At 59.1% G+C, this 56,805-nt stretch carries 54 protein-coding genes and 1 pseudogene (2 of these 55 running past the window's edge); 28 read left to right on the plus strand and 27 right to left on the minus strand.

Annotated features, from left to right (window positions below):
• Together KF767_02290 and KF767_02295 are read left to right on the plus strand one after the other, a co-directional pair.
• On the plus strand, positions 1-1,321 hold the 3' portion of the coding sequence (locus tag KF767_02290) for a hypothetical protein (GenBank protein MBX3016692.1). The gene continues 959 nt to the left of window position 1, outside the view; 1,321 of the gene's 2,280 nt are visible here — the last part of the coding sequence; its start codon lies off the left edge, out of view; its stop codon occupies positions 1,319-1,321.
• Positions 1,322-1,363: 42 nt separating this feature from the next.
• Entirely contained in the window at positions 1,364-2,689 is a 1,326-nt protein-coding gene (locus tag KF767_02295) for an amidohydrolase family protein (GenBank protein ID MBX3016693.1), read from the plus strand.
• Here KF767_02295 and KF767_02300 read toward each other — a convergent pair.
• The 6 genes and pseudogenes from KF767_02300 to KF767_02325 form a co-directional block, all read right to left on the minus strand.
• Positions 2,671-3,561, minus strand: a complete 891-nt coding sequence (locus KF767_02300; protein ID MBX3016694.1) for a hypothetical protein — start codon at positions 3,559-3,561, stop codon at positions 2,671-2,673. The two genes, KF767_02295 and KF767_02300, sit on opposite strands and share 19 nt — an antisense overlap.
• An 11-nt stretch (positions 3,562-3,572) precedes the next feature.
• Complete coding sequence (locus KF767_02305) at positions 3,573-4,103, minus strand: hypothetical protein (GenBank protein MBX3016695.1); 531 nt, start codon at positions 4,101-4,103, stop codon at positions 3,573-3,575.
• 102 nt (positions 4,104-4,205) lie between these two features.
• Positions 4,206-4,814: a hypothetical protein gene (locus KF767_02310; GenBank protein ID MBX3016696.1), complete on the minus strand. Its 609-nt coding sequence runs from the start codon at positions 4,812-4,814 to the stop codon at positions 4,206-4,208.
• 127 nt (positions 4,815-4,941) lie between these two features.
• Complete coding sequence (locus tag KF767_02315; protein MBX3016697.1) at positions 4,942-5,280, minus strand: hypothetical protein; 339 nt, start codon at positions 5,278-5,280, stop codon at positions 4,942-4,944.
• A complete protein-coding gene (locus KF767_02320; GenBank protein ID MBX3016698.1) occupies positions 5,261-5,536 on the minus strand; it encodes a Flp family type IVb pilin in 276 nt (91 codons plus the stop codon). The genes KF767_02315 and KF767_02320 overlap by 20 nt, the downstream gene beginning before the upstream one ends.
• Before the next feature lie 512 nt (positions 5,537-6,048).
• Positions 6,049-6,306, minus strand: a pseudogene (locus KF767_02325) (hypothetical protein).
• A 146-nt stretch (positions 6,307-6,452) separates the two neighbouring features.
• Here KF767_02325 and KF767_02330 point away from each other — a divergent pair.
• From KF767_02330 to KF767_02345, 4 genes are read left to right on the plus strand one after another with little or no spacing between them, the layout of a single operon-like run.
• Positions 6,453-7,310 (plus strand): bifunctional 5,10-methylenetetrahydrofolate dehydrogenase/5,10-methenyltetrahydrofolate cyclohydrolase, encoded by an 858-nt coding sequence (locus KF767_02330; GenBank protein ID MBX3016699.1) that lies wholly within the window; start codon positions 6,453-6,455, stop codon positions 7,308-7,310.
• On the plus strand, positions 7,307-8,431 hold the full coding sequence (locus KF767_02335) for an esterase-like activity of phytase family protein (GenBank protein ID MBX3016700.1): 1,125 nt from the start codon (positions 7,307-7,309) through the stop codon (positions 8,429-8,431). The genes KF767_02330 and KF767_02335 overlap by 4 nt, the downstream gene beginning before the upstream one ends.
• Positions 8,428-9,744: a class I SAM-dependent rRNA methyltransferase gene (locus KF767_02340; GenBank protein ID MBX3016701.1), complete on the plus strand. Its 1,317-nt coding sequence runs from the start codon at positions 8,428-8,430 to the stop codon at positions 9,742-9,744. Before KF767_02335 ends, KF767_02340 begins: the two co-directional genes overlap by 4 nt.
• Positions 9,745-9,755: 11 nt before the next feature.
• On the plus strand, positions 9,756-11,009 hold the full coding sequence (locus tag KF767_02345) for a cation:dicarboxylase symporter family transporter (GenBank protein ID MBX3016702.1): 1,254 nt from the start codon (positions 9,756-9,758) through the stop codon (positions 11,007-11,009).
• A 48-nt stretch (positions 11,010-11,057) separates the two neighbouring features.
• On the opposite strand, the gene KF767_02350 is transcribed toward KF767_02345, so the two are convergent.
• Positions 11,058-12,464 carry a hypothetical protein gene (locus KF767_02350; GenBank protein ID MBX3016703.1) on the minus strand — a complete coding sequence of 469 codons (1,407 nt, stop codon included), beginning with the start codon at positions 12,462-12,464 and terminating at the stop codon, positions 11,058-11,060.
• 90 nt (positions 12,465-12,554) lie between these two features.
• Here KF767_02350 and KF767_02355 point away from each other — a divergent pair, with 90 nt between their 5' ends.
• Complete coding sequence (locus KF767_02355) at positions 12,555-12,989, plus strand: YkgJ family cysteine cluster protein (protein ID MBX3016704.1); 435 nt, start codon at positions 12,555-12,557, stop codon at positions 12,987-12,989.
• On the opposite strand, the gene KF767_02360 is transcribed toward KF767_02355, so the two are convergent.
• Complete coding sequence (locus tag KF767_02360) at positions 12,981-13,214, minus strand: hypothetical protein (protein MBX3016705.1); 234 nt, start codon at positions 13,212-13,214, stop codon at positions 12,981-12,983. The two genes, KF767_02355 and KF767_02360, sit on opposite strands and share 9 nt — an antisense overlap.
• On the opposite strand from KF767_02360, the gene KF767_02365 reads away from it, so the two are divergent.
• Positions 13,200-14,354, plus strand: coding sequence for a hypothetical protein (locus tag KF767_02365; GenBank protein ID MBX3016706.1), 1,155 nt, complete (start codon positions 13,200-13,202; stop codon positions 14,352-14,354). The two genes, KF767_02360 and KF767_02365, sit on opposite strands and share 15 nt — an antisense overlap.
• Positions 14,355-14,363: 9 nt before the next feature.
• The gene (locus KF767_02370) at positions 14,364-15,089 is read left to right on the plus strand and encodes a hypothetical protein (protein ID MBX3016707.1); all 726 of its coding nucleotides are present in this window, start codon (positions 14,364-14,366) and stop codon (positions 15,087-15,089) included.
• On the opposite strand, the gene rfaE2 is transcribed toward KF767_02370, so the two are convergent.
• The 6 genes from rfaE2 to KF767_02400 all read right to left on the minus strand — a co-directional run bounded on the left by rfaE2 (position 15,086) and on the right by KF767_02400 (position 19,940).
• A complete protein-coding gene (gene rfaE2, locus KF767_02375; protein ID MBX3016708.1) occupies positions 15,086-15,553 on the minus strand; it encodes a D-glycero-beta-D-manno-heptose 1-phosphate adenylyltransferase in 468 nt (155 codons plus the stop codon). The genes KF767_02370 and rfaE2 overlap by 4 nt on opposite strands.
• Before the next feature lies 1 nt (position 15,554).
• A complete protein-coding gene (locus tag KF767_02380; protein MBX3016709.1) occupies positions 15,555-16,424 on the minus strand; it encodes a hypothetical protein in 870 nt (289 codons plus the stop codon).
• Positions 16,425-16,449: 25 nt separating this feature from the next.
• Positions 16,450-17,205, minus strand: a complete 756-nt coding sequence (locus KF767_02385; protein ID MBX3016710.1) for a 16S rRNA (uracil(1498)-N(3))-methyltransferase — start codon at positions 17,203-17,205, stop codon at positions 16,450-16,452.
• A complete protein-coding gene (locus tag KF767_02390; GenBank protein MBX3016711.1) occupies positions 17,202-18,101 on the minus strand; it encodes a 50S ribosomal protein L11 methyltransferase in 900 nt (299 codons plus the stop codon). Before KF767_02390 ends, KF767_02385 begins: the two co-directional genes overlap by 4 nt.
• Before the next feature lie 45 nt (positions 18,102-18,146).
• On the minus strand, positions 18,147-18,773 hold the full coding sequence (locus tag KF767_02395) for a hypothetical protein (GenBank protein MBX3016712.1): 627 nt from the start codon (positions 18,771-18,773) through the stop codon (positions 18,147-18,149).
• A gap of 114 nt (positions 18,774-18,887) precedes the next feature.
• Positions 18,888-19,940 (minus strand): rRNA pseudouridine synthase, encoded by a 1,053-nt coding sequence (locus KF767_02400; GenBank protein MBX3016713.1) that lies wholly within the window; start codon positions 19,938-19,940, stop codon positions 18,888-18,890.
• Positions 19,941-21,086: 1,146 nt separating this feature from the next.
• Here KF767_02400 and KF767_02405 point away from each other — a divergent pair.
• The 3 genes from KF767_02405 to KF767_02415 all read left to right on the plus strand — a co-directional run bounded on the left by KF767_02405 (position 21,087) and on the right by KF767_02415 (position 22,765).
• Positions 21,087-21,584: a hypothetical protein gene (locus KF767_02405; GenBank protein ID MBX3016714.1), complete on the plus strand. Its 498-nt coding sequence runs from the start codon at positions 21,087-21,089 to the stop codon at positions 21,582-21,584.
• 1 nt (position 21,585) lies between these two features.
• Positions 21,586-22,218, plus strand: coding sequence for a hypothetical protein (locus tag KF767_02410; protein ID MBX3016715.1), 633 nt, complete (start codon positions 21,586-21,588; stop codon positions 22,216-22,218).
• A 142-nt stretch (positions 22,219-22,360) separates the two neighbouring features.
• Positions 22,361-22,765 carry a hypothetical protein gene (locus KF767_02415; GenBank protein MBX3016716.1) on the plus strand — a complete coding sequence of 135 codons (405 nt, stop codon included), beginning with the start codon at positions 22,361-22,363 and terminating at the stop codon, positions 22,763-22,765.
• Here the strand turns inward: KF767_02415 and KF767_02420 are convergent.
• A complete protein-coding gene (locus KF767_02420; GenBank protein MBX3016717.1) occupies positions 22,762-23,763 on the minus strand; it encodes an SOS response-associated peptidase family protein in 1,002 nt (333 codons plus the stop codon). The two genes, KF767_02415 and KF767_02420, sit on opposite strands and share 4 nt — an antisense overlap.
• 49 nt (positions 23,764-23,812) lie before the next feature.
• Entirely contained in the window at positions 23,813-25,627 is a 1,815-nt protein-coding gene (dsbD, locus tag KF767_02425; protein ID MBX3016718.1) for a protein-disulfide reductase DsbD, read from the minus strand.
• Positions 25,628-25,828: 201 nt separating this feature from the next.
• On the opposite strand from dsbD, the gene motA reads away from it, so the two are divergent.
• Both motA and KF767_02435 read left to right on the plus strand, forming a co-directional pair.
• Positions 25,829-26,695: a flagellar motor stator protein MotA gene (gene motA / locus KF767_02430; protein ID MBX3016719.1), complete on the plus strand. Its 867-nt coding sequence runs from the start codon at positions 25,829-25,831 to the stop codon at positions 26,693-26,695.
• Complete coding sequence (locus KF767_02435) at positions 26,695-27,630, plus strand: chemotaxis protein MotB (protein ID MBX3016720.1); 936 nt, start codon at positions 26,695-26,697, stop codon at positions 27,628-27,630. Before motA ends, KF767_02435 begins: the two co-directional genes overlap by 1 nt.
• A 38-nt stretch (positions 27,631-27,668) precedes the next feature.
• On the opposite strand, the gene KF767_02440 is transcribed toward KF767_02435, so the two are convergent.
• Entirely contained in the window at positions 27,669-28,376 is a 708-nt protein-coding gene (locus KF767_02440; protein MBX3016721.1) for a TorF family putative porin, read from the minus strand.
• 101 nt (positions 28,377-28,477) lie between these two features.
• Here KF767_02440 and KF767_02445 point away from each other — a divergent pair, with 101 nt between their 5' ends.
• Entirely contained in the window at positions 28,478-29,305 is an 828-nt protein-coding gene (locus KF767_02445; protein MBX3016722.1) for a 3'-5' exoribonuclease, read from the plus strand.
• 1 nt (position 29,306) lies between these two features.
• Here the strand turns inward: KF767_02445 and KF767_02450 are convergent, their stop codons facing one another.
• From KF767_02450 to KF767_02460, 3 genes are read right to left on the minus strand one after another with little or no spacing between them, the layout of a single operon-like run.
• Positions 29,307-29,816 carry a hypothetical protein gene (locus KF767_02450; GenBank protein ID MBX3016723.1) on the minus strand — a complete coding sequence of 170 codons (510 nt, stop codon included), beginning with the start codon at positions 29,814-29,816 and terminating at the stop codon, positions 29,307-29,309.
• Positions 29,817-29,837: 21 nt separating this feature from the next.
• The gene (locus KF767_02455; GenBank protein MBX3016724.1) at positions 29,838-30,833 is read right to left on the minus strand and encodes a signal peptidase II; all 996 of its coding nucleotides are present in this window, start codon (positions 30,831-30,833) and stop codon (positions 29,838-29,840) included.
• Between the two features lie 6 nt (positions 30,834-30,839).
• A complete protein-coding gene (locus KF767_02460; GenBank protein MBX3016725.1) occupies positions 30,840-31,703 on the minus strand; it encodes a diguanylate cyclase in 864 nt (287 codons plus the stop codon).
• Positions 31,704-31,793: 90 nt separating this feature from the next.
• On the opposite strand from KF767_02460, the gene dacB reads away from it, so the two are divergent.
• The 4 genes from dacB to KF767_02480 are packed head-to-tail and all read left to right on the plus strand — an operon-like array spanning position 31,794 to position 39,207.
• The gene (dacB, locus tag KF767_02465; GenBank protein MBX3016726.1) at positions 31,794-33,251 is read left to right on the plus strand and encodes a D-alanyl-D-alanine carboxypeptidase/D-alanyl-D-alanine-endopeptidase; all 1,458 of its coding nucleotides are present in this window, start codon (positions 31,794-31,796) and stop codon (positions 33,249-33,251) included.
• Entirely contained in the window at positions 33,251-34,681 is a 1,431-nt protein-coding gene (locus KF767_02470; GenBank protein MBX3016727.1) for a lytic transglycosylase domain-containing protein, read from the plus strand. Before dacB ends, KF767_02470 begins: the two co-directional genes overlap by 1 nt.
• A 43-nt stretch (positions 34,682-34,724) precedes the next feature.
• A complete protein-coding gene (locus KF767_02475) occupies positions 34,725-36,188 on the plus strand; it encodes an NAD-dependent epimerase/dehydratase family protein (GenBank protein MBX3016728.1) in 1,464 nt (487 codons plus the stop codon).
• A 7-nt stretch (positions 36,189-36,195) separates the two neighbouring features.
• Entirely contained in the window at positions 36,196-39,207 is a 3,012-nt protein-coding gene (locus KF767_02480; GenBank protein ID MBX3016729.1) for a hypothetical protein, read from the plus strand.
• A gap of 30 nt (positions 39,208-39,237) precedes the next feature.
• Here the strand turns inward: KF767_02480 and KF767_02485 are convergent, their stop codons facing one another.
• The 4 genes from KF767_02485 to KF767_02500 form a co-directional block, all read right to left on the minus strand.
• A complete protein-coding gene (locus tag KF767_02485; protein ID MBX3016730.1) occupies positions 39,238-40,461 on the minus strand; it encodes a zinc carboxypeptidase in 1,224 nt (407 codons plus the stop codon).
• Between the two features lie 176 nt (positions 40,462-40,637).
• Complete coding sequence (locus KF767_02490) at positions 40,638-41,780, minus strand: hypothetical protein (protein ID MBX3016731.1); 1,143 nt, start codon at positions 41,778-41,780, stop codon at positions 40,638-40,640.
• A 126-nt stretch (positions 41,781-41,906) separates the two neighbouring features.
• The gene (gene hpt, locus KF767_02495) at positions 41,907-42,434 is read right to left on the minus strand and encodes a hypoxanthine phosphoribosyltransferase (protein MBX3016732.1); all 528 of its coding nucleotides are present in this window, start codon (positions 42,432-42,434) and stop codon (positions 41,907-41,909) included.
• A 67-nt stretch (positions 42,435-42,501) separates the two neighbouring features.
• On the minus strand, positions 42,502-43,587 hold the full coding sequence (locus KF767_02500; protein ID MBX3016733.1) for a hypothetical protein: 1,086 nt from the start codon (positions 43,585-43,587) through the stop codon (positions 42,502-42,504).
• Positions 43,588-43,672: 85 nt separating this feature from the next.
• Between KF767_02500 and rsmH the strand changes: the two genes are divergently transcribed.
• From rsmH to KF767_02515, 3 genes are read left to right on the plus strand one after another with little or no spacing between them, the layout of a single operon-like run.
• Entirely contained in the window at positions 43,673-44,659 is a 987-nt protein-coding gene (rsmH, locus tag KF767_02505) for a 16S rRNA (cytosine(1402)-N(4))-methyltransferase RsmH (protein MBX3016734.1), read from the plus strand.
• Complete coding sequence (locus KF767_02510; protein MBX3016735.1) at positions 44,610-45,050, plus strand: hypothetical protein; 441 nt, start codon at positions 44,610-44,612, stop codon at positions 45,048-45,050. Before rsmH ends, KF767_02510 begins: the two co-directional genes overlap by 50 nt.
• Positions 45,047-47,158 (plus strand): cell division protein, encoded by a 2,112-nt coding sequence (locus tag KF767_02515; GenBank protein ID MBX3016736.1) that lies wholly within the window; start codon positions 45,047-45,049, stop codon positions 47,156-47,158. The genes KF767_02510 and KF767_02515 overlap by 4 nt, the downstream gene beginning before the upstream one ends.
• Positions 47,159-47,202: 44 nt before the next feature.
• Here KF767_02515 and KF767_02520 read toward each other — a convergent pair whose 3' ends face one another.
• From KF767_02520 to KF767_02530, 3 genes are all read right to left on the minus strand, one after another.
• Positions 47,203-47,895: a hypothetical protein gene (locus KF767_02520; protein ID MBX3016737.1), complete on the minus strand. Its 693-nt coding sequence runs from the start codon at positions 47,893-47,895 to the stop codon at positions 47,203-47,205.
• A 310-nt stretch (positions 47,896-48,205) separates the two neighbouring features.
• The gene (locus KF767_02525) at positions 48,206-49,012 is read right to left on the minus strand and encodes a hypothetical protein (GenBank protein MBX3016738.1); all 807 of its coding nucleotides are present in this window, start codon (positions 49,010-49,012) and stop codon (positions 48,206-48,208) included.
• A gap of 144 nt (positions 49,013-49,156) precedes the next feature.
• Positions 49,157-49,867 (minus strand): serine esterase, encoded by a 711-nt coding sequence (locus KF767_02530; GenBank protein MBX3016739.1) that lies wholly within the window; start codon positions 49,865-49,867, stop codon positions 49,157-49,159.
• A 50-nt stretch (positions 49,868-49,917) separates the two neighbouring features.
• Here KF767_02530 and KF767_02535 point away from each other — a divergent pair, with 50 nt between their 5' ends.
• The 6 genes from KF767_02535 to ftsW form a co-directional block, all read left to right on the plus strand.
• Positions 49,918-51,579, plus strand: a complete 1,662-nt coding sequence (locus KF767_02535; GenBank protein MBX3016740.1) for a UDP-N-acetylmuramoyl-L-alanyl-D-glutamate--2,6-diaminopimelate ligase — start codon at positions 49,918-49,920, stop codon at positions 51,577-51,579.
• 3 nt (positions 51,580-51,582) lie between these two features.
• Positions 51,583-53,046, plus strand: coding sequence for a UDP-N-acetylmuramoyl-tripeptide--D-alanyl-D-alanine ligase (locus KF767_02540; protein MBX3016741.1), 1,464 nt, complete (start codon positions 51,583-51,585; stop codon positions 53,044-53,046).
• A gap of 11 nt (positions 53,047-53,057) precedes the next feature.
• Positions 53,058-54,134, plus strand: a complete 1,077-nt coding sequence (mraY, locus tag KF767_02545; GenBank protein MBX3016742.1) for a phospho-N-acetylmuramoyl-pentapeptide-transferase — start codon at positions 53,058-53,060, stop codon at positions 54,132-54,134.
• Positions 54,135-54,138: 4 nt separating this feature from the next.
• Positions 54,139-55,527, plus strand: a complete 1,389-nt coding sequence (murD, locus tag KF767_02550; GenBank protein MBX3016743.1) for a UDP-N-acetylmuramoyl-L-alanine--D-glutamate ligase — start codon at positions 54,139-54,141, stop codon at positions 55,525-55,527.
• 65 nt (positions 55,528-55,592) lie between these two features.
• Entirely contained in the window at positions 55,593-56,210 is a 618-nt protein-coding gene (locus KF767_02555; protein MBX3016744.1) for a hypothetical protein, read from the plus strand.
• A 54-nt stretch (positions 56,211-56,264) separates the two neighbouring features.
• Positions 56,265-56,805, plus strand: the 5' portion of a protein-coding gene (gene ftsW, locus KF767_02560; protein ID MBX3016745.1) for a putative lipid II flippase FtsW. It continues 524 nt past the right edge of the window; only the first 541 of its 1,065 coding nucleotides appear in the window; it begins with the start codon at positions 56,265-56,267; its stop codon lies off the right edge, out of view.

Below are 56,805 nucleotides of genomic sequence, written 5' to 3' on the forward strand. Positions count from 1 at the left end.
TCGCCTCGAAGCGGTGGTGAAAGAGCTCGAAGCCCTCACGAAAGTCAAAAAAGCGGAACTCCGCGACTCGATCAAAGAATTCCAGCGTGAACAACGCGAGTCGATGACCGAAGGCGGCTGCTTGGATTGTATCGTCGGCGGCGCCGCGGTCTATCAACCCCGTAAACCCACGATCTGGGAAACGGTCGGCAACTTCGCGCTGGCGGGCCTTTCGATCTACGGCGGAATGCAGTCTTCGAAATACATCGCGGATCAGAACGCGCGCTTGGGCTTCCAGTCGACGCCGATGCCGCTGATGGGCGCGACCATGACTTACGGATGGCCCTTCATCCAAGCGGGACTTCAGGGAGTCTTGCCCGGAGCGATGGGACAAGGTTCGTTCGGCTGCGCGGGCACCGGTTTCAACGGCGGCCAGGCGATGGGTCCCTACGGCATGGCCGGCCCTTACGGCATGATGAACCCCTACGGACAGATGGGCTTCAGCCCGGGTTCGATGTGGGGCATGCCGAACAGTATGTACGGTAGTCCTTACGGCCACGGGATGTTCATGCCCGGCGCGGGTCCCGGATTCATGCCCGGCTTCGGTCAGCAGAACTATTGCCCCGTGTGGCCTTGCCCGATGGGGATGATGGGCATGAACGGGATGAACGGCATGAATCCCATGATGAACGGCATGATGGGGATGAATCCCATGATGATGGGAATGAATCCGAACATGATGGGCATGATGAATCCCATGGGCGGCTTCAACCCGATGATGCCGGGATATTTGAATCCCGGATTCAGCATGGGAATGAATCCCATGATGAACGGCATGAACCCGATGATGATGGGCGGAATGAATCCCATGATGATGGGGGGCATGAACCCGATGATGATGAACGGGCAGTACAATCCGTACGGCATGATGAATCCCATGATGAACGGCATGAATCCGATGGGGGGCATGATGGGCGGAATGGACCCCATGATGAACTACCAAATGCAGCAGATGCAGCAGCAGATGGCGATGCAGCAGTACAACATGCAGATGCAAATGCAGATGCGGAATTATCAGAACCAGATGGCGCGCCAGCAAGCGCTCTCGGGTCTGTACTCCGAGATGAACAATCTGATGATGCGGATTCAATCGACACAAATGCAGATGGGTTCGAACGGAATGCTCGGCTTCGACAATTCGTTCATGCCGTCTTCGACCATTCCCGGCGCGGGTTCGCCCGTCGTGATTCCCGGGCAGGTCGGCACGCCGTATTCGCCGCAGACGCCGTACACTTTGCCGTATCAGACGACCCCGACGACGGGTGTCCCCAGCTATCGCTGATTTTCGTTTTCCTCAAAGAGAAAGTGTGTCAGACGGGAGGCCATGAGCCTCCCGTTTTCCATTGAGCGTTGCTACGACTCCCATGTCCATTGGTTGCCCACCGGCGAACTGGCGGCGCAGGTCCGCGTTGACGATTTGGTCGACTGGTCCGCGGCGCTGGCGCAAGCGCCACGGCGGGGGGACTGGCGCCTTCTTTTCGGTTGGAATTCGGACGTCGCGGAGTTCCGCGATCTGCGGGCCACGGCGCTCGACCGATGGGACGCGGCGAAACCCCTCCTTGTCAGTCATCGCTCGGGCCACGCTTCGGTGATCAATTCGGCCGCCTTGGACGCGCTGGGGTGGCGAGACTTGAACGACCTTCCGGCCGAGCTTCGACCTTTCGCGACCGCCGCAGAAGACGGGCGGCTCACCGGATGTTTCCGCGAACAGGCTCACTTCTTCATTCTTGAGAAGCTGCCCGCGCTGACCCCCGAGACGCGCCGTCAGTACCTCTTGCGCGCGCAAGAGATCTTTCTGGATGCGGGCTTCACCCACATCCGCGAAATGATGGGCGATGCGGAGCTCATTGAAGATGTCTTGCGTTTGGAAGGCCTGAAGCAGTTGCGGTTGTACGTCGAAATGCTTTTGCACGTTCCGCACCGACAAGGGCTCGCGACCGCGCTCGAGACGGCGCGCGCGTTCCGCTTGAAGAAAAGCGCGCGTCTTCGTGTCGAAGGCGTGAAACTCTTTTTAGATGGCGCACTGGGGGCGGATACGGCCGCGCTGGCGGCGCCCTACGCGCACAAACACGATCATCACGGTGCGCTCCTGTGGAGCGACACGGATCTCACTCACGCTTTGCGGACGGCGTGGGGCGAAGGCTTAAAAGTCGCGGTCCATACGATCGGCGACGCCGCCATGAACCAAGTCCTTCAGATCGCCCAATCCCTCAAGACGGAGGGGATCGAGGGCGCCCTGTGCCTGGAGCACGCGGAACTCATCGCGCCCGAGGCCTTCAAGAAAATGCGCGGTTTGGCGTTGGAGTTCCATTTTCAACCCTCGCACTATCTGGATGACGCCGCGATGCTGAGCCAAAAACTGGGCGACCGCGCGGCGCTGGTCTTTCCCTGGCACCGGATCGAAAACATGGGCTTTCCCATCTATTTCGGAAGCGACACCCCGATCGCAAGTCCCTCGTTGCAAAGGACGGTCGCGGGTCTGCGGGCGGCACAGGTAGCGGGAATTCCGCGCCTCGAGCTCGATTGGAAGTTCGCGCACAGTCATCCGGATCGTCATTTCGGCAAGGGCTGTCGCACGACCGTCGCCGATGACGGTCGCGTGCTGCGATTGGAAGTGGACGGCAAAGTCGATCAGCGGTTGAAACCGTGAGTGATCACGATATTTTTGTCGCGTAACGAATAGGCCGCGGCGGCGGCGCCGGCCAGGAGTCCCAGGATCATCCAGTTGGTTTTGCTTGCGGGCTTCAGTTGCGGCGCCGTATTCGCGCCGAGGGGCGCGTTTGTCGGTGCGGGACCCGGTAGACCCGTTGCGATTTTCGCCAAGTTCGCGGTGGAGCAACCGCTCGCACCGTAAGCGCGGACTTCGAAACGCGCGGCTTCGATCCCCGAAAATTCCGGATGCAAACAGTCGCCCGCAACCCAAGAGGTTCCTCCCGTGCGCACGAGGGCCGGTAAATCGGTCGCCCGCGCCCAATAGGCGCGTGGCCGAAACGCGGAGCTATAGACGATCCAACGGCGGGGAAGTGAACTCGCGATGATCGCGCTTTCCGATTCTCCGGGAAGCGTGGGCGCGACGACGCGGACGTCCTCCATTCCCGGAATGCGCGTGAGCGACTCGAGCCAGCTTGTTCCGCCCGCGCGGGGGCGCAGCTCGGTCTCGCTCCCTTCCGCCAGAAGTTCCATCTGCCCGCGCAGCTGCGGGTCCAATTTCCAACCTTGCGTGCGCGCCCAGGCCATCACCTCGCGGATCAGGCGTTCATCCTCGGCGCTCCACACTTTTTTGAGCGCCTTCTGCAGGAAATCTCGCCAGGCTTTTTTGGGGTTGCGCTCCTGCGCGAAGAGAAAGTCGTCGTAGTCGCGCATGAGCAGGGTCACGCGCCCGGCGCGTTCGAAGTCGGCGAGCGCGTCTTCGCAGCCATCGCTCGCGGTGACCGCGGCGGGGGCTCCGGGGAACCGCAGGCAAATCGCGGCTTCGGCGGACAAGGCGCCCAGTAAAATTGCGAAGAGGAGGAGGTGTTTCATCGGAGGGCTCCTTAGTTTTCGAAGTTTTCAATGACGAGGGAAGGTTTGCGGCGCGCGGTCTCCGCGCGTTGGAAGTCGCGTGCGGTGCTTCGACGTTGCAGAACTCCGTAAAAACCCGAGTGTTCACCCATCAGCCCCGCGACTTGATTTTCGGGAATGAGCGCCGCGAGCATCTGCGGGTTCTGTGGCGCGCGCATCACTTTCACGTTTTTGGCGACGAGCCGGCCCCGGCCTTCGCCGTCGCTGCCGGTCCGGTAAACGTTCACGACCGCGTAGTCGCCGATCAGTGGATCGAGCGCGGCTTGGTTCGCGAACTCCAGCGGAAAGAGCACGAATCCCTCCGGTAACATGTCGTCGATTTCCACGATCTCGTCCGCGATGTCGGTTGCGGCTTGGGCGACGGACGGCGTACGAAAATGCGCGAACAGGGTCCACAAAAGTCCCACGAGCAGGACACCCAGAATCACATTTTCGATCCGGGTTCCCCACAGGCGGTGGGCGCGAATCTGTTGCCAAAGAATTTTGATTTTTTCAGCGAGCATGGCGGTTCTCCGTGGGTGTGGCGGCCCGGACGATTTGCGAATGGGACTGCGTTAGAAGTTGGTGCGTGAGCGTGAGAAGTCCGGCGAGGAGCGACACCGCGATCAACGTCTCCAGAAGTATTTGTCCTGAGTCGGACGGGCGCGAAACCGGGGGCGTTCGGCGGTGCCCGTATTTTCCAAAGTCATCCCGCAGCTTTCCGGCAGTTCGAGATTGGCGATTTTCCATGGGGAGGTCCTTTCGCGATTCGGGGCGGCGGCGCCCTGATAGCGGGACTGCCATTTCAGTTCCATTTTTTGGCGGCGTTCGAAGTCGGGCAGGAGTTCGTACTTCGGAAGCTGCGGGTCTTGATCCGCCTTGCGGACAGCGGCCCGGACGGGAAGGGTGAACCGCGGATTCAGCTCGCGGCGGACGAGTCCGAGCTCGGTCGGCAAACGGCCGAGGCGTTGAAAGACGTTCGTGCGGATCCGCAAAAGCTTGAAGTTCGCCGATTGGATCAGCCAATGCTGGCGCGCGCGGAGGACCTTTCGCATTTGCCGGATCATTTGCAGCGCACGGGTGGCGGCCGTGATCCCCGGTGCGAACAAGGTCGCGGTCGAGGCCGCCAGCAGGGCGTACGCGGCTTTCTCGGCGATGCGTAAACGCTCGACGGTTTGATTCATTTCGATGAGGTCGCGGATCTTTTCGCCGACCTCGTCGTAGGTGGCGCGCATCTCGGCCCGGCATTCGGCGCGCAGTCGTTGCGAATCCCAAAGCTGGGCCCAGCGAATGGAGTAAAGGCTAAGACCCGCGACGACGAGGCTCGCGAAAAGCAGGAAGGCGATGAGGACGCCGCCGTCCTCACCTTGAGGGGACCTCGAGCGTCCATTGACGGGGCGGGAGCGGGAGTTCGTGGCGCAATGTAACCGCGAAGGTCCGTCCCCCCGGGACCACGCGGACCAAGCGAAACGTCCCCGGATAGCGCGCGAGAGAGCGCGTGAAGCGATCGCGACAACGTTCGCGAGGGTGAGTGGAGGCATAGCAGACCTTCAGTTCCTGGGTCAGGGTTTGCAGTTCCAAACGAAGCGCGCCGCGGGCGAAGATCAGGGCCAAACCCGCGACGATAGCGATGAGGAGCGGGAGCGCGACCAGAAATTCGGTCACGCCTTGGCCGCGTTGACTAGTCGTCGTTGCGGCCACTGTTGTTGCGCCGGTTTCCCGAGCCCTGCATGAAGTCGCGCATGTCTTTCTTTTTCCATGCGCCGGTCGTGACTTGCGCGTTGCCGATATCCGATTGGACGTCGGCGCCGAGGCTCTCCGCAACCTTCGCGAATTTCACGTTCACGCTTTGACCCAGAATGCGGATGGTGGCCATCGTGCCGACCGCGATCAGCGCGACGAGGACGAGATATTCGATCAGGCCTTGACCCTTTTGGTTATTGAAGTTCCTTTTCATGGAGTTCCTTTCGCGTACGGCGCCGGTGAATCCGGCGCTGCCGACGGGAACAGCAAGGGGATGGCCAGCGAGGCGGAGGCATGAGCGCGATCCCCTCTGCGGGCGCGGACGGACAAGAAATCGCCGTCCGGACGTCGCGGACATAAAAAAGCCCGTGGGGTCGCCACGGGCTTGAGTTCGACGGGAATGGAAAGAGCCTAGCGTTTTTTACCTTTGGCTGCGGGCTTCGCCTTCGCGGCGGCTTTTTTAGCGGGCGCGGGCTTGGCTTTCGCCGTCGGCTTCGTCTTCAGGGCGGGTTTGGCGGCCTTCGCGACGGGCTTGGCCTTCGCGGCAGGGGCTTTCGCCTTGGCTTTCAGGGCGGCGGCTTTGTCGGCCGCGGCCTTCTGGGCGGCTTTTTTGGCCGCTTCTTTCTGAGCGGCAGCGGCTTTTTCCGCGGCAAGCTTCTGGGCGGCTTTCTCGGCAAGGGCCTTTTGGGCGGCCTTTTCGGCGGCGGCTTTCGCTTTGTTGGCTGCGGATTCGGCTTGTTTCGCCGCTTGTTTTTCGGCTTTCTGAGCGGCCTTTTCAGCGAGGCGCTTGGTTTTACGAGAATTGACGATTCGCTCAAGAATTTCATAAGCTTCACGCTGCAGGTCATTCTCAAAAATGAAGCGATAGAAGCCTTCAATCTCGGGACTTTGGCGGAACTTTTTGAGCGAGGTGGGGAGGTTTTCGGATGCGACGAAGTCGATCGAGCTGCCGTCTTTGGACAGTTTCACCTTATCGGATGCCATGCGGTTCCCCTTTTTGAGATGCGTTATTTCAGAGGCGAAACTAGTCGGAAGCCCTCATTTTGGCAAGGGAGTTTCGGTTTGAACTCGGGGGCGAACTTTGCGAAAGTGACCGGCAAATCACGTACAAAATTTGGGGGAGGTCTTCGATGTTGATCCTGGATGGAAAAGCCGTCTCGCAAGCCCAACGCGAAGCCCTCAAACCGCGCATCGCGAACTTTGTCGCGAAGGCGGGGCGCAAACCGAAGCTGGTGGTCGTTTTGGTGGGAACTCACCTGCCGAGCCAAGTTTACGTTCGCAATAAAGTAAAAGCTTGCGAGTCCGTCGGCATGGACAGCACGGTCCTTCATTGGCCCGAAGATCTGAGCATCGAGAAATTCCGCGAACAGCTTCACGCTTTGGAGAAAGATCCGGGCGTCGACGGCGTCCTCGTGCAGTTGCCGCTGCCGCCGCAGTTGAAAAATGTCGACCTCGGTTCGGATGTCGATGCCGCGAAGGACGCGGACGGTTTCGCCTACGGAAACCTCGGCATGATGATCGCCGGCAAAATCCGCGTCGCGCCCTGCACGCCCATGGGCGTGATGACGATTCTCAAACACTACAAGATCGAAGTTGCGGGTCGCCGCGCGGTCGTCGTCGGTCGCTCGCTGATCGTCGGTAAGCCCATGGCGCTTTTGCTTCTCGATGCGAACGCGACGGTCACCGTCGCGCACTCGAAAACCAAAGACCTCGAGGCCGTCACGCGCGAGGCCGACATCGTCGTCGTCGCCGCCGGTCAACGCGAGTTCCTGGGACGTTCGGCGTTCAAAGAGGGCGCGGTGGTTATCGACGTCGGGATGCACGGCACGGGTGAAGGTGGAAAACTCTGTGGGGATGTCCGTTTCGAAGAGCTGAAGGGCTGGGCGTCGGCCGCGACTCCCGTTCCCGGGGGCGTGGGACCGATGACCATCACCACACTGCTGGAAAACACCATGAAGCTCGCAGAAATCCGGCAGGGACTGACGTGAGGCGCACGCTTTTTTCGATTCTTCTTCTGATGCCGTTCGTGGCCTTTGGTTCGGGGGCGCTGCGGGTGAGCGTGCCCGTGAGCGGGAAACGTCTTCCCGCGCACATCGCCGAGGAAACGGCTCCGCCGAAACTGGAACTCTTGGGCGTGTTTGAGATTCCGGGGACCGAAGAGTTCCAGAAGACCCGCGTGGGCGGGCTTTCGGGACTGGTGTGGGACGAGTCGCAGAAGATCTTCTGGGCGGTCAGCGACGATCGCGGTCGGGTGAACGAGCCGCGCGTGTACGGATTTGAGTTCACGCCTCCCGCGAAGGGCAAAGAGCCCGCGTGGAAACTCGCGAAGGTCGTGACACTCAAGGATCCGAAGTCCGATCCCAAAAACAAAAAGACCGTGTGGGATTTCGAAGGGATTGCGCTCCTGCCGTGGGGGAACTGGTTGATCGTCAGCGAAGGCGATATGAATCAGAAACCGCGCGTGAACAGTCGTGTGATGGAGTTCAAGCTATCCGGAGAGTTCGTTCGCGATTACGAGGTCCCGGCCGATTATCTGGCGACGCCGAGCGGACGACAGAAGACGGGGCCCCGGAATAATTTTTCTTTCGAAGGTCTGGCGGGACATGCGGACGGGAATCACTGGGTCGTGGCGTCCGAGCTGGGTCTTCTTCAAGACAAAGGCGAAGTGACGCGTCTTCTGGAATACACGCAAACCGAGGCCTGGGTTTTGAAACCCGGTCGCGAGTGGTTTTACCCCTTGAGTCCCGCGTCGGCGGGGACCGGCGCTCCGCTCGTCATTGGCGTTTCCGAAGTTCTGCATGCGCGCGATCAGGAGTGGTGGGTCATGGAGCGGGGGGCGGGGATTTCGGTTTCGGGTCTCACGTTTCGTGCCGAGCTGTTTCGTGTGGAACTGGGCACGAATCAGGAGCTCACGAAGACGCCTCTGCTGAACTTCGGCAATATGGGCGCGAAGTTCGCGCGTAATTTCGAAGCGCTCAGCTGGGGACCGACCCTGCCGGATGGACGACGCCTTTTGGTCGTTTTGAGCGATAACAATTTGGAAAAAAATGAGCCGACGGTTTTCGCGACGTTCGCGGTCGACTGGCCGAAACCGGTGGAGACCGAATGATCACCTGGAAATTACGTAAGGGAGCCGCCTACAAGAAGGGGCATCCGTGGGCCTTCGCGAAAGATCTGGAAATCGAAGCCGATCGCGTGCAGCCCGGAAGTTTCGTGCGCATCGTTTCGGATAAAAATGAAGTTCTTGATTTCGGATACGGAAATCCGCGCTGTGCTTTGGCGTTTCGCTCGCTGCCGCTCCTTCAACATCCGAAACTGGCGGCCATGGCCTCGGTCGGTCCCGGCTCGGCGGACTTTCAGGCCTGGGTCCGCGAGTCCATCGTCGCCGCGTGGAAACGCCGCGAGTCCCTGGGATTTCGCGGCTCTTACCGTTTGGTTTTCAGCGAAGCGGACGGGTTGCCGGGATTGATATTGGATCGCTACGAGCTGGCGGGGGATCAACCGGGAGAGATCGGGCAAGTCTTGGCCGCGCAGATTTTGACCGCGGGTTTCGATCGTATCTGGGGCGACGGGCTGGAACTCATGCGCGGCGTGGTTGAACTGAAGGGCGGCGATTGGGCGAAGACCGTCGTCGTGGAACGCAAGGACGTCTCGATTCGTAAAGTCGAGGGGCTCGAGGTCTTGGCGCCGCGAGTGCTCCATGCCGGGGCGGGATGGACGCCCGAGAAACTCGCGCATGCCTCCGTGCGGATGGCCTCGCAAGCGCCCGGAGACGATTCCTACGTCACGTTGACGGCGGATCTGTTCGAAGGCCAAAAGACGGGATTTTTTCTGGATCAGTCGTGGAATATGCGGCTGGTGCAGGGGCTGCTGGCCGATATGAAATTGTCCCGGCTGCGTGTGTTGGATTTGTGCTCCTATGTCGGTCATTGGAGTTTGCAGCTGGGAAATTTAGCGCGACGTCAAGGCGCGGACTTTCACGCGGACCTGGTCGACGTTTCGGCGTCGGCCTTGGCGCGGGCGAGTGCGAACTTGAGCGCGGCGGGTTTGGCCAGCGCGGCGTTTGAGCTGGATGTCTTAAAGGACATCGACGCTTGGCCCAAGGGACCCTATGACGTCGTGATCGCCGATCCTCCGGCCTTCGTGAAAGCGAAGAAGGATTTGCCGCAAGGGCAGCACGCTTACCTCAAGCTCAATACCGAAGCGGCCAAGCGGGTCGCGCCCGGCGGGCTTTTGATCAGCTGTTCGTGCTCGGGTGCGGTGAGCGAAGAAGATCTGGCGCAGGCCGTGGCCAAGGCCGCCGCCCGCGTGGGCCGTCGCGCGACGATCTTGGGCCGCGGCCAGCAGGGCGCGGATCATCCGTGGCTGACGAATTTTCCCGAGGGGCGTTACCTCAAAATGCAGATCACACGCCTCGACTAGGCGGAGGGTTCATGAAGATCAAAGGCAACCTGACCGTGCAGATTTTGATCGGAGTCGTTCTGGGCGCGATCGTCGGTAGCGTCGCCCGCGGTCATGATCTGTCCGCGCTGTCGAGCACCGGCAAGATGATCATTCATTGGGTGAAGCTGGTGGCGGGACCCTTTCTGTTTTTTTCGATTTTGACCGCGCTGATGCAGGTCTCGATCAGCTGGTTTCAGGGGGCACGCCTGATTCTGGTCGCCGGCTTCAACGCCGCTTGCGCGCTGGCGATTTCGATCCTGTTGACGCAAACCTTGTTGAGTGGCCAGGTCAATGCGGCGGCGATTTTGGCCGGCGACAACGATGTCCCCGTGGTGATGAAACCCGAGGTCGGCAGCATCGGGTTCGAGGCCTGGCTCAAGTCCTTTCAGCCGGTGAGTCTTTTCGAACCCTTCGTCCGCAACGAAATTTTGTTGATCGCTTTGCTCGCGCTGATCCTGGGGATCGCGGTGCGGGTCACTTTCCAGGCCGAACAGCCCGAGGTGCTGCGCGCGTGGTCCCGCGGCTCCGAGCGTATGCGGGAGCTTTTGGCGAAGATCCTTCATTGGATCACGCTGCTGATTCCCTTCGCGGTTTTCGCCGTGCTTTCCGGCGCGATTGCGCAGTACGGATTCGGAATCTTCGCGACGCTGGCGCCCTTCGTTTTTGCGGTGCTGCTGGGGTTTCTGCTGCAAGTTTTCGTCGTGTACGGATTTTGGATCGCCGTGGTCGCGCGGATGCGCCCCGCCCAGTTTTGGCGCGAGTCCAAACAAACGATCCTTTACGCCTTCGGGGTGAATTCGAGCCTCGCGAGTTTGCCGCACACCTTGAACTCGCTTCGTCGCATGAAAGTCAGCGAGACGTCTTCGTCTTTGGGGGCCGGGGTCGGCACCAATCTGAACAACGACGGGATTCTTCTTTACGAGGCGATGGCCGTTTACTTCACCGCGATCGTGCTGGGCATACCCATGGACATGCCCCAAATGCTCGGCGCCGCGCTCGTGTGTATCGTGGCCGCGATGGGAATCACCGGAATTCCCGAGGCGGGTTTCATTTCGTTGACGGTGGTGATCGGGCTTTTGAAGCTTCCCACGGAACTTTTGCCGCTGCTGCTTTCCATCGACTGGATGATCGCCCGTTTCCGCTCGGCGGTGAACGTGACCAGCGACATGACTCTTTCCATCGCCCTGGATGCCGTCAGCGGACAGCGCGGCTGGCGGGAAGAGTCCCCGGCTTCTTCCAAATAAAAAAGGCGACCCGGGGGTCGCCTTTTTCACTGTCATTCAACTTGGCTTTCAATGTCCCGAAGCCACTTTGCCCGGAAAGGGCGGGCGGGGTTTCGGCGGAGCCTCGGCCGAAGCGGCCATCGACTGCGGCGCACCCGGTTTGGGCGGCATGCCCATGCCCGGGGCGCTCGGCTTGGGCGGGGGACCCGGTTTCGGGGGCGCGCCGGGAGTCGGCGTGCTGGTCATCCAGGCCGGAGCGGGCGTCGCGTTCGGCACGGGAGCCGGAGTGCTGCTGGCCATGAAAGCCGGAGTCGAAGGAACGGTCATCGGTGAGCCGAAGCTGGTCGCGGGCTGGGGAACGGGAGCGCTTGCGGGCGCCGTCGGAGCCATGGCCGCGACGAAGGGGGCGGGTTCGACCGGCGCGGGAGTCGGTGCCGGAGCGACGGCGACCGGGGCCGGCTGCGGCATCGGCGCGATCGGCGCGATGCCGGGATTTGTGGTCTCGCTGACGTACGCGCCACCGTTGGTGGCGGCGGGAATCACATTCTGCCCCTGATGCAGGGATTGCAGTTTGGTGATGTACTCTTTCAGCGCGCCGTTTTCCTGACGCAGGATCTGCACTTGCGCGAGCGCCTGTTGCAGATGGCTGTAGTAGTCGTTCGATTCGATGATCTTTTTGTCCAACGCGAGTTTCAGCTCGACGAGTTTTTTCTCGGCGGTGGCGGTGAGCGCGCGCATGGTGTCGTTCTGCATGTTCGCGTGCTCTTCGAAGCCTTTGAGGGTGTCCATCAGCGCGCGGATCTCGTCCGACTGACGGCTGATCTCTTGGGCTTTGGCGTTGATTTCGACGTCACGGTGCTGAACGACCTGTTCCAGCTCGTCGATTTTCATGTTCGCGGCTTCGAACTCCTCGGCCTGAACTTTCATCTGACTTTGCAGATCGTTTTGCTGCTCGGTCCACTGATTCTGATCTTGCAGGAATTTTTCGCGCGCTTTACCGAGTTCCAGACGGACTTCTTGGTTCATCGCCTGCGACAATTCGAGTTCGGTCGACAGGTTGCGATTTTTTTCGACCAGGAACAGGTTGTGTTTACGCTCTTCCGCGACGAGCTGACCGGCTTTGGTGCGAATTTCTTCAATGTCGAATTGAAGCTTCAGGTTCAGCTCTAAAGCCTTGGCCAAATCGCTGGCGGTTTTCGAATTGTTCACACGCTCTTGCTCGAGCAAGGTCGCCGAACGGCGCATTTCCTGCGTCAGTTCGTTTTGTGAATTCGAGAACTGCTCGAAGTTCTGCATGCGCTCTTGCATCTGGCTTTGGGCGCTTTTCCAGTCTTCTTGCGATCTTTTCAGCTGGGCTTGAAGTTTTTCAAAGCGCTCGGCGGGAGACTCGGACGGCTTGTTACCGCTGAGTTCATTCAGCTTTCCGGCGATTTCGTCAAACAGACGGTCAGTGTCAGGCACATTCGGTTTCGACATTCGTATCAGCTCCGTTGATGCGGGATAGGCTTCATGCTAAAGCCGGACCCGGTCCGAGGTCACGTCCAACCCGAGAAAGGTCGAGGTCGAATGCAGCCCCAAGTTCATCGTCAAATTTCGACTTCCAACTTCAATTCGCGGACGGACAAAGATCGCCCCTCCACTTGGATTCCCTACCGGCAGGGGTATTGTGCAGGGTGTAACGCTTCCTGTTGCACAATGCCCGTCGAAGTGAAACTCGAAGACCTGATTCGCTTAAATGTCGTTACAGAAGATGAGGCCCTCGGGTCCCGCCGCAAGATGATCAAGCGACTGCAGAAGGCGGGAATCGTATCCACTTATCGGGAGGGAACCGATCTTTATCAACTGCAGTCGCGCCCAAATGGCGATTGTCACTTCCTGCACCCGGTGTCCCGTTTGTGCCAGGTCTACGACCAACGTCCAGGGGTTTGCCGTGAGTTCCCCGCTATTGGGCCGCGGCCGAATTTCTGCCCCCGAAACTCCAAACCCCGCGCCTCATTCTGAGACAAATTTCTTCTGAAAATCGGTGAATGGATTTCGTCTCATTTTGAAATGAGCGTTGTCGAAGTTTTGGTCGCGTGCCGGACGGGACGGGGCGCTGAAGAGGGAGGGGTTGGTTTCCGCCACCAAAGCGAGGGGCGGCTCCGCATTTAATCGGAGTTGGCGCGGCGAAGATGGCACTTTGGCTGCTTTATCAAGGGTTGAGGAGAACCCATGATCTTGCGGCATGAAGACAGCTATTCTACACCCATCTGGATCGGCGTCGGTCTGGTGGGGCTGTTCATCGCCGGCCTGATGGTCATCGGTCCCCGCACGCAACAAGCTCGGAAGATCATGAGCGCCGAAGACGTCAGCTACTCTTATGAAATGGCGCGCATCGAGCAAGAAGAGGGCGCTTTCGATCTTTCGGGGCGCGACGTGCATCGCCGCAAACGTGAACTGGAAGCTTACGAAGCCAAGAAGAAGGCCGCGCTGAAAGGCGTGATGGCCGGTTCGGGCGCTCATAAAGGTCCCGCGAAACCCAATGTGAAAGCGGTCGCGATCAAAGCGTCGGCCGCGGCCATGGCCGCCGCCGAAGCCGCACGTATGAAAGTCGACACCGTCGGCGAATCCGAGCGTTACAAACGGATGCGCGCGTCCGCGCAAGGGGTGGACTCCGCCGCCTATGCGAATGCGTATCCGCAGAACTACGTTCCCCAAGCCACGACGAAAACGGCGACCACGAGCACCGAGAAAAAAGACGAAGAGCCGAAGCTTACCCCCGAGCAGTGGCGTTCCCTGCTTCAGGTCGCGCCCACCGCTTTGAACGTCAGTAAATTGATCGCCGCGCGCAACCGCGGAGACATCTCGGAGGACGTCGTCCTCGAGATCGCGAAAGATCTGCTGAAGGACAGCGGGGACGAACGTCAACAGGCGGGCCTTTCGATCGCGGATCGGATGGTTTCGGCGAAGACGTTTGAATTCATGGTGCTTGAAAAATCCGAGTTCTCGCAAGACGTGCAAACCGAGCTGCAAAAGAAGATCGAAAGCTACGGTCTGCCGGCGCGTTTGACCTATTTAGGCCCTGTGCTGGTTTCCGCGAACGAGGACAAGTCGGCCGTGCTGGTGGCGATGAATCTGATCGAAGCCTCGATCACCGAATACCGTCGCCTGCAAAGCGGACAAATCACGCAATCCGCCAATGCCCCGTCCTTGGCCCAGCTGCAAGTCTTCCTGGCGACCCTTCGCCGTGTGGGTGAAACCGGTGAAGGTTCGCTCGCGGAACAGGCGAAGTCCCTCAGCACTTCGATTGCGGAGCTGAAACCCCTCGAGCCGAAGAAGTCCGGCCTGACGGGTCGTCCCATGCAGACCGCCGGTAACGAACGCTAAGCTAGCGGCGTGTTGATCCGTATTTTCCTTTTCCTTTGCCTCTTCTCGGTGAGCGCCCGCGCGGCGATTCAGATCCCGTCGCAGATGTCCTCGGCCGATCGGCAAAGCATGCTGAAAATCCTGGGCTACGGGACCAGCTTCAAAACCAGCGGCGATCCCTATCCATTGGGCGGTTACATGGGGTTCGAAGTCGGCGTCAGCTACGAGCTGCTGTCGACCGCGCAGATCGCGAAGCTCGGCTCGGGCACGGGCGTGCAGGGAGACACTTCGATTCTGAACGTCACCCTCGGTAAGGGACTTTTCTACGACGTCGATTTTTACCTGAACTTTTCGCCCCTCGGACAAAGCGAGAAGTTCTCCAGCTTCGGCGGCGCGCTTCGTTGGGGCGTCCTCGAACTTCAAGCGATGCCCATCCACTTTTCGGTGCAGGCGGCGGCGAATTCGGCGAGTTTTCAGAACAAGGTGAACACCACGACCCAGAGTTTCGATCTGATCGGCGGCTGGAACTTCCAAGATCTGGTTTTCTATGGCGGCGTGGGGTTGATCCGCAGCTCGGGGCAGTTCATCGGCGGCGCCGGCGGCGTCAGCGACTCGAACGAAACCGTCACCGAGGCCATCAACGAAGCCCACACCTTCGCCGGTATCAGCGTGAAGTACGGCACGTACTTCGTCGCCGCCCAGATGGACCGCGCGACGCAAGCCGCGTACGCGATCAAATTCGGCGTGAGATACTAAGTCCGAGCTTTCTCGATGAGTTTAGTCGTCGACTTGCCGTCGATGAATTGAAGCGAGCGGACTTCGCCGCCGTAGCTTTGCACGAAGGTACCGCCGACGATTTGCTCGATCTTCCAGTCGCCACCTTTGACGAGGACGTCGGGCTTCACGGCCTCGATGATCCGGGCGGGGGTGTCTTCCGTGAACAGCACCGAGAAGGACACGCAGCCGAGCGCGGCCATGATTTCGGCGCGGTCGTTTTCGGTTTGGATGGGACGTTCGGGTCCCTTCAGGCGTTTCACGCTGGCGTCGGAGTTGAGCGCAACGACGAGCTCATCGCCCAACTGGCGCGCGGCCTGGAGGTAGCGGACGTGACCGACGTGCAAAAGGTCGAAGCAGCCGTTCGTGAAAACGATCTTACGGCCCGCCGCTTTTTTGGCGGCGATCTGTTTCAAGAGATCGTCCTCCGAAAGGAAATGGCCCACGTTACTTCAGATTCTTCTGGTGGAGTTCGAGTCCCATCCAGCGTCCCAGCAGATCGCGGCGTGAGAGCAGCGACAGCACGGGCAAGACCACGATGCCGGTCGCGAGCAGGATCGTCGAACGCAGGATCGACTTCCACGCGAAGCTCGCGGTGCCTTGAGCCTCGGCCGGGCCGAGGCGCTGATCGAAAACCCATTCGCCCGGCGTCGCGCCCAAGAAGACGCGATTCACGCACAGGTAGACCCAGCAGATCGTGCCCATGAGCGCGCCCAAGGTCATCGCGAGGACTTCGGTCGAAGCCGTCGTGATCGCCGCCACGAGGTCGATTTGCGTGACCATCAACAGGACGATCAGGCAACCGAGGAAGGCCGCGACGACGAGCATGGTGTCCAGCACGAGGGCCGACAGATCGTGACCCGAGGGACGATAGACGTATTCGGGCGGAGCCTTCAGCGCTTGGCGCGCGGCGGTCGCTTTTTCGTCTTTGAAATCCCAGTTTTGTTTTTGCAGACCCTTCAGCACTTCGTCCACTTTGGGTGTCGGTGCCGTGGGAATTTCGGTGGTCGCCGCGGGGCCGGAACGTTTCAACAAAGGCGTGCGCAGCAGCGGCTGATCCAATTTGCCGGTCTCGAGCGAGTTCAGGTCGAGCAGGTCATCCACCAGATTTTTTTCGGCGCGTGCGGACTGCTCACTTGCGGAACGACGGGCTTCGAACTTCAGATCGGGTTTCGCCGTCACCTTGGAGTCCGTTTTGGCGTCCGCTTTTTGTTCGGTTTTCGCCGCGTTTTTGGATTGGGAATGGAAACCCAAGCCTTCCGTGATCGGCTTGAACTCGAATTCTTCGAAAGGATCGTTTTCGATAGGGCCAGCCAAAGATTCCCCCAAAAATAACAAGCGGTTAGCGTCCGAAGTGTCCGGCCTCGTATTTTAGGACGCTGAGCAAAGTGATGCAAGCCGTTTCGACCCGGAGCACCTGCTCGCCGAGACTCGCAGCGTGAAGTCCCTGGGACTCAAAGGCTTTCGCCTCTTGGACGCTGAAACCGCCTTCGCTGCCGACGAAGCACCACCAGTTTCCGGGGGTGCCGGGATCGAAGCGGCGGACGACCTCGCGGACTTGGCGAGGGGTCTCCCCCTCGTAAGCTAAAAGACCCTGGTCCCCGGCCGACGGGTTAAAAGTGGCCAGCATTTCGGACAGGGGGATGGGTTTGACGAGTTTCATCAGGTCGGCGCGGCCCGATTGCTGGGTCGACGACAGGATGATTTTTTGCCAACGCTCGAAGCGGTTGTCCGAGATCTTATCGAGGCCCCGGACGAAGCTGTACTCCGAGAAGAACAGGCGAATCTCGGCGACGCCGAGCTCGACCGCTTTTTCCAAGACGCTTTCGAGAACCGGAAAGCGCGGCACCGACAGCGCCAGAATGAGGTGGGGCTTCGGCAGCGCGGGGAGCGTGCGCGTTTCGAGGCGCGTGGTTTCGGCGGAGCGTTTGCCGATCGCCGTCACCTCGACGAGATGCGCGCGGCCTTGGCCATCGAGCAGCTCGAACTTCGAACCCACGTCCTGCCGACAAACGTCGACGACGTGATGGAAAAGGTCGCCGTCGATCGTGATCCGGTCGAAACTCGGGGGATCGACCGGCAGACGGTAACGCCTCATGCCTCGGGCACCTTGCGGACCCAGTAGCCGACCCAGTCGTCGTGGTCCCAGCGCTTTTGCACCTCAACCGGAGAGACGCGGATGAAGTGCTCCAGGAAATACTCTTCGCGCTCTTTCAGGATGCCGGTCAGGAATAAATCGCCACCCGTGCGGGTCGACGCCAGCAGCTCTTTGCGCAAGTTGATCAGGACGCCGTCGATGATATTCGCGACGACCACGTCGAAGCTTTCGTGCAGCTCCTCGATTTGTTTGTCGGGAATCTCGATGGCGTCGACTTTGTTGCGGGCGACGTTTTCACGCGCCACGCGACGCGCCTCCGGGTCGATCTCGGTGCCGATGATCGGGCCGTAGCCCATCTTGCGCGCCAGGATCGCCAGCACCGCGGTGCCGGTGCCGACGTCGAGCATGGTGATCGTCTCGCCGGGAGTTTGTTTGTAGCGGCGGTGCAGGAAGCTTGACGCGATTTGGGTGGTCGCGTGGGTGCCGGTGCCGAAGGCCATGCCGGGATCGATGCGGATCGCGAACTGATCGGCGACGGGGGATTCATGCCAGCTGGGCACGATCCAGTAATCGCCGACGAGTTTGAAGGGTTCGAAACCTTTCTTCCACTCCTCGAGCCAGTCTTTGGTTTCTTCGGTGTGGAGTTCCCACTGAATCGCGCCGTCAAGGTTCGCGAGGCCTTCGTAGTAACCGGCTTGGGGCTCGGTTTCGAAGTAGGCGTCGAACTCCATCGTCCGACCGGTCAGGATCGTGGGATCGTAAGCCAGATTCGGTTGTTTGAATTGAAGGGCTTCGGAGAGTCCCGATGCTCCGCACGCGAAACTGTGTTGCGTAACGGCCTCTTCGAGGTCGGAGGGGACTTGCTTCAGACGGACGCGCAGATAAGTGTTGGCCATGCGCGCGGGAGTCTAAGGCGACCGGAAGGTCGCCGTCAATGCGGCTTAGAGGGCGCGGGGAGTTTCGGTTTCGGCCTTGGTGCGGCCGGCGGAGGCTTCGTTTTTAGGTGAGCCGATGATCGCTTTCATGGGCTGGACGTCGCGTGCCGGAACTGGAGCCGTCGGCGCCTGCGCCGCAGGGGCGGGAGGAGTCAGGGCCGGAGCTGTATTATTTACGGTGGAGGCGGCCGTTCCGGGTTGGGTAACCGCGGCGGAACTGGGTTTGCGCTTGTCGACGAAGGAGCCTTTCAGGTCGAGCACGTCTCCGCTCATCACGCCGATCTGTTCGAGCATGGGCAGTTCGTCACGGGACAGAACTTTGTATTCACGGGCGACCGCGAGGTTATCGGCGACGTAGACCACGCGGATTTGCGCGACCGGGATCGCGAGCTCACCCAGGCTTTGCGTGCCCGAAGCGTCGCGGATCGAAGTTTTGCGGATGGCCGTGACGACGAGGTTCGGCTTCAAGCCGTCCTTCGCGCCGCCGTTGATGTAGAAGTCTTTGTAGACGGGTTCATCGTCCGCGAGCGGAATGTTCCGGCGCACATCGACGATCTTCAATTCGGCCGCGCGCAGGGAGCTTTGTCCCGCAAGCACCGCCATCATTCCCAGAATCCATCCTGCTTTTCTCATCCACGAATCCTTTCATGGGTCTCGATTTGATATCGGCCGGAACCGTTTCAAACTTGAGCACCCTGGGCTCGTGGGGAGGGAAAAGCGCGACGAAAGTATCGCCGCGCGGTCGGATCAGAGGTCGTCGAAGTCGAGAGGCTTCTGTTTCGGCTGGGCTTTGGTCCCGCGCTGCGCCCGGCGCGCATCGATCGCCGCGCGGTTTTGTTTGCGGCGACTTTGGGGGCCTTCGTCTTTGTCTTTGAGTTTCATGCCCTTGAATTTGCGTCCGGCGAGTCCCTTTTTCGGTTTCTTGGGTTCGTTCTTCTTCGCAACTTTTTTCGAACCCGCGGCGGCGACTTTCGTGCCGGGAGCCGCGTCGAGCACCGTCGCGTCCGAGGCGCCTTGCGATTTTTTGGACGAAGTTTGACGCTCTTTTTTCTCGCTTTCGGCGCCGCTCATATCGGGCAGGAAGACGAGTTCACGGGCAGAGTCCTCGAGGAAAACCAGGCGGCCCTTTTCGATGTTGCCCAAGCGCAGACGGCCGATACCGATCCGTTGCAGCTTCATGACATCGAGACCGACTTTTTCGAACATCAAACGGATCTGACGGTTCTTTCCTTCGGTGATGACGATTTTGTACCAGGGGTATTTTTCTTTACCGCGGTCGATGCGCTCGACGAACTTCGCCGACACGCGGCCGCCGATGATCGAAACGCCGGTGCGGAGTTTGGTCAACGCTTCGGGTTTCGCTTCGCCCTTCACTTTCACGAGGTAGGTTTTCGTGACTTCGTTTTCGGGACGCATGACCTTCTGGGCCCAATCGCCATCGTTCGTTAGAAGCAAAAGCCCCTCCGAGTCCCAGTCCAGACGACCGACGGGGAACAGGCGCACGGGCAGATCTTCGATGTAGGGCTTCAGCGTGGGACGACCTTCGGGGTCTTCCATCGTGGTCAGGACGCCTTTGGGTTTATGCAGGATCGCGTAGACCGGGGCCGACTTCGATTTTAGGGGTTTTCCCGAAACAAGGATCTTGTCCTTCCGGGGATCCACTTTGATTCCGAGTTCATAGACGCGCTTCCCGTTGACGGTGACGCTCCCCTCGGCGATGAGGCGGTCGGCTTCGCGGCGGGACGCAAGGCCGGCGTCGGCGAGGGCTTTGTTGAGGCGAACTCTGTTTTTCGATTCCATGCGGGCTCCTGCTGTCGGCTCGGGAAAGCCGTTTTTACGGCATCCGACGGCGCGGGAGTCTCATCGACAAAGTCCAAGTTCGCGGGAAGTTGGCCGACCCCACGTGAGGGGGTGAAGGCCTTCGGGCGATCGGGATGGCGAAGTTGGTCGCGGGCGTTCAAATGCTCCAGGTCCCTTAGCAAGAGAGTGAGCATTTTGTCACCGGTAAACACCTCTTCGATGGCCGTCTGGGCCCGGAGGAAGTTCTCGTGCAGCAGTTGGGGCGAGACGGGCTCCCCAAGGCGCATCCAGTGCAGGATGCGCTCGAGCCCCTCGACGAGGCTGATGTAGTAAGGATCGGTGTCCCGACGGATAAAATGCTGCTCAATGCGTTTGAGGGCGAAGAACAGGCGCGGGAACTGCTCCAGCGGTTGCCCGTGAAAGTTCTGCAGATGCTGGAAGATGTACCCGCGGGTGGTGTTCCCATGGATGCCGTAAGGACCGGCCGAGGTCCCGTCCCGGTAGAACCGGGCGACGGTGAAGGGGCTAACCTCGAATTTGTGCATGACCGTGGGGTCAAGCTCGAGTTCGGAGTTGTAAACGAGCATCAGGTCGCGGCGCAGGGGCTCCAGGTGGCCGTTGCGCACGACGAAGCGGTGATCGTACTGGCGAATGGTGAGTCGTCCGTCCGTCCCCAGGATCAGCGTCAGGAACATGCGGTCTTTCGCCTCGATCAGGCGAAATTGGGCGCCCTCGCGCTTCAAACGGAAAGTCCAATAATTCGAAAGGATCTCGAGTGCGGTTTGATTGTTTTCGATCTCGATGACCTGCTGATCCGCGGGCCAATCCAGGGCATCCAGCATGGACGCGCCTTCCGCGGCGATCAGCGAGGCGCCGCCCGTACCGAAGAAGCTTTCCAGCAGCGTCCGACCTTCACTCGTCAAATCTTTTCTGTTCTGTTGCCAGTGGGGATAAGTGAGGGCCGAGTCAAAAAACGATTGAAGCGCGTCTGCTTCCAACTCTTCTTGCGGATCGAACAGATATTGGAAATAATTTTTGTATGTCAGCGCCACGGGGGACAGCTGATTCTGCGGACTGCTCAGGAATTTGAGGAACTCGCCAACCGTGGCCATATCAGGACGATAAGAACGCGTCATGGAGGAGTCAATGTCTAAGGAACTCGACCCGTCGCTCTTTGGTGAAGGTGCTTGGGCCGCGCCCCGCGCGGTGGAAAAGCCCAGAACCACCGGATTCGATGCCGTGGGACACGTGGAGCAGAAGGTCGCCGATTTGCGCGTCCAACTCCGTGAGATTAAGGAAGAAGTGAGCCGTTTCGGCCGTGATATGGAAGCGCTGAAGACCTCGAGCCACAACAAAATGGAAAAGCTCGCCCAGCAAGTGGCGCGTCTGGAAGGGCTTCAGGGCAAAGTTCACCAGGAAGTGACGACCCGGATTTCGCAGATGCACACGCGTTTGGCGGATCGTCAGTCCGTGGATCTGAAGGTTCAAGAGATGATGGATCGCCACCAGGCCCTCATCCGCAGCGCCGAAATGCGCATTCAGCAAATGCAGAAGATCCTGAACGAGAAAGAAGCGATGCTCCTTTCGGCGCAGGTCTCTTTGGTCGAAGCCAAAACCGAAATCTCGCGCCTGAAGCGGATGTAAAATGCAGTTTGATCTGAGCGTCGCGGCCGACGGACGGGCCTTGGTCGATTTTCCGGTCTTTGAATACTCACGTGCGGGCTTCGACAAGGTCGCGCGCGAACTGGAGTCGAAGTTGGGACTCGCGGCGCTGGCCGGGGGCGCCGCACCCGCGGTCGCCGCCGACGAATTCGCGCTTCAATACTCGGGTGGTTTTGAGTTGCGCATGGGCCGCGCTTCGTTCGCTTTGATCTGCCCGACACCGCTGCGCCAATACGAAACCGCGATTCGCCTGAAAACGGAAATGCGCTGGAAGCCGGAATGTCGCGTGTATGCATGGGCACCGGTCAGCGACGAGGTCGAAGAGCTCGTCGTGATTTTGTACCGGACGCTCGCTCTGCTTCTTCACCAATCGCCCGAATACGAAGTGGAAAATCCGGACGTGTTATCCGAATCGGTCGACCACTTGAAACAAGTGATCGCGGCGATTCGAAACGGCGACGACTGGGCGGTCGAAGATGTGCATAACATCTACTTCAACGTCGCCGGCGCTAAACCCGACGTCGTTCCGGCCGTGTGGAACGAAAAGTTCCTGAAACTCGCTGGCGATGCGGGCCGCGCGCTGACCGCGCATAATCAAAGTCACAATATTCAATAATCTGAGTGTCCGGGCGCCCTTCGGACGCCGGGCCGGACCCGTGGCCGCCGAACGTGCGGTGTGGATCGGTGCGTGGTTTCGATTTTGGAGGAGGGGAGAAGGCGCGCAACTCGCGCGCTTCTTCTTCCTGAAAGGAACTCCTATGACTCCCAAACAGAAACGTATCGTTAAACTTGCGACCTTTGCGCTCATCGCGATTCAAGGTCTTGGCACCCTCTACGCCGTCTCGACACTCCTCTCGATTCCGCAGTACGGACTGGAAATGAACTACGTGTCGATCGTGCTGGGAGCCGCCGTTTGGCCGGTGATGGTCGGATCGGCTGCCTTCACAAGCTTGCGCTTTTTGTTTCAGGATAATCACTACGGTTGGATGGGGCTTGTCACCGTCGCGGTCGTGACGTTGCCGAGTCTGTGTTTCCCGGCGTCGGCGGTTTTACTTTACGTTCTGTTGAGTCCCGCCGTTCGTACGTCGATGCTCAAAAAGATCGACGCCGAATGGGGACTTTCCGAAACGGCAGAGACTCCCGAGAAAAGTCAGGGCAACTAACTGCCGCTCAGGCGGTGACGCAGTTTAGGCAGAGTTTTTTGATCGAGGACGGCGTTCACCTTTGCGGGATCGTCCGTCTTCAGTTCGAGCCACTCTTCGGCGGCTTTCTTCGTTAAAAATATTGGTGTGCGGTCGTGACCCGTGCGAGCGACATCCGGGAGTGGCGTATCGGTGATGAGTGCCGCCGAATTCATCGACTTTCCTGTCTTGTCTTTCCACGTATCCCAAAGGGTCGGGACGTAGAGAATCTCTTCTGACTCGGGAGTGAATTCGACTTCGAGGTTTTCCGGCCCCGGTTCGCTTTTCGGGCGATCGGGATAGGTTTCGCGTGGCACGAACTCGTAAAAATTCCGAACGCTCAAGACGCCATGGCGTTGGCCGAGCAGATTTCTCCACCACGGGACGTTGTAAAGCGCGTCCCGTCTTGCGTTGTAACAGCCGTGAAATTTGAGATCGAAGTTTTCGTCTTTGTCGTGCGGGCGAAGCAGGTAGCGGACGGGGATGACGATCTTTTCGCCGTCGCGGTCCGTGCCGACCATCGAGGTGAATGCGCGCGGAAACACGCGATCAAAATCGACGATTTTCTTTTCGCCGTCCTTATCCGCGACGGCATCCAGAATGCCTTCGTGCCTTGCGAGCTCACTGGTCAACTTTTCGATTTTATTGAGCGAGACGCGTAGATCGTTTTCGGCTTTCTTTGTCGTCTTCACCGCGAGTTTCGTGCGAGAGTCATCACGACGGGCCACCTGTTTCAGAATCTCTTCGCGCAAACGTTCGGCTTCGTCCCGATGCCACGTCAGGATGGCATCGCGGCCGCGTTTTTCGGACTCGGTCTTCGCGCCTTCCAGAAAATCCATCTCTAGGCCCACACCCAGCAGAAGTTTTTCGCCTTCCATGCGGCGGACGAATAGTTCCGTGTAATCGTCAGTCTGAATGCGCGCGGCGAACAGAACGCCCAGTTTTTTCGCTCGTTGCTGAATGATTGCCGAAAAGCACATGGGAGAGCCTCCGGCTGGAAGTCTATGCCGGAGAAAACGGTGCGTGCAATTACAGTTTGTTGAGGCGATCGAGGAAGCGGACCGGCTCTTCGAATTCGGTGAGCGTCAGGTCCTTGCGGAACTCGCCCTTCGCGTCGATCAGGACGACCCACGGCAGTCCCAGGATTCCGTAGCGTTTTTTGTAGATCGCGAGCTGTTCGGAGTCGCGAGTCGCGTCGAAACGTAGACGTACGAAGTTTTGGGTGGCGTCGATCACGCGGGGATTCACGAAGGTGATGCGGTCGAGCTCGTGGCAAGCCGCGCACCAGTCGGCGTAGAAATCGATGACGACGGGTTTGCCTTGGCGTTTCGCTTCGTTGATCGCTTGATCGTTCAAATCTTGCCAGATGATTCCGGGGACTTTGTCGCCCGCCATGGGAAGTCCGCTCATCGATTGGCTCGACAGCATCGGGCGCAGATCGAAGATCCCGACGATCATCAGGAAACTTCCGAACATGAGCATCGCCCAGCCCGCGCCCTTCGCGATTTTTTGGAACGGGGACTCGATGGTCTTTTGGAACGCGCCACCCAGGCTTCCCAGAATGATGAGGCCGACCGCGAGCGCGATGTCGAATGTCCGCTGGGGCATGAGCAGTTCGAGGTGATAGTAGAACGCGCCCAACATCAAAAGGCCCGAGACGTTTTTCACGCCGTTCAACCAGCCGCCGGATTTCGGAAGTTTCTTCGAGAGATTGGTGAAGAGTCCCAACGCCAAGAAGAGTTGCCCCATTCCGAACGCGAAGACGAAGAGAAGTGAGAAGCCGAGGAGCAGGTTTTGCGACTGCGCCACGTACGCGAGGATCCCCACGAGGATCGGGCCGACGCAGGGACTGGCGACGATGCCGCTGATGAGGCCCGTGACAAAGGCGCCGAGATTTCCGCTCAGCGAATGGCCTTTACCGAGGGCGCGTTGCAGGCGGTGGGGGACTTCGATCTCGTAGAATCCGAAGAGCGAAAGCGCCATCGCGAGGAAGACCGCGCAAACCGCCCCCAGTACCCACGGCGAACTCATCGCTGAACCGAACAGCGCGCCGGTGCTGGCCGCAAAGACGCCGAGAATCGAGTAGGTCGTCGCGATCCCGAAAACGTAAGCGAGACTCCGCAGAAAACTTTGCGCGCGCGTGCGGCGCTGCGAATCCTTCGCGAGGACCGCGAGCGTGATCGGGATCATCGGGAAGATGCAAGGCGTGAAGCTCGTCAGGATCCCCGCGATGAAAACGAAGAAGAAGGTCCAGCCAAGACCGCGCGAGAAGGCCTCTTCGAAACTCTGTTCGAACATGCCCGCCGATTGCGGATTGGCGGGGAGAGCTTTCGCGGGTTTCGCGTCACCCTTGATCGAGTAGTTCAGTTTGATCGGAATCGTTTTCGGAAAAAGACAGAAGGTTTTCGTGCAGGCTTGGTACGTCAGGTTCAGTTCGAGGACGCCATCACGGTTCGGCGATTTCGGAACGCCGATCGCGGCGGTCAGCGTGGCTTCGTCGATGACGCCGCGACGCTGGCGTTTCGAGAAGTCGTCGTAGAACTCCTGAATCGGCGAGATGTGGTACTTCGCGACTTGGAAGCCTTCGTCTTTGGCGGTCGTGATTTTGAATTGATCTTCGTACGCCTTATATTCAGGCAGAAGCTTCAGCTTGATTTGCACTTCGACGATCTGCTCGGGCTCGATCTCGGAAGGATTGAGTTTTGCGGTGACGGTGAGGGGATCGACTTCCATCCGATGTGCGGCGGCGTTCTCGCCTTTCACAAACGGGTTTGCCTTCTGCGCGTGCGCAGGTGCCATCACGACGGCAAGGCTAACTAATAGAGTCGCAAGCACGGTTCCCATGTCCCCTTCTCTTCGGCGGAGTGGATTCTCAGTATAACCCGGATTCGAGGGCTGGACCAGACTTTGGGCGGTCTTTTGCGGTGCGGGCTTCACAATTGTGAAAGTGCCCGGCGCGGCGAACGTCCAGAAAACCGTCTAGGTTTCCCGCGTCGCCTTATTTCGAAATGGGGACCTGCCGAAAGAATAGTCGAGAGGTACCACATGGGTTTTGTAGGAATTCTCGTCGTCTTCGGAACGGTCTTTGGCGGCTTCGTCATTGCTGGCGGTCATATGTCCGTCATCCTGAAAGCCGCGCCGATCGAGATGTTGATCATCGCCGGTGCCGCTTTGGGTGCATACCTGATCGCGAATCCGATGAAGACCATCAAAGCCGGCGTTAAAATGAGCATCCACGCGATGACCGCGAAAGGTCCCGCGAAACAGGATTACGTCGAGCTGTTGCAGATGATGTTTCAGCTGTTCCAGTTGTTCCGTAAAGACGGACCCCAGGCGGTGGAAAAACACATCGAGACTCCGGACAAATCGGAAATCTTCAATGCATATCCCAGCTTCATGAAGAACCACCATGCGGTGCACTTCCTTTGCGATACCATGAAGATCACGCTGTCGGCGGATCTGTCGCCGTACGATGTCGACGATCTTTTGGACGGCGATATCAAGGCGATCCACTCGGAAGAACATGCGGCCCAGCACGCGGTGCAAACCGTCGCGGACGGGTTTCCTGGACTGGGGATCGTCGCCGCGGTCTTGGGTATCGTGAAAACGATGGATCACTTGACGGAAGGGACGGAAGTCATCGGTCGCTTGGTCGCATCCGCCCTGGTCGGAACGATGCTCGGGGTCTTCTGCGCCTACGGTTTGATCGCGCCCACGGCGTCGAAAATCGGCGCGGATGCGGATGCCGAAGGTCGCTATTTGAGCGTCATTAAGGCCGCGTTGATCGCACTGCAAAAGGGCGCACCGCCGCTCGTTTGCGTCGAGTACGCTCGCCGCACGATTCAACCTGAAGAGCGCCCCAGCTTCGAAGAACTCGACAAGGCGACGAAAGAAATCAAGAAGGCCGCGTAATGGCAGCAGAGAAGAAGGGTCAGACGATCGTCATCAAGAAGATCTACAACGCCGCCGGGCACCACGGCGGTGCTTGGAAGGTCGCGCTTGCGGATTTCATGACGGCACTGATGGCCTTCTTCCTCGTCATGTGGCTGCTCGGTCAATCCACGCAAACCAAAAAAGCGGTTTCGGATTACTTCTCTACGCCGTCGGTCATTGAATACAGCTTCCAGAATTTCGGGGTGGAGCTCACTCTCGAAAAACTGTTCCTGGATCTATTGAGCGAGCCGCTGAAGGCGTTCCAAAGCTTCCTGGAGCCCATCGACAAGACACCGAACGTTTTCGACTTTGGATCGCAGAAGGTCGTCGCGGCTTACATGGCCGATCAGATCGGGGACATCGCGAAGAACGTGTCGATCACGCCGGACGGGATCGAATTCGACATCATCGACAGTGAGATGTTCATTCCGGGAACCGCGACGCCGAACGAGGGGTTTACGCGGATCATGACGCAGATGAAAGCCGTGACCGAAGGTCTGGCGGATTCCACCGTCGCGATCGAGTCACGTCTGTGGAACGAAAGCGTGCCGGGCAGCGATCACGGGCAGGCCAAGAACGTGGCGACCGAACGTTTGTCGTTGATTCGCGCGAAAGTGCAGTCGACGTTCGAAAATCCGTCGAACGACATCGCGGGCAGCACCAACGTGCAATCGAAAAAGGGGTTCGTCGAAGGGCAGGGCACGCGTCCCGCCGGGATGATCCACTTCAAGATCCAGCAGAAGCCCCAGCGTGCGGACGGCAAGCCGACCAAGAAGTTGGAAACGCTGTTCGGGGCTTCCGATCCTTCGATGAACGTCTACGACAACTTCGTGAAGCAGGTTTCGGGGCAGAAAAAACGCCAAGCCGCGAGCGAAGAAGACTCCACGCAAAAAGAAGAGTCGCGCGAGCAGTAAGCGCGAACACTAAAACGTCGCGCTTATTAGCACGAGCATTAGAAAGTCGCGCTGAATCTCAGGAAAAAGAAGGGGCCGGCGCGGCTGCCGAATTGTCCGCTGGCGCTGTTGTAGGTCCCGACGAATTCGTACTTCAATCCCGCCAAACGGTAACCCAGGCTCGCGACCACGTCGAAGTAGTTGCTGAAGTCCGGATCGCTCAACATATTGTAGCCGAAGCCGGTGAGCATCGTGAAGTCCGTGGCGAGTTCCCATTCTTTTTCGAAGCCGTAACGGATGGAATCGTAGCCGGTGCCTTCCCAGTTTTCGATTCGGTCGTACATCACGTGATACTTGAATAGATTCAGATCGAGGCCCGTGATCGCGCCGTTGCGCGTGCCCGCATTGTAATAGCGGTTGAAGTCGTAACGTGCCGTCAGGTCGGCGTTGGACGTGAAGATGAAGCGGTAAGCGGCGAAAAGGCGCAGATTCACGGAATCATCCGTGCCCGTGAACTTCACGTTCGATCCCCAAAGGCCGAGCTGGAACTGCTCCCATTTGTAGCCGAGCGTCGTTTGCACGACGGGGGAGCCTTCGGTTTGCGTGAGTCCCTGTTCGACGTGATTCGTCGCGATGGCGACGCGTGCGAAGAGCTTTCCGGGTTGGAATTCGTCTTTGGCGGTGGTGCTTTGGGCATGGACACGCGCGCAGCAAAGCGACAGCGCGACCAATATCATGACTCCGGAAAACCGGGACCGAGGGCTCATCCCTTAAGTCTAATGTGAAGGCGTGGCCGTTTGGCAGAGCCGGGTCGCGAAATCCCACGCAAGCTGGACTTTGGTGAGGCGACCCGCTACATTCGGTGCCCATGTCACTCGCGACTCCTTGGAAAGACGTTACTTTCGTGGCCTTCGATACCGAAACTTCGGGCGCTTTTCCCGTGGGTTTTGAGATCGTCGAGATGGGCGCGGTCAAATGGAAGAACGGTCAGATCCTCGATCGGTTCCAAGCGCTGATCAAACCCAGCGTCCCCATGGGGGAAGAGGTCATCAAGATCCACGGCATCACGAACGAGATGGTCGCCGATGCGCCGCCTTTGAGCGAGGTTTTACCGAAGTTCATGGAGTTTCTGGGCGACGCGGTGATCATCGCACACCATGCGCCGTTCGATCTGGGCTTTTTGGTTTACGATTTGGAGCGCGCGGGCCTGAAGGTGCCGACCACGCCGGCGCTGTGCTCGAGTCTGCTCGCCCGTCGCATGATCACGGAAAGTGAAAACCACCGCCTGCAAACCTTGGTGAAGGTGCTGAATCTCGGCGAGAACACCGCGCACCGTGCGCTCGACGATGCGGAATCGTGCCAGCGCCTGAGCGAGATCATCTTCGCCCGCGTGGGTGCGGACGCGACGCTTGCGGAAATCACCAACAAGATGGCGAAGCGGGTCGTCTGGAGCGACTATACGCTTTTGAACTCGGGCCAAGAGAATCTGAAAACCTTGGTCGAAGCGGTTCGTAGCAAAAAAGACGTCGATTTCGTCTATGGTGGCGGCTCGAACAAAGGCCTCACCCGGCGTATGACCCCCATCGGCGTCGTCCGCAACCCTGATGGCGACTTTGTTCAGGCCATCTGCCATATCGACCGCGCCAGCAAACGTTTCTACGTCGGCCGCATGACGGATCTGCAAATCGTTTATTAGATTACTTATCTTTGGGCAGCGCCCGATTGATCGCTTCCGCGAGTTCGTGGAAGTAGTCCTTCTCGCGGAACGTGATGAAACGTTTGTTCTTGGGGTTCTCGCCGACGGAGTTCAGGTAGTTGCAGGCGTGATAGATGGGGCCGGCGATCCGGTGCGAGACGAGCAGCAGGAAGCTCATGATGATGAAGCTGACGGCGACGAGCACCATGACGAACCAGGGGAACATCAGGGAGTGCAGGCCTTCGATGGCTTCGACGAGATTCGCTTCGGTACCGCGTTTTTCGATCACGATCTGCGAAACCTGGAACAAGAAGAACGTCTCGTAGAAATAGAAGAGTGCGGTGACGATGACGATCAGAAGCAGGCCCTGCACCATCACGCTGAGCTGGAAGCGGGGATTGATCAGGAGGATGCGACGGCGATTTGCCGCCGCTTTGGCTTGCTCGATGATCGGATCGCTTGCGGTACCGGTTCCGGTGCTCTTCTTGGTGTCGTCGCCCACGGTTTTCATCTCGTCCTCGGGTGATTTGTATTAAGCGGAGTGTCTCGCGTTCGGGTCCGGAGAGGGCAGCGCTTCCACCGGCGTTTCGCGACCGACCTCGGGCGCGGCGGGCGCCAAAGGACCGCGCAGTTCCGTCATTTTGTCCTGAATCTGGCGATGCAAGGCTTCGAGCTGTTTGAACTCGTCCTTCGCGCGGAGTTTCAGCGGTCGCATGTCCTTGCCGCTCTCCAGATTGCGTAAGGTCTCGAGCATGGAGCGCTCGAAAGCGTAAATGGGACCCGCGATCTTATGTGAGATGACTTTCCCCACCGTGAAGAGACCGAGCGAGAAACCGACGCTGATCAGGGCGAAGACCTGCGCGAACGGCATCACGTACTTGTCCAAGCGGGGATCGTTCTCGCCCAGCAGGTCGATCAGCGCGACGCGGATGTAGGTGAAGCTGAAAACCATCGTCACGAGCGAGATTCCGAGGCCGACCCCGAGCAGGATCGCGCAGTATTTGAGCTGGAATTTCTTGTTCACCCAGTACTGCTTGCGGATGTTGTTTTCGGGCCAAATCAAGTCGCCGTCCTTGAAGACGCCGATCAGGATCAGGGCGTAGCCGACCCACTGAAGGGCGTCCGCGACGTTGAAGACCGGGGACTGCCATCTTTCATTGCCGATGACGATGAAGTCGACGACTTCGCCCCACAGGATGCGGTCCGTGACGTTCCCCATGATGCCGCCGAGGACGATCGACAGACCCGTGCGGAGTTTCATGGTTTTGATCGGGAGCAGGAATTGGATCAAGGCGTAGATGCAAACCAGGAACGCGCCGGCAGTCGACAGCGACACGATCCGCAGGAATTCCGGCAGATTCGAGAACAGCCCGAGCATCGCGCCTTTGTTATGGTGAAGTACGAAATGCAAATACTCGTACTGCGAGACGGTGCCTTGAATACCGACGGCCCACATCTTCGACAGACGATCGAGCGCCCACGTCACCGCTAACGGAAAAAATACGACAACCCAGTCTTCTCTTCTCATGCCCCTTCAGGTTAAGGGCGTTGCCTTGGAACCCGCAATGGCGGTCTGATTTCGGCCACTTGTTTTGGCCGTATAGAGGGCTCGGTCTGCACTTTCGACAATCTGGGCTGGATCTTCGGCGTGATCCGGATACGCGGCCAGACCCAGACTTAAATGGAGGCCGAGCTCCGCGCTCGCCTTCAGTCGTAGGCGTTCCGCGACTTCGAAGGCTTCTTCGGTTCCAGCTTCGGGCAGCAGAATCGCGAACTCGTCGCCGCCGTAGCGGCAGACCCAGTCAATCGCGCGCACGCTTTCGGTGAAGAGGCGCGAAAGTTTGCGCAGTACTTCGTCGCCGTAGCTGTGTCCTTTCTCGTCGTTCATTTCTTTGAAGCGATCGAGGTCGATCATGAGGAGGGAGTAAGGACGGCGATGCCGGCGGGCGCGGCTGGATTCGCGCACCATCTGTTGCAGGAATCCGCGGCGATTCCAAAGGTGCGTGACCGGATCGGTCAGCGAGAGCTCTTGCCAGTATTGGCGGTCTTTCAACACGCGGGTCATCGCGAGCCCCTCGAGGACCGATTGGCGCAGCTCTTCGACGGCCCAAGGTTTGCGCAGGACACGGTGCGCGAGGTCGCGGTTCAAAAATTGAATCAAGTCCGCTTCGGTCAGTTGTCCCGAGATCACCAGCCGCGCGGTGGTGGGCCAGTTGGCGCGGGCCTTCGCGAGCACTTCGAGCGCGCGTCCGTCCGCCAGCTGCAAATCGCAGAGAAACAGATCCGGCGCGGCCGCCTGAAAAATTTCGGACGAGGACGCGAAAAGCGCGTAATCGTAATCCGGCCCCAACGCGCGGGTGAGCGCCCGGTGCTGATCCGTATCATCATCAAGAATCATAAGAGTTAGACGCCGGACCCCGGATGCCATTCACAAAATTGAAGCGTTCCGCGCGCCACTTGGCAAGCCTCACGATCACCAGTAGCGTGGATGGATATGCTGCGAAATTTTTTGATCCCCGCGATGCTCGTTTCCGCTTCCCTTTTTCATTTTAACGCTCCCGCACGTGCGACCGGCGTACTGGAGAACGACTTTCGCGCTCGTTTGAAGTCCGCAAAGCTGAAACCGGAAGATTTCGGCGTGATGATTGGCGAAGTCGGAGCCGAGGCTTTGCTCAGCCTGAACGCCGAGCGCCCCATGATTCCGGCCTCGATCACGAAGCTCGTGACCGCGGCTTCTTTCTTGAAACACTATCCGCCCGGAACCAAGTTTAAAACTCAGCTGGTCGCCGACGCGAACGTCACAGGGGCGACGCTCAAGGGGAGTCTGTACCTGAAAGGCGCGGGCGATCCGGCGTTCGTATCCGAAACGATGTGGTTTCTGGTCAACGCCTTCACCCGCACGGGCGTCACGCAAGTCGACGGGGATCTGATCGTCGACGACAATCTGTTCGATAGCCTGCGCTACGATCCGTCCCGTCAGGCGGACCGGGTGGATCGCGCCTACGATGCGCCCACGGGGGCGATGTCGTTCAATTGGAATTCGGTCAACATCTTCGTGCGACCGGGAGCCAAGGCCGGGGATGCCGCGCGCGTTTGGCTGGATCCGGAAAACGAGTACGTGCGTCTGCGCGGAAGCGTGAAGACCTCGGGGAAGGGCGTGAACGTCAATATCGACCGCGATTTCGATAAAAAGTCCGGTCAGGACGTGATTCATGTTTCGGGTTCGATCGCTCCCGGCGCCAATGAGTACGTACAGTTCAAAAACATCACGAGTCCTGATCTGTGGGCGGGGGCGAATCTGAAATCCTTCCTGGCCCAGCGCGGGGTTAACGTGAAAGGGAAGGTTCTGCCCGGCCGCGCGCCGGAATCTGCGAAAGTTTTGGCCGAGGCGGAGTCCAAACCGGTCGAGCAGATCGTCGCGGATATGAACAAGTTCTCGAACAACTACGTGGCCGAAATGTTGACGAAACATCTGGGCCTGCTGCGCCAGAAACCCGGGACCATCGCGGGAGGTATGAAGGTGATCGAAGAGGATCTGCAGTCGATCGGGATCGGCAAGGACCAGATGCTGCTGACGAATCCTTCGGGGCTGACGCGTGACAATCGCATCACCGCCCAGGCGATGTGGACGCTTCTCAAAAGCGTCGAAACCGACTTTCAAAGTTATCCGGAGTTCGTGGCCTCGCTGCCGATCAGCGGGATCGACGGAACACTCAAGAAGCGGATGAAGGACAACGGTGGCGAGCGCCAGGTCCGGGCCAAGACTGGACTCTTGACCGGAGTGATCGCGCTGGCCGGTTACGGCGCTGGCAAAAAGACCGGAAAAGCGGTGCCGTTCGTGTTCATTTACAACGGGAATGCCGATGGAGCTTTAGTGAGGTCCGTCGTTGATCGTTTCGTGGTGGAAAAGATCGTGAACGGCGAGGAACTTCAGAAGGTTCAGTGATGTTGAAGCGCGGATTGATTTTCAATTTAGCTCTCTCGATCGTGCTCTCCTCCGTGGCGAGCAGCTCGGGCTTCGCTTGGCAGCGCTATCCCGATAGCGAGGCGAAAGGCGAAGAACTCATTCCGGGCCTCGCACCGGGTGGGCCGGGGACCGAGGGTCCCGATGCCGACATCGAATTGACCAAAGAAGATCTCGATACGCCCGTGACCCATCAAGAGATTGAAGGGGATCGCAATCTGACCTCCGCGCGTCCGTGGCGCGCTTCGGATTTTACCAATCAAAAAGGGGCGCTCGGTTGGAATGAAACCGCTTTCGCGATCCCGCGCGGGCTGGAGCCGAACGTGGCGTTCTGGCTCGACATCTACACGAAGTACACGACCGATCAGGGCGTCGTTCACGATGCCGAATACATCGACCTCGTTTACGAAGTCCTCGATTTCACGCCCATCATGATGCGCACGGATATCAACATCTTCAAAAAAGAGCGCATGAAGACCCAACGGGTGAAAGAGGCGAAAGAGCGCGTGAAGGCGCTGCTGAAGAAGTTGAACGACACCACCGATCCCGAATCGCTGAGCGCGGACGAGCGCAAGATCTGGGACTACTTCACGAAATTCGACAGCAAGAAAAAATTCTCCGAGGCGATGGATAAAGATCGCATTCGCTTCCAATTGGGGCAGCGTGACCGCGTGATCCAGGGGATCTTCTTTTCGGGACGTTACCTGGAGGACTTTGAAAAGGTCTTCAAAGAGGCGGGCCTGCCGATCGAGCTTTCGCGACTGCCTTTCGTGGAATCTTCGTTCAACGTGATGGCGCGATCGAAAGTCGGCGCGAGCGGTCTGTGGCAGATCATGCCCTATACGGCCCGCGGCTACATGATGATGAACAAAGCCATCGACAAGCGGAATCACCCGGTCGAGGGCGCGAAGATGGCGGCGAAGCTTCTGCGCGACAATTACCGCATGCTGGGCATGTGGCCGCTCGCGGTGACGGGTTACAACCACGGTCCCACCGGCGTTCTGCGTTTGACCAAGCTGCACAAATCCAAAGAGATCGGCGATCTATTCCCGAAGGGCGCGAAGAAACGCCTGGGATTCGCGTCGCGGAACTTCTACGCGAGCTTCATGGCGATCCTGGAAGTCGAGCGCAACGCCCCCAAGTATTTCGGCAATGTGCAGTGGTCGCAGCCCTTGGCTTCGGTCGACGTGAAGTTGCCATTTGCCATAAAGTATAAGGACGTTTTGCGTTGGTTTGAGGGCGACGACCACCGTGCGCAAATCTTCAATCCGCACATCACCTTCGACGCGCGCAAAGGAAAATTTCCCCTGCCTCCGGGCGCGTTGATCTCGGTGCCGATTTCGAAAAAAGACCAAATCCTAGGCGAATTGAAGGATGCGAAATCCTTTAAGCGGCTGAGCGAAGGTCAATAATCCCTACTGGCCACACCCCCTGAACTTGCAGTAAACCCAAACCGTGAAAGTCGCGGTTTTGGGTGCGGGCGGTTTTGTCGGACGGGCCCTTCTTCAAAATAATCTTGGCATCGACTGGGTCGCCGTCCAGCGCGGGGAGCCCTCGCAGCTCGTGCGCGAGCATTGCGAGTGGCGGAGCTGCGACCTGCTCGATCCGGTCCAGACCGAGATCGCGCTCGCGGGAATCGACGTCGCGGTCTTTCTGGTGCACTCGATGGCGCCACGGGGGATCGAACTTCAGGGTTATTTTCAAGACATCGATGCGCTGATCGCCCTGAACGTCGCCGAAGCGGCCCGCGCGCAGGGGGTAAAGAAGATCGTCTATCTGGGCGGGCTTCTGCCCGCGAACCACCACCTGTCACCACATTTGGAAAGCCGCTTGGAGGTCGAAGAGATTTTGCGAACGGCGGGGTGTCCCGTGATTTCCCTGCGCGCGGGAATCGTGATCGGCGCGCAAGGATCTTCTTTCGCGATGATGTCCAAGCTGGTGCGGCGTTTGCCCGTTATGCTCGCGCCGTCGTGGACCGCTTCGAAGACGGAAGCGGTCGCCCTCGAGGATGCGGTCCACGCGCTGCTGGAAGCCGTGCGTATGGAGGTTCCCGACCACCGCGTTTTCGATCTCGGGTCGGGTGAGCCGTTGAGTTATCGCGAGCTCATGTGCGTGACCGCCGATCTGATGGGGTTGAAACGTCGAATTTTGCCGGTGCCGTGGTTGAATCCGCGCATGTCGGTGGCGTGGGTCAGCTTGATCACCGGCGCGAAGCGTGAACTAGTGCGTCCCCTCGTGCAGAGCCTGCTCGAAGATATGCTACCGCGTGAGACTCACCGGTTTCCCGGTCGACGGCCGCCGACACCATTGCGAGAAGTTTTGAAACAGGTTTTGGACGCCGAAAAAAATCCCGCGCGAAGGGTTCCCTTGAAGAAGAAACCGCGCTTGCCGCACTGGGGTTTTCAAACGCGCATCGTGAACCGGTTACCTTACCTCGAGCACTTCAATGAGTTGCAGACGGGGCGCGCCTACTTCCATTGGCTAGGACAATTTTTGCCGGGTCTGGTGCGCGTACGCCCGGTAACGGCGGATAACTTTCGGATCTTTTTCGGTTTCTTGCCAAAGGCTTTTTTGATTTTGAAACGACATCCGGAGCAGGAGCGGCCCGGCTTAGCGGTTTTTGAAATCGAGCAGGGCTTGCTGGTGCGTCGGGGCGACGCCGAAGGGCCGAACTCCTTGCAAAGCTTTTCGTTTCGTCGCTCGCGCGAGGCCAAACTGTCCTTGGGAGTCATCGAAAACTACTCGCCGCGCCTGCCGCGCTGGACATATCGATGGACCCAGGCCCTGGCGCACGGGGTGGTCATGAGGCTTTTTGCGCGCCATTTGTCGAGTCGGTACCATCAGCCGGTCCGGTCACCGGTTGAGGAACGTCTGGTTCGGAACATCTCGGATCAAGAATCCCCGGGTCCCCACCGATAAAAAGTCGATGTTTGCCACAAGGATGCTGGCCATTGGATCACTGCTCTGGGGGATGAGCGCGTTCGCGCAATCCTCCGCCGCGCGTTTGGATTACGCCGGCCGTCTTTTTGATCAAAACGGAAATCCTTTTTCGGGCGTGATTTCGGTCCGCGCCGACATTCGCGTGACGGTCGCGGGATCGCCTTGCGTTCTTTACCGCCGCGAGCAGATGGCCGGGGCCGCCGATCAGGTGCACACCGACGGTGACGGGCAGTTCAATGTCGTCATCCGGACGGGCGTGGATACCGTCGATCCCACAGAGTACGAAGCGGCGGGTTTGGGGTCGATTCTTTCGTTGACGCAGATTACGCCGCTCAGTTGCCAGGGCGGCGGCTTGAGCTTCGTTCCCAGCTCCAATCCCGAACGGATCGTCGAAATTTCCGTTTCGTTGAACAACGGCACCACGTGGGAAGTCGTCGATGAACAGCTGGCGAGTCCGGCGGCACAAAGCTTCGACACGATGGCCTTCGCGGGATACCCCATCGCGAACTTCGTTTACGACAACGGCGACGGTAAGATCACGCGCGCGAAAGTCGAGACCCTTCTGGATTCTCCGTACTCGGCGAATTTGCGCGACTTCGCGACCAGCGGGACGTTGGCGGTCTCTTCGCTGAGCCTGTCGAGCTTCGGTACGTTGGGAAGCTCCGTCGTCAGTCGTGACTACGCGAATGAAAACTTGGCGGGTGCCGACGCGACCTCGCTTGGAACCTTGGGCGCGGGGGATGCCAACCAGTTCATCATGTGGGATGGAACGAAGTGGGTGGCCGGTGCGCCGCCCGCCACGGCCACGGCGGGCCTGACCGGACATCTACAATTCAATTCGGGCGGTACACTCGGGGCTTCCGCGAACCTGAATTGGAATAACGTCAACGCTTACTTGGGCGTCGGTACGCCGTCGCCCGGGACGGCCTTGCACGTCCGCGGTGACGGTCCACCGGTCACCGTGCAGGTCGCTAACGTCAGTTCACGTATGCTGCGATTCCAAAACAGCGCGGGGGCCACGCTCGCCGAGCTCGGTTCGAATGCGACTTACCCCTTCGCGATTTATCCCGGGGCCGCGGGCACGCCGAATCTATTCATGCACGCGGACGGGCGGGTCGGTGTCGGGGACAGCTCCATGCCCATCAACGAGACCTCGCTTTACGCCAATCGCCTGACGACGAATCCCGTCGTCGATCAGAACGCGGGGGCCTACTCGGCGTTTCCGACGTATTCGGCTAGCGGGAGCGCGAACGTCCGTGGGTTGTTCGCTAACGTCTCGCCCCAAGCGAATTCGGGAGTCGTCGCGAGCGGCGTGCAGATGGGGGCCGAGACTCGGGCCGTCGTGGAAGCTCCCTCCGCCGGCAATTTCAATTTTTTGACGGGACTGCGGACTTCGGCGGGATCGGCCACCGGTTATTCCGGCACCATCGGTTACGCGATCGGCTTGCAGGTTTCACCCGAGCGGGGCTCGGGCGTCATCGGGACGCTGATCGGCATTCAGATTGACGGCAATTCCGGGAGTGCTTCGGTGTTGAACGAATACGGTTTGATGCAAGTTTCGTCTCAGGCACGGAATGAATTCGGCGGGCGTTTGGCGATTGGAACGACGAACGTCTCGAACCCTTCGATCTTGCTCGTTGAGCGCCAGCAAAACGCGGACACGAGTATCTTAGTTCGCAATCCCGGCACCGGATTGGCGGCGCGGGCGGGAATCAACTTCGAAAACAACGTGACCCTTGCGGGAAGACTTTGGACGGCGAGCTCAGGTTATTCGGCGACTCATCTGCGGCAGAACTTAATTCTGGAGTCCGAGAACACGAATCTCAATCTCATCTCGTCCGATGAAATGCGGTTCTTCACGGGTGGGCGGAACGTCACGAACGAAGCGCTGCGGATCACGAACGGTTCGGTGTCGATCGGTTATACCGGTGTTGATGCGAAGCTCGGCGTTCAGGGATTCTCGGGACAAACGTTAAAGATTGTCGACGGCAATCAAGGTGCGGGCAAGGTTCTCACCTCGGATGCCAACGGGCAGGCGAGTTGGCAAACGCCGGCGGCCGGAGGCGGTTCGGTGACGGCGACGAATCTTGGTCTTTTGTCCGCAAACACGGAAACTCATGTCATGAATTACACGGCCCCCGGTGGTGGCGGGGGTATCGCGAACGCGACGGCGTCGGAGCTCAACTTTTCGGGGACGGGCGGGCCGCAAATCCTCTCAGGATCCTACGGAAAACTTACCGTCTCGGGATCTCCGAATTCTCAGTACATTGGCGGAGGCGTGCTTCACGCGGCGTCCGCCTCGGGCTCGAGCGTCTCGAACCTGAACGGGCTGTTGGGGATCGTCGAAATTCGGGGTGGCAGTACGGTGACGACGGCCGCGGCCGGACGATTCGACTTCATCGATGGCGGGGCGACCAATGCCTACGGTATTTACGTCGGCTCCGTGAACGGCACCAACAAGTGGTCCATTTATTCGAACCAGCCCAACGCGCCCGTCTACGTCGCGGGAAGCATGGGTTTGGGCGTCACCGTTCCCAGCGAGAAACTCGAAGTGTCCGGCGTGGTCTACTCAAACTCGGGCGGATTTAAATTCCCCGATGGTTCGACGCAAACGACGGCCGCGGTGGCGACGGGCACGGTCATCTTCATCGTCCCGAACGCGACATGTCTCGCGTCTACGACCTGCTATACGGCGCCGGGAATGTCGTCGATGTCTCCGTCGGAAATTCAGGTTCCCGTCCCCCGAGCGGGAACGATCCGTGCGATTCTTGTCCGCACCTCCACGGCGCAGCCTGGGACCGGCGCCATCTCGGTTACGATTCGTAACAATACGGTGAACGGTATCGGTGTTGGCATTCCGGCGGGGGCCGCGGCGGGTAACTTCCAGGGAGTCGGGACGATGTTGTTCGCCGCGGAAGATTTGATTTCCATCCGAATGCAGAATCTAGCCGGGGCCGTGTCCGCGAACATCGTTTCCATCAGCTTCGTGTACGAATAAAAAAGGCCCCGTGCGGGGCCTTCGTTCAACTTACAATTCGTAAACGGAACTTTTCAGAACCCGCCGTGGGTCGTCGCTGTATTCGATCAGGTACAGCGCGGGCTCCAGATTTTTCTGGAAGACCGCGGGGATCACGGCCGCGCCCGGGTAGAAGCCGTCGCGGCTGAAGCCACCCTTGGGATCGAGTTCGAAAGTGAACGACACGATTTTGTGCGCGCCGTAGGTCCAATCCGTCAGATCGCCGCTCGCGATATAAAGATCCGCCGAGCTTTGCGGCTTGTAGCCGTTCCACTTCGCCATTTGTCCCGCCATCGTCTCGTGTACGCGTTGATCCACGCTATCCATCGAGCCGCGTTTGTGGCCCCACGGATACAGAATCAGCTCCGAGAACGTATGGTAGCTGAGCACCACGTTGATGTTCGGCTGCGCCTCGATGAATTTCTTCACCGCTTGCGTCTCGGGTTCCGAGAACGCATTGGGACCCATGTAGGTTTCGTCGTTCGTCCGTTTCGAGGAGCCGCCCGTGCCCCACTGGAAGCCGTAGTTGCGATTCAGATCGACGCCGTAAGTGCGGTCGCGGTTGTCGCGGCGGTTTTTGCGCCAGTACTGGTATTTGCCGGTCGCGATGTCGAACTCCAACCCGTCGGCGTTCAGCGCTGGCGCGATGTGGATGTCACGTGAGTCGACGAGCGCTTTGATGCGCGCGTCACCCGCAGTGTACGACTTCAACAGATGTTCGATCAACATCAGCGGAAGTTCCACGCTCAAATGCTCGCGTGCGTGGTGACCGCCGACAAAGAAAATGCCCGGGCGTTCCGAGGCGGTTTGCATGTCGCCGCTGATGCGCATCTTCCAGATCGCACGGCCCTCAGTCGTCTGACCCATCGGCTCGAGCTTTGAAATCGCGGGGTATTGCGACGCCAGGTTGAAGAGTTTGTCCTCGAGTTCGAAGTAGTTATGGAAGGCCTGATCGGCCTGCGGAAAATCGAACGCGCGCAAAGCCGGAATCGCCGAAACGACTTTATGTCCGCTTTCCAGATCGCGTAAGGTTTCTTTCGACGCGAACGCGAGAACGTAGTCCTCGAACACGCTTTCGATCGAAGCGCCTGTGTCCGCGATGAGCGAACGTGCGAACGCGTCTTTCGCTTCCACTTTCACCCAGTACTGCGTTTGATCTTCCGAAATCGCTCCGGGAACCGCGGTGCCCAATGCGAGAAATAGAACGAAGATGGCCAACCATGGCTGCCGTTTCATGATCCCCTCCATAGGAATTCACTTGATGTCTTTGTCCGTGACGCTAGTCGGACGACGCGCGTGCGGGAAATCGAATGATGTGACGACAGTTATTCGCTTTCGTTATGACCGCGACGATGGTCCAGTAGGCGGGCCCGACATTGGTCTAGGCGTGAGCGCCGCTCGGGTCGCGGTTTTTAGAAGAAGAGTTGCAGTTGGATTTCCGGGTGAACCGCGACGGAGTTTTTGTAAACCGCAGTGAAATCAAGCTTCGGATCTTTCTTCATGTACTCGTTGTACACCTGATTGTAGGCGGAACGCGTGATGTTCGTGAAGTAGCCCGTCGCCGACAAACCGAACTGAATGTAACCGCCTTCGAAGCGGTAGGCCGTTGACGCTCCGAAGTGATAATTCGGATAGCGATAGTTAAGACCGATCGCGCCGAACTCCAGCGCCACGCGCGTGTGCGGGGTCGTCGCGATTTCTTGCAGCGTCGTGAAGCTCAGTTGTCCTTGCGGCTCGCTGTCGTTGAAGCTCCAGCGCTTCAGCGAGAACGGCACGTCCATGTTCATGAAGTGCATATAGTTGAGGGACCAGTGGATCCGGTGAAAACGGCTGACCCGTGATCGGTAGTTCAGCCAAAGCGATCCCGCCTCCATCTTATAGAGCTTGCCGATTTCGGGATTGTCTTTGAAGTAGCTCGCCTGAAAACCCCAGCTTTCCGCTTTCTGCGGATCCGCTTGAAAGCGCAGGCTCAGGTTGTTCATGTTGTAAAAGCCCAAGAGCCACGGACTAACCGCGACCGTGTAGCGGTCCGACAGACCGACGCCGACCACCATCGTGCCGAATGTCGTCTCGCCCTTTTCGAGCGTCGATACGGCCGGGGTCATGAGATGACCCATGGTGAAACCCGCCGAAATCTTGCGCCGCTTTTTCTTGTCTTGGTTTACGACGGCGATCCCGGTGTCGTGGCTCACGCCGTTGGCCTCTTCGCTTGCGGCCTTGGGCTTCGTCCGTGGCTTGGGTTTCGGCGCGGCTGGCCGTGGCGGAGCCTCTTCCGTCAACGGAGCTTCGGTGGGAGGGGGAGTTTCGGCGGCGTTCGTTGCGGGGGCGGGGGCGGGCGCGTCGGCTTCGGGCGCAGCCTCGGGTTCGGGTTCGCTCGGCGTCGCCACCGCGGCGGGCGGCGTGGGGGCCTGCGGAGGCTGAGCAGGCTCACCCTCGCCTTCGAACATCGGGATCTCGTCACCGATTTCGGGAAGCTGCGCAGAGGCGGGACTCGCGCCCAGCAGCAGGAAAATCAAGAAGGGTGCGGCCCAGAGGACCGACGGGAGTTTCTTCACAGGAACTTCAGAATCTCATGACGACGAAAAACCGGGGAGACCGGTGATGACGAAACGGGACCTGAGTCGCAGGACGGAAGACCCCAAGACCTACTGGAGGCCTTGAGTTGTGAATGAGTCCAAGACCTACTGGAGGTCTTGGACTTGCGCGATGTAAGGCAGGTTGCGGTATTGGCCTTGGTAGTCCAGGCCGTAGCCGACGACGAAGTCGTTGGGGATTTTGAAGCCGACGAAATCCACTTCGCAGGGGACTTTCAAAGCGTCGGGTTTTTCCAAGAGCGTGACGGTCGTGAGCGAAGCGGGCTTACGCGCACCGAGAGTCGACTTCAGGTAGTTCATGGTCAGGCCCGTGTCGACGATGTCTTCGACGAGCAGAACGTGTTTGCCCTCGATGGGATGGGTCAGATCCAAGGTCACTTTCACTTCACCCGAAGAGCTCGTGCCGGTGTAGCTCGAAACTCCGAAAAACTCACAGGTCACATCGGTGCGAATCTTACGGATCAGATCCGAGTAGAACATGAACGAGCCTTTGAGCACGCAGACCGCGACGACATCTTTGCCGTCGAATTTTTTAGTGAGGGCTTCGCCCAGCTCGCTGATTTTCGCCTGGATTTTTTCGGCACTGATGTACGGAGAGATTTTCAGGTTTTGCATGCGGCCCCCACTGTGAACTCCCAAACTGCCCGAGAGCCAAGGGGACGGTCAAGCCCTGGAACCCGCGTTAGCGACCGGCGGGTGGGGCGGGGGGCGCAGGCGTCCCCGGGCGGCCTGACTCGGCGCCCGATTCGAAGTCGACAAGCATGACGAAATCCGATTGCCGCTGTTTGAAGTCGGGCATGCGGAAAATGCGCAGAAATTGGGTCGGCGTCATCGCCGTTTCGTCGTATTGGGGTACGCGCGGCAGATTCAGAACGATCAGGAGGCCCGCCTGCGGAGGAATGGCGAACTCGGCGGGGCCGAAAGCCTTTTGCACGATGCCCTGGCTGAATTCGGGCGACTCGTGCAGGCTGCGCAGAATTTCGATTTCGCCCCGTAAAAGACCGTTGTCGCTGCCACGAAGCGACAAGCGGGTCGTCAGTCCCAGCGGCGCATCGGTGTTGCGCGCGCCCACGAACCACATCTGATCGCCGTTCGGGGAGTCGAAACGTTTGCGGACGTTTTCGATCACGTCGAGCCGGCCCAGCATGTTCTTCACGCCGCGCAGAGTTCCCATTTGGAATTCGCCGAAGTCGACAAAGTTGCTCTCGGCGCGGCTGACCTCCACGAGCTGGAGTAGACGCGCCCGCGGGGCGAGGGCGTAGTGCACGTTCATGTCGACGGGGCGGGCGCGGGCGGCGGCCTCGGTGTCCCCGGTGGGGGCGGCGCCTCCGAGCGAGGACAGGTCGGCTTCGTTCCCGATCATCTGCCGAGCGGCGGGTGCGGTGGTGGATGAGGCGGCCACGGCGGTCACCGCTTGCGCGGCCATCGCGGGCGGCGGCGGTGTACTTTCGGCGACTTCTTCCGGAATGTCTTCGGCGCTGGCGGAATCGCGGGCGCTTGCGGGTTGAAGAGATTCGGCGTAGAGGGGGCCGTTTTTCAGATAATCCATGCGCCGGGTGACTTCTTGGCGGCGCTGCTCGCGAATGATGTAAAGCGAGCCCGCGAAAACGAGCGCGAACACGAGACCGATGACGATGACCGGGCTCGCCAGCATGCGCGTGCTCATGGGCGGGGGCTTCGGCTTAAACGCCTGCATGTCCACGCCGCACTTCGCGCAGTACTGATCCTGGGGTTGGGAAAAGCCGCACTTGGGGCAATTCACTAACATTTCTACATCTTAGCACGAGGGAACAAGACCGCTTCAAGGTTAAATGGTTGACCGTGTCATAAAGACTGGAAGTAAATGCGGGTCCATGTCCGCTGAAATCCCCTCGGAAATCCACATTCCTGTCATGCTCCAAGAGATCATCGACGCCTTCGCGCCGTTGAAAGAGCGGGGTGAACCCTTACGCTATTTTGATGGGACTCTCGGACGGGGCGGGCATTTGCGGGCGATCCTCGAGAACATGCCGCAAGTTCGTGCCGTCGGTCTCGACCAGGACCCCTCGGCGATCAAATTCGTCGAAAATGCGCTCGCCCCTGAAATCGCGCAAGGGCGGCTGACGCTGGTGCGCGGAACCTTCCACGAGTTCGATCCGGCAACGCTCGGGGAGTTCGACATGATGCTGCTCGATCTGGGCGTCAGTTCACCGCAACTCGATCAGCCGCAGCGCGGATTCAGCTTCTATTACGATGGTCCGCTCGACATGAGAATGAATCCGGACGCGGGTCCCACGGCGGCCGATTTCGTAAATACGTGGAGCGATGCCGAGCTGTACAAGGTGTTCAAGGAATACGGAGAGATTTTCAAACCTTCGCGCGTCGTGAACGAAATCGTGCGTGCGCGCAAAGAGAAGCCTTTCACCTCGACTTTCGACCTGTCGAAGCTGATCGAGCGGGTGGAAGGTTGGCGACGCAAGGGATTTCATCCGGCGACGCCCTACTTCATGGCGCTGCGGATTCTCGTGAACAACGAACTTCAGGGTTTGGAAGACAATCTACCTCGACTTTTAACCGGCTTAAGGCCGGGTGGGCGCTTGGCGGTATTAACCTTCCATTCGCTCGAGGATAGAATCGTAAAGAATATTCTAAGGGGAGCCACCGAGATTGGCCGGCCGGTGAACAAAAAAGTCATCGTCCCGACGCGCGAAGAGGAACTTCGCAATCCCCGGTCGCGCAGTGCGAAGTTGCGCGTCTTTGAACGGCAGATGGCCGAAAGCCATTTGCTTGAACGCCAGGATGGAGTCACGGATGCCGCGGATTTGGCAATGGATCGAAAAGGCCCAACTCGAGTGGAATGAACTGAAGCCCGTACTCAGCATCGCGATCGTCATCGCGACGTTGCTGGGGCTTGTCTTCCTGCAAATGGAAGAGCGCCGACTGGGATACTCCATCCTGAAAATGAGCCGCGCTTACAAAGCGAAAGTCGATGAGCGCCGCGCCCTTGAAATCCGTTTGGCGCAGGCGACGCGTTTGGAAAAACTTGAAAACATGGCGCTGAACCGTTTGACGTTGAAGCGCGCGCAAAGCCATCAAGTCATTTACCTGAACGATGCCGGTCAACCCGATGATCCGCCGACGCTGCCCGAAGTGCGCAAATCCGCGCGCACCGCGAAGGTGAAAGCGAAAGCGCAAGTTCGTGAATTCAAAATCTCGGCACTGACTCAAAATAAAGAGGGCGCACGGCCTTGAAATCACGCATCGTTCTGCTGTTCGTCGGCTTCGCGTGTCTTTGGAGTTTTCTGATGTTGCGGGCGGCACGTCTGCAGTTCCTGCCACACGAGCAACTCGAAACCCGTTACGATCGTTTATTTCAAACCACGATCAAGTTGGAGCCCCGTCGCGGCACGATTTTCGATCGCAAAGGCCGCGAGCTCGCGGTGTCGATTCCCGCGAAATCGCTGTTCGCCGATCCCGCGGAAGTCACCGAGCCCCGTCGCGCGGCGCGCTCGCTCGCACCACTGATCAAAATGAACGCCAAGGATTTGGAAAAACGTTTGCGCAACAAAAGCCGCCGCTTCATGTGGCTGGGGCGCAAATTGGACTCCGACGTCGTGGCGAAGATCGAAGCCCTGAATTTGAAGGGGCTTTCGTTCATCGAGGAATCACGCCGAATCTACCCGAATGAGAAACTCCTGGCGCCGATCTTGGGCGCGATCGGTATGGAGGGGAAGGGCCTTGAGGGACTTGAGCTGAGCCTGGATCCGATCCTGAGCGGTGAACGGAAGAAGGTGACCGTGCGGCGGGACGCGCGAGGCCGTCCGTTGACGGTTGACGGGAAGATGTTCATTCAGTCGCCGGAAGGCAGTGAGGTCTTCCTGACCATCGATTCGGAAATTCAGCACGAACTGGAAAAAGAGCTCGACAACGTCACGATGGATTTCGACGCGGACCAAGCCTTCGGTGTGATCTTAGAACCGCAAACCGGCGAAGTCGTCGCGATGGGAATGTCGCCCGGCTTCGACGCGAATCGCGCGTTGAAAACCAACGTCGAAAAGCGCCGCAATCGCAGCGTCACCGACACTTTCGAACCCGGCTCGGTCATCAAAGCGCTCGCCGTTGCGGCGGCGCTTGAAGAGGGATTGATTCAACCCAATACGCGGATCAACACGGAAAACGGACGCATGAAGGTCGGTGACCGCTGGATTCGTGAAGCCGATGAGAAACACCGCTGGCAGTCGCTCACGGTGAGTGAAGTTCTCGCCTATTCGTCGAACGTCGGTACGACGAAGATCGCCCTCGATCTGGGGGATAAGCGTTTACGTAAATATATGGAGCAGTTCGGTTTCGGTCGCAAATCGGGCATCGAACTTCCCGGCGAGGCGCGCGGCGCTCTTTTGCCGTTGCCTTGGCGCGATCACTTGCTGAGTAACGTTTCGTTCGGTCAGGGCATGACCGCGACTCCGCTTCAGGTCGCCGCGGCTTACGCGACGATCGCGAATGGCGGTATCTGGCGCGAGCCCACGCTGGTGCGTGGACAACGCGAATCCGGCGCGGATCGCATGGTTTCTTTGTGCGAGGGTAAAAAGGACTCCACGAAAATCTTCTGCCAGCGTGAAGAGGCCCGGGTCGTCATCCGCCCCGAAACATCGCAGGCGATGCGACTGCTTCTGGCGGGCGTGACGGGCAGCGGGGGGACGGGGTTGAATGCGCGAGTTGAAGGTTTCCCGGTCGCGGGTAAGACCGGCACCGCGCAGAAGGTGGCTCCCGGCGGGCGTGGATACATGACCGGCGCTTACATTTCGAGTTTCGCGGGCTTCTTGCCGGCAAACGATCCGAAGTACGTCATCTACATCGTCGTCGATCATCCGAAGAACCGCTCGTATTACGGTTCGCAGGTCGCGGCGCCCGTGTTTTCGCGGATGGCGACATTTATTTCGCGATTGGAAGGCTGGGCGCCCGTGCTCATGCAGGAAAAGAACATGATCCCGAACCGCCCCTCGCTCGCGCGCGCGCCGACGAACGATCCCTTGGGCAGTTTCAAAACTCGTCGCAAGTTCTCGGATCCGCTCGCATCGAGCGCGGTGGAACAGCTGCGCGGCTCGGCGGACGTGAAGGTCCCGAATTTTCAAAATCTGACGTTGCGTGAAGTGATGGAGTCGTTACGTGGACAGGACGTCGACGTGCGGGTGCAGGGCTCGGGCGTGGTTCACCAGACGTGGCCCAAATCGGGTGAAGACTGGCAGAATAAACGTCGCTTGATCATCCAGCTGAAGCCTTACCTTAAGGCCGAAAAGTCAGTGCCACCGGATTACTACCGCGAGGCGACGTTTCAGCCCGCGATCCGCACCAGTTTCTAAAAAAAAGGCGCCCCGGAGGGCGCCTTGCGGTGACGTGTTCGCGATTACCAAAGCCAACCGATTTTGATCATGACGGCGGGAAGACCGTCTTCACCGATTTTCTTAGCGGCGTCGCGGACGTCACGCTCGAAGTCTTGGTATTCGGGAGTCGCCGTGTTCGCGGCGGTCGTCGTGTAATCCACTCTCGAATTCAAGGGGTGTTGCCATCCCAAATTCAGCTGCGTGAAGAAACCTTTGTCCCAACCGCCCCACAGCCAACCGATTTGCGGGGTGACGTAGGTGGTTTTGATGTCGACGGTGCCGGCCACTTGTTGACCGTTCACGTCGCCCGAGCTTTCGCCTTTCAGCTTCTGATCGCCGATCGCCGCGCCGACGAAGAACGAATCATTCCACAAGTGATAGCGCAGGGCCGCTTCGACGTTGGAAGCGCGCAGTTGGGTCGAGCCTGACTTCGCATCCAAGTAGCCACCGCCCAGCTCGGCGCTCAGGGTGTGGTTCGAGGACAAATAGGTCAGGCCGAAGTTGCCCAGACGAGGCACGCCGAGCCCGGCGTTGATTCCGTACGAGTTATCGCGCCAGCTTTTGGCGTCGACGGGGATCGGTGCGGGATCGCTCGGCAGTTGTGCCGAGGGCGAGGTCGTCGTCTCGGTCGTTGTGGTGGTTGTCTCCGTGGTCGTTTGCGCCAGTGCGGGCGCCGCGAAAGCGAAGGCGGACAAAAGAATGAGGGTGGATTTCATGGAACCTCCTGAAGGTCGTTACGTGCTGGAACCAAACCAGACGCTCGAGGAACTTCAAGAAGCACGCCCTCAACTTTCGGGATTTATGGGACGGGGGCGGGCCCGTTCGGGGCGCAAAAGGGCGCGGGAATCCCGGTGTGTCCGAAAGAACGCGGCGAAGAATTCAGGTTAGAAGAGCCAACCGACTTTCAATGCCAGAAGGGGGAGCGGGGTGCGCCCCAGTTTCGATCCGGCCTCGTCGATCATTGTAACGAAACAAAAAGGGCCCCGATTCGTATCGGCGGCCCTTGAAAGATTTCAAACCGGAGTCTTAGAACAGATAACCGATTTTGATCGCGAACAGGGGCATCCCGATTTCGCCGATTTTTTTACCATCGTCGCGAACCTTGCGATCGAGATCAACATATTCGGGATCGTTTTGGACCGCGCCCGGAGCGTTGGAGCTGAAATCGACCGTGGTCGACATCGGATTCTGGAAGCCCAGAACGGTTTCGAAGAAGAAGCCGCCGTCCGCTTTGCCGGCCATCCAGCCCAACTGGGGCGTCAGGTACATCGTCTTGATGTCGATTTTCACCGTCACGTTTTGCGCTTGGACGGTGTCGGTTCCTTCACCCGAGAGGGTTTGTTGTCCCAACGCCGCGCCGAGGAAGAAGGCGCCGCCGAAGACGTGATAACGTGCGGCCAAGTCGAAGCTGCTGAAGTTCACCTTCACGTTGTCCGACGACATGCTGGCCGATCCGCCCGCGAGTTCGAAGCTCAGGCGCTCGTTCAAAGTGACGAAGTTCAAGCCCAATCCCGCCAGACGCGGAATTCCCAGTTGTACGTTCGCACCGATGTGGTTCTTGCCGCTTTTCGCCGTGTCGGCGTCCATCGGGGGCGCGGGGGGAGTGTCCATCGGAGGGAGCGGCTCGGCCGGAGTCGAAGTCAAAGGATCCGCGGTGTTCGGAGCGTCCGCGCCGGTAGGCGAAGTTTGATTCGAGTCGAGCGATTCGGTACGGGGAGTTTGTTCGACTTTGGGGGTCGACTTCCCTTTGCGAACTTTGTTCTTCGATTGTCCGAATGCGGGGGTTGCCAGGGCGAAGCACAGGGTGAGCATCAGCGCGGTCGTGCGTTTCAAAAAATCCTCCTTGGATTTCTGTTGGATACTCGATGCTAATTCGCGCACGAGAAAAATCGAGATGAAAAGTGTGGGACTGGACCCCAAGAAACTCGACCCCCGAAAACGGGGGGGAGCGAAATGCTTACGCTGACAGCAGCTCGTTTACAAAGACTTGAGGTACTGATTTACGCGCTCGATGACGTTCATCGGAATCTCGTGCGCACCGGGGAAACTGAAGAGCGATCCCTTCCAGCCCGCTTGGATGAGCAGGGTCTCGAGCTGGGAAGCGACTTTGAACGGCAGCACTTGATCCCGTTGCCCGTGGCTTTGGAAGAACCGGGGCGCGCCGTCTTGCGCGCGCGCTTTCGCTTTTTCGGTCCACTCGGCTTTATTGATCAAAGCGCTGGAAAGGAGCACGAGGCCGCGCGGTATTTTCGGCGCGTTCAAGAACAAATCGAGTGAGAGCATCGAGCCTTGGCTGAAGCCGCCGATGACGACCTTGTTCCAATCCGGCTCGACGCGCGAAATCCAGCCCAGAAGTTCTTCGCGCAGTTTCGGCAGTTCCGCGGGCATGGCTTCGGTCCACGAGAGATCGTCGGGACGTTCGAAGCGCGAGAAATCGATCGGCCACCACGCCGATCCCGACCAGCCGGGACCAATCGGGACGGACAGCGGGCCATTCGGGAAAATGAAGTGCGTGCGTGCGCCGGGTCGAATGACTTCGGCCAGTGAGCGCAAATCTTCGCAGTCGGCGCCGTAGCCGTGAAACAGGAAAACCGTCAGATCGGGATTGTCGAACATTTCGCCCGATTCTGCGGGATTCGGAGACACCCATTCTTCGACGTATTTGAAGCGGCCGTAACGTTGATTCATGGGCGGCAGAATGCTTGCATTTGCCTGACACAGTCAACAGAATCGACGGCATGAATTTGCTGTCGCTAGTGGGAGTGCTGAAGGATCCGAAAAACCGCGTGGGCGCCGCTTCCACGGCTCCGGGAACCGAGGGACTTTGTTTTTGGGCGGCCCCTTCCGCCGAGGCTCTGCAAGCCGAGGTCGCGCACGTCACCGCCGACTCGCGTGACGTGAAAATCGTCGACGCCATCCACTTCGGCGCGCCGACCGGCGCCCCCGGCGAGCGCGGCGGCCGGAGCGTCTTTGTGGCGGTGCGTGGAACCAAGGTCGATGGGCACGACTACCTGGCGCAAGTTTTGGCGTCGGGCGCGGCGGCGGCGGTTGTCGCGGAAGAATCGCGCGTCCAAGAGCTCGTGCGTTCTGGAAAACTGCAAATCAGCCCCGCCGATCCGCCGGTCGTGCTGGTGCCCGACACGCGCTTGGCGTTGGATGTGCTCGCGCGGCGTTTGTTCTACGACCCCAGTCACCGGCTTCTCTGCTTCGGTGTGACGGGGACAAATGGCAAAACCAGTAGCGTCTACCTTTTGGAGCATTTACTCACGTTCGCGAAGATGCCAACCGGAGTTCTTGGCACGATCAACCACCACCTCGGTGAAAAAGTTTGGGAAAGCACGCACACCACGCCCGATCCCGTGCGCTTACAGTCGCGCCTGAACGAAATGAAAGAGCTGGGCGCGCAGGCGATCGCGATGGAGGTTTCGAGCCACGCGCTGGATCAGCATCGCGCGGACGGCGTGCAGTTCAACATCGTTTTGTTCACAAATCTGACCCGTGACCACCTCGACTATCACCAAACCGAAGAGGCGTATTTCAAGGCGAAAGAGCGTTTGTTCACCGAGCTTCTGTGGTCGTCGCAGAAGGTGCCTTTGTTCGCGGTGGTGAACACGGACGATGCGTGGGGCCGGCGTTTGCGGATCAGCGGTCGGGCGGGGCTTTTCACGATCGGGCAGAACAAAGATGCCGATTTCCGATTCGAGGTGCTCGCGCAGGATTTCGCCGGACAGCGATTCATGCTGCATACTCCGTTGGGTGATTTCGAGGGCGAACTGCCGCTGATCGGCAAACACAACTTGTACAACGCCGTTGGCGCGATCGCCGCCGTGACTGCGGCGGGGCTCTCGCCCGATCGGTCTTTGCTGGCGTTGAAAAACTTCGGTGGCATCCCGGGGCGTTTGCAGCGTGTGCCGGACCGTTTGGATCGTTATATTTTCGTCGACTACGCGCACACGCCCGACGCGCTCGAAAACGTTCTGCGGACGCTCAATGAGATTCGAGCATCCCTTCAGAAAGGTGCTGGCGCGTCTTCGGAGCACCCGCCGCGCATCCTGACGCTCTTCGGTTGTGGCGGTGACCGTGACAAAGGGAAGCGTCCGCAGATGGCGCAGATCGCGGCGCGCTTGAGTGACGAGATCTGGATCACCTCGGATAATCCGCGCGGCGAAGATCCCGCGCAGATCTTGCGCGAGATCCGTGCGGGCATTCCGGAGATGCCGGCGGACAGGGTGCATGAAGACCTCGATCGCGCCAAGGCCATCGGTCACATCATTCGCGCGGCCCGTCCCGGCGATGTCGTTTTGATCGCGGGCAAAGGTCATGAAGATTACCAAGAGATTCAGGGCGAGAAACGCCCCTTTTCGGACGTGGCCATCGCTGCGGACGTGTTGAAAGGATAAGTCATGCGCGCGACCAGCCTGCAGGAACTTGCCGCGAAATGCCCGGGCCGCGTGCTGAAGACCGCGCCCGGTCTTCCCGAGAACTTCACGGGCATCGGCACCGATACCCGCAAGGACCTGACGGGACAAGTGTTCTGGGCGCTGAAGGGGGAAAGCTTCGACGCGCACGATTTCCTCGTGCAAGCGGTCGCGCAGGGCGCGGCGGCGGTGGTCGTCGACCGTGAACCGACGACGGCGCTGAATGCGCACGTGATCCTCGTCGACGATACTCTGAAGGCCCTGCAAAACTACGCGCGGGAAGTTCGTCGCGGGTTCAAGGCGAAAGTGGTCGGCATTACGGGGTCGAATGGGAAGACTTCGACGAAGGAGTTTCTGGCTTCGATCCTGAAACCCGAGATGAAGGTTCACTGGAACCCGGGAAGCTTCAACAATCACTTCGGGCTGCCGTTCAACCTGCTGCAGACTCCCGACGATGCGGAGGTCGTGATCGCCGAGATGGGGATGAACCACGCGGGCGAACTGACCGAGCTGTGCCGGATCGCGGAGCCCGACGTGGTCGTGTGCACGATGGTGGGTTCGGCGCACATCGAACACTTCGGCTCGAACGAAAAAATCGCGGCGGCGAAAGAGGAAATTTATCTGGCTTCGCCCGCGCGGACGGTGCGTGTGTATAACGACGACAACGTCTGGACCCGCAAGATGGGCGAACGCGCGCCGACGGAGTTTCCCGTCGCGAAGATCCTGCACTTTTCGAATCAAGAGACGGCGCTTGCGAAAAAATCCGTGGACGTGGTGCTGGTCCGCGACGACCAAGCGAGCGCTCGGGGTTTGGCCGTGCGCGGGCGGATCGGCGACGTCGAAGGTCGCGCCGAGACGACTTTGCTTGGCGATCACAACGTGACGAATCTTGCGGCGGCGGCGGGAGTGGCGTACGCGCTGGGCGTCGCACCCGTGAAGCTGTGGAAGAATTTGGAGCTTTGCAAACCGCACTGGGGTCGTATGCAGCTTTTGCGCGCGGCGAAGGGCACGGGGATTTTGTTCGACGGTTACAACGCGAATCCCGAAAGCATGTACGCGATGCTGGAAAGCCTCGCGACGCCCGCGGTGCAGCGGGCTTCGGCGGGCGGCAAGACGTTCGCGGTGCTCGCCGAAATGCGCGAGCTCGGCACCTCGGCGGAAGAAGCTCATTTCGAGCTGGGGCGGCGGACCGCGCGCGCGAAGCTTTCGGGGGTTTACTTCTATGGCCCGTCGAGCGCGCATTTTCAGCGCGGCGTGGAGGCCGAAAACCCTTCGGCAGAGATGTTAAAAAACACAATAATATCAGATAGTTATAAAGAAGAACTTGCGCTCCGAATGGCGTCTATGCTAAACCCCAAAGATCTTGTGGCCGTCAAAGCCTCTCGGGGCATGAAATCAGAGCAATTCGTTCTGCTTTTGGAACCTCACGACTTCCACGCGAAAGGCTAGAGCACTTCATCATGTTGTATCAGCTTCTGTATTCCATGGCCGACGAGGTCTCTGCTTTCAACGTCTTCCGCTACATCACCGTTCGTACGTTCATCAGCTTCTTCACGGGTTTTTTGCTGTGTTGGATCTGGGGCCCCTATTTCATCAATCGCCTGCGTGATTTTCAAATCGGACAGACGATTCGTGAAGACGGTCCGCAAACGCACAAGAAAAAAGCGGGCACGCCGACCATGGGGGGCGGGCTCATCTTGTTGTCGACGCTGATCCCCTGTCTTCTTTGGGCCGATATGTTGAGCCCGCTCGTCTGGGGTGTGCTTTTGGTGACGTGGGGTTTCGGGGCGATCGGTTACGTCGACGATTGGCTGAAAGTGTCCAAGAAAAACACCAAGGGACTTTCGGGGAAGCTGCGCCTGGCTTTGGAGTTCTTGATTTCGGGTGGAGTGATTCTGCTGCTCAATCATTACTACGGTCTGCCGACGGCGATTCATTTGCCGTTCTTCAAGAACATCGCGATCGAGCTCGGTCCGATGTATTTCGTTTTCGGCTCCTTGGTGGTCGTGGGTACGGCGAATGCCGTGAATTTGACGGACGGGCTGGATGGCCTGGCGATCGTGCCGGTGATGATCGCGGCGACGACGCTGGGGCTTTTCGCGTACCTCGCGGGTCACGTGGGCATCGCGAATTACCTGCAAATCCCGGTCATCTCGGGCGCGGGTGAGCTGGCGCCGGTCGCGGCGACGATCGTGGCCGCGGGGCTGGGCTTCTTGTGGTTCAACACCTATCCGGCCCAAGTCTTCATGGGCGATGTCGGCAGCCTTTCGCTGGGCGGCTTTTTGGGTATCATGGCGGTCATCACGCAGAACGAACTGCTGATGATCCTGCTGGGCGGCGTTTTCGTCGTCGAGGCGTTGTCGGTGATCACGCAGGTGATCTCGTTCAAACTGACCGGTAAGCGCGTCTTCAAGATGGCGCCGATCCACCACCATTTCGAACTAAAAGGGCTGACCGAGACGAAAATCATCGTGCGCTTCTGGATCATCAGTATCCTGCTCGCGGTTTTGAGTCTCAGTACGCTGAAATTGAGGTAAGCGAATGTTTCAAGATGTGAGTGAATTGAAGGATAAACGTATTCTGGTCGTCGGCTTGGGAAAGACGGGCGCGTCGCTCGCGCACTTTTTGGTCGAGCACGGCGCGCAGGTCACGATCACGGATCACAAATCCAAGCCCGAGCTCGCCGCGCAGCTCGAACAGATGGGCGACTTGCCGATCAAGTTCGACTTGGGCGGACACCAACCCAAGACTTTCTTGCAGCAGGATCTGGTCATCCTGAGCCCCGGCGTTCCTTCGACGCTGAAAATCTTCGAATACGCGCGTTCGCAAGGCATCAAGATCACCGGTGAGTTCGAGTTCTCGTCGCAGTTCGTGAAAGAGCCGATGATCGCGGTCACCGGAACGAACGGGAAGACCACGAGCGCGAAGCTGATCCAGGCGATGATTTCCGAGTCGGGGATCAATGCGTGGCTCGGCGGTTCGCTGGGAACGCCGCTGGTCGATTATCTACGCCAGAAGGAAAAAGCGCAGGTCGTGATCGCCGAGGTTTCGAGCTACATGCTCGAAACCTGCGAGACCTTCAATCCCACGAACATCCTGTTCATGAACTTGGCCGAGAATCACCTGGATCGTTACCGTTCGATGGAAGACTACGTGAACGCGAAACGTCGCGTTTTCCGTAACGTGAACATCGGGACGACTTCGATCCTGAACGCGGACGACAACGCGGTCGTCGAGCTCGCGCGCGATCCCGCGGTTCAACGCGGTAAGATCTTCTACTTCTCGCGCAAGCAAGCGCTCGAGCCGCAGATCATGAACATCGGCGGTGCCGTGAACATGGGCTCGCAGATCGTCGTGCGCACCGGGCCCGAGAAAGAGTACTACAACATCCAAAACCTGAAACTGCGCGGAAAGCACTCCATCGAAAACATGATGGCGGCGATCCTGGCGGCGCGCGAGCATGGCGCGACTCACGAAGCGGTTCAGCGCGTGATCGACAGTTTCCGTGGGCTGGCGCACCGTTTGGAATACGTCCGTAAAGTGGGCGGCGTTTTGTTCTTCAACGATTCGAAGGCGACGAACGTGCACGCGGTTTTGCGCGCGCTCGACTCGTTTGACGAAAACGTCATCTTGATCGCGGGCGGGAAAGAAACGAACCTCAGCTTCGAGGCGCTACGGAACATGATCCGCCGGAAGGTCAAAACCTTGATCTTGGTCGGGGAAGCGAAAGAACGCATCAATCGTGACCTTGGGGACTACTGCGAGACCTTCCTGATCGGGACGTTCGAAGAGGCGGTTTTGATCGCTTACCAAAAGTCGAGGATCGGCGATATCGTGCTGCTGTCGCCCGGTTGCCCGAGTTTCGATATGTTTGACAGCTTTGAAGAGCGCGGCGACTATTTTAAAGAGATCGTTCGTAAGTTCTCCTGATCCGCAATTCCGTCGCTTCGTCGAGGGTTCCGGGGATCGGGACCCTCGTGTTTCAAGGAGGAAACATGAAGCAACGCCTGGGCCTCGCGCCCGTTCTGCTCGCGCTCCCTTTCGTCCTTTCCGCCTGCTCGAGCGCCGAGCTGAAGCAACGCCAAGAAGTTCGTGACCGTGTCGTGAAGAGTTCCGGTTTGTACTGTGAATTCATGAACGGGGACGCGAACCCCGACATCGACGTCGCCGTGAACATCGCCATGGGCGCGAAGTGCGACGCGGACAAAGACTTCAGCATCACCTCTTACCGCAGTCCCTCGGAAATCAACGGCGTCATGTTCTGTTGTGCGGTCAAAGGACCGAAGCCGGACACTTTGCCGCCGCTTCCCTCCAGTCGTGAGTCGATCAAGGTCAGCCCGAAGACCGAGGACGTTTCGGCTTCGCTGGCACCGACCCCCACGCCCGTGCCGAAAACTAACGTGCGCGTGACGCCGAACAAAGCGGCGCCCGTTGCGGCGCCGACCGGTGCGGCCGCGGCACCGGCGGCGGCCCCCGCAAAGACGGTCACCACCACCACGACCGAGGCCAAAGCGGAAGCCAAAGCCGAAGCGAAGACGGAGACCAAAACCGAACTGCGCAAGCCGAACCAAAGCGGAATCCAGTTCGAAGCCGATCCCGAAGCGGGTGAGTGATTGAGAACGGAAAGATCCGATTCGATCGCGCAAAGCCCGCTTTTTCTGACCGTGATGACCCTGCTGGGCATGGGGCTCGTGCAAGTTTACAGCTCAAGCTACATCTACGCGACCGAGTCCTTCGGGAACGGGCTTCTGTTCTTTCAGAAGCAGGCCTTCTTCGTGCTGCTGTCCTTTCTGACGATGCTGTTCTTCGCGCGCGTGAACTTTGAGCTGCTGCGGAAGTGGGGCTGGACGATGTGGCTGGTCGCTGCGGCCGGGGTCGCGTTGACGCTGATCCCGGGCTTGGGCGTGCGGGTCGGGGGTGCGCACCGTTGGCTGGCGATGCCGCTCGGATTTCGCCTGGAGCCTTCAGAGTTCCTGAAAGTTCTGCTGCCGCTCTTTCTGGCGACGTTGTGCATTCGTCCGCTGACGGGCATGGCGCGGATGCCGCTGGGATTTTTGCTGGTGAGTCTGTTCGCGCCGTTCGCGCTGTTGCTGCTGCAGCCGGATTTCGGCAGCTTCACACTGATGACTTTCGTGATGATGGCCTTTCTTTTCGTTTTCGGATTGAAGTGGCGCTACATCTTTGCGGGTTTGGCGACGGCCCTGCCGG

The organism is Pseudobdellovibrionaceae bacterium (genome assembly GCA_019637875.1).
Taxonomy (GTDB): Bacteria; Bdellovibrionota; Bdellovibrionia; order Bdellovibrionales; family Bdellovibrionaceae; genus JAHBUW01.

What these genes read in the sequence shown, in the direction of transcription:
- KF767_02295 (MBX3016693.1), top strand. Translation starts at nt 1,364, where the DNA reads ATGAGCCTCCCGTTTTCCATTGAGCGTTGCTACGACTCCCATGTCCAT.
- KF767_02300 (MBX3016694.1), bottom strand. Translation starts at nt 3,561, where the DNA reads ATGAAACACCTCCTCCTCTTCGCAATTTTACTGGGCGCCTTGTCCGCC.
- KF767_02305 (MBX3016695.1), bottom strand. Translation starts at nt 4,103, where the DNA reads ATGCTCGCTGAAAAAATCAAAATTCTTTGGCAACAGATTCGCGCCCAC.
- KF767_02310 (MBX3016696.1), bottom strand. Translation starts at nt 4,814, where the DNA reads ATGCGCGCCACCTACGACGAGGTCGGCGAAAAGATCCGCGACCTCATC.
- KF767_02320 (MBX3016698.1), bottom strand. Translation starts at nt 5,536, where the DNA reads ATGAAAAGGAACTTCAATAACCAAAAGGGTCAAGGCCTGATCGAATAT.
- KF767_02330 (MBX3016699.1), top strand. Translation starts at nt 6,453, where the DNA reads ATGTTGATCCTGGATGGAAAAGCCGTCTCGCAAGCCCAACGCGAAGCC.
- KF767_02340 (MBX3016701.1), top strand. Translation starts at nt 8,428, where the DNA reads ATGATCACCTGGAAATTACGTAAGGGAGCCGCCTACAAGAAGGGGCAT.
- KF767_02345 (MBX3016702.1), top strand. Translation starts at nt 9,756, where the DNA reads ATGAAGATCAAAGGCAACCTGACCGTGCAGATTTTGATCGGAGTCGTT.
- KF767_02350 (MBX3016703.1), bottom strand. Translation starts at nt 12,464, where the DNA reads ATGTCGAAACCGAATGTGCCTGACACTGACCGTCTGTTTGACGAAATC.
- KF767_02355 (MBX3016704.1), top strand. Translation starts at nt 12,555, where the DNA reads ATGCAGCCCCAAGTTCATCGTCAAATTTCGACTTCCAACTTCAATTCG.
- KF767_02365 (MBX3016706.1), top strand. Translation starts at nt 13,200, where the DNA reads ATGATCTTGCGGCATGAAGACAGCTATTCTACACCCATCTGGATCGGC.
- KF767_02360 (MBX3016705.1), bottom strand. Translation starts at nt 13,214, where the DNA reads ATGCCGCAAGATCATGGGTTCTCCTCAACCCTTGATAAAGCAGCCAAA.
- KF767_02385 (MBX3016710.1), bottom strand. Translation starts at nt 17,205, where the DNA reads ATGAGGCGTTACCGTCTGCCGGTCGATCCCCCGAGTTTCGACCGGATC.
- KF767_02390 (MBX3016711.1), bottom strand. Translation starts at nt 18,101, where the DNA reads ATGGCCAACACTTATCTGCGCGTCCGTCTGAAGCAAGTCCCCTCCGAC.
- KF767_02395 (MBX3016712.1), bottom strand. Translation starts at nt 18,773, where the DNA reads ATGAGAAAAGCAGGATGGATTCTGGGAATGATGGCGGTGCTTGCGGGA.
- KF767_02400 (MBX3016713.1), bottom strand. Translation starts at nt 19,940, where the DNA reads ATGGAATCGAAAAACAGAGTTCGCCTCAACAAAGCCCTCGCCGACGCC.
- KF767_02405 (MBX3016714.1), top strand. Translation starts at nt 21,087, where the DNA reads ATGTCTAAGGAACTCGACCCGTCGCTCTTTGGTGAAGGTGCTTGGGCC.
- KF767_02410 (MBX3016715.1), top strand. Translation starts at nt 21,586, where the DNA reads ATGCAGTTTGATCTGAGCGTCGCGGCCGACGGACGGGCCTTGGTCGAT.
- KF767_02415 (MBX3016716.1), top strand. Translation starts at nt 22,361, where the DNA reads ATGACTCCCAAACAGAAACGTATCGTTAAACTTGCGACCTTTGCGCTC.
- KF767_02420 (MBX3016717.1), bottom strand. Translation starts at nt 23,763, where the DNA reads ATGTGCTTTTCGGCAATCATTCAGCAACGAGCGAAAAAACTGGGCGTT.
- dsbD (MBX3016718.1), bottom strand. Translation starts at nt 25,627, where the DNA reads ATGGGAACCGTGCTTGCGACTCTATTAGTTAGCCTTGCCGTCGTGATG.
- motA (MBX3016719.1), top strand. Translation starts at nt 25,829, where the DNA reads ATGGGTTTTGTAGGAATTCTCGTCGTCTTCGGAACGGTCTTTGGCGGC.
- KF767_02435 (MBX3016720.1), top strand. Translation starts at nt 26,695, where the DNA reads ATGGCAGCAGAGAAGAAGGGTCAGACGATCGTCATCAAGAAGATCTAC.
- KF767_02440 (MBX3016721.1), bottom strand. Translation starts at nt 28,376, where the DNA reads ATGAGCCCTCGGTCCCGGTTTTCCGGAGTCATGATATTGGTCGCGCTG.
- KF767_02445 (MBX3016722.1), top strand. Translation starts at nt 28,478, where the DNA reads ATGTCACTCGCGACTCCTTGGAAAGACGTTACTTTCGTGGCCTTCGAT.
- KF767_02450 (MBX3016723.1), bottom strand. Translation starts at nt 29,816, where the DNA reads ATGAAAACCGTGGGCGACGACACCAAGAAGAGCACCGGAACCGGTACC.
- KF767_02455 (MBX3016724.1), bottom strand. Translation starts at nt 30,833, where the DNA reads ATGAGAAGAGAAGACTGGGTTGTCGTATTTTTTCCGTTAGCGGTGACG.
- KF767_02460 (MBX3016725.1), bottom strand. Translation starts at nt 31,703, where the DNA reads ATGATTCTTGATGATGATACGGATCAGCACCGGGCGCTCACCCGCGCG.
- dacB (MBX3016726.1), top strand. Translation starts at nt 31,794, where the DNA reads ATGGATATGCTGCGAAATTTTTTGATCCCCGCGATGCTCGTTTCCGCT.
- KF767_02470 (MBX3016727.1), top strand. Translation starts at nt 33,251, where the DNA reads ATGTTGAAGCGCGGATTGATTTTCAATTTAGCTCTCTCGATCGTGCTC.
- KF767_02480 (MBX3016729.1), top strand. Translation starts at nt 36,196, where the DNA reads ATGTTTGCCACAAGGATGCTGGCCATTGGATCACTGCTCTGGGGGATG.
- KF767_02485 (MBX3016730.1), bottom strand. Translation starts at nt 40,461, where the DNA reads ATGAAACGGCAGCCATGGTTGGCCATCTTCGTTCTATTTCTCGCATTG.
- hpt (MBX3016732.1), bottom strand. Translation starts at nt 42,434, where the DNA reads ATGCAAAACCTGAAAATCTCTCCGTACATCAGTGCCGAAAAAATCCAG.
- KF767_02500 (MBX3016733.1), bottom strand. Translation starts at nt 43,587, where the DNA reads ATGTTAGTGAATTGCCCCAAGTGCGGCTTTTCCCAACCCCAGGATCAG.
- rsmH (MBX3016734.1), top strand. Translation starts at nt 43,673, where the DNA reads ATGTCCGCTGAAATCCCCTCGGAAATCCACATTCCTGTCATGCTCCAA.
- KF767_02510 (MBX3016735.1), top strand. Translation starts at nt 44,610, where the DNA reads ATGCCGCGGATTTGGCAATGGATCGAAAAGGCCCAACTCGAGTGGAAT.
- KF767_02520 (MBX3016737.1), bottom strand. Translation starts at nt 47,895, where the DNA reads ATGAAATCCACCCTCATTCTTTTGTCCGCCTTCGCTTTCGCGGCGCCC.
- KF767_02530 (MBX3016739.1), bottom strand. Translation starts at nt 49,867, where the DNA reads ATGAATCAACGTTACGGCCGCTTCAAATACGTCGAAGAATGGGTGTCT.
- KF767_02535 (MBX3016740.1), top strand. Translation starts at nt 49,918, where the DNA reads ATGAATTTGCTGTCGCTAGTGGGAGTGCTGAAGGATCCGAAAAACCGC.
- KF767_02540 (MBX3016741.1), top strand. Translation starts at nt 51,583, where the DNA reads ATGCGCGCGACCAGCCTGCAGGAACTTGCCGCGAAATGCCCGGGCCGC.
- mraY (MBX3016742.1), top strand. Translation starts at nt 53,058, where the DNA reads ATGTTGTATCAGCTTCTGTATTCCATGGCCGACGAGGTCTCTGCTTTC.
- murD (MBX3016743.1), top strand. Translation starts at nt 54,139, where the DNA reads ATGTTTCAAGATGTGAGTGAATTGAAGGATAAACGTATTCTGGTCGTC.
- KF767_02555 (MBX3016744.1), top strand. Translation starts at nt 55,593, where the DNA reads ATGAAGCAACGCCTGGGCCTCGCGCCCGTTCTGCTCGCGCTCCCTTTC.